This is a genomic window from Snodgrassella sp. W6238H11, from assembly GCF_016100525.1.
Classification (GTDB): Bacteria; Pseudomonadota; Gammaproteobacteria; order Burkholderiales; family Neisseriaceae; genus Snodgrassella; species Snodgrassella alvi.
In genome coordinates this window covers 1-57671 of sequence record NZ_JACFSH010000007.1, presented here as the reverse complement: position 1 = coordinate 57671, position 57671 = coordinate 1, and the positions used below count along the sequence as shown (strand labels likewise).

Annotated in this window: 60 protein-coding genes and 1 pseudogene; 48 read left to right on the top strand and 13 right to left on the bottom strand. The window is 41.4% G+C overall.

Annotation, left to right across the window (positions count from 1 at the left end; genetic code table 11):
- Window positions 1–2 precede the first annotated feature (2 nt).
- The 5 genes from feoB to H3V00_RS10335 form a co-directional block, all read right to left on the bottom strand.
- The gene (gene feoB / locus H3V00_RS10355; protein WP_198207919.1) at window positions 3–2327 is read right to left on the bottom strand and encodes a Fe(2+) transporter permease subunit FeoB; all 2325 of its coding nucleotides are present in this window, start codon (window positions 2325–2327) and stop codon (window positions 3–5) included.
- On the bottom strand, window positions 2324–2566 hold the full coding sequence (locus tag H3V00_RS10350) for a FeoA family protein (protein ID WP_051506485.1): 243 nt from the start codon (window positions 2564–2566) through the stop codon (window positions 2324–2326). The genes feoB and H3V00_RS10350 overlap by 4 nt, the downstream gene beginning before the upstream one ends.
- A gap of 326 nt (window positions 2567–2892) precedes the next feature.
- Window positions 2893–4263: a bifunctional UDP-N-acetylglucosamine diphosphorylase/glucosamine-1-phosphate N-acetyltransferase GlmU gene (gene glmU / locus H3V00_RS10345; RefSeq protein WP_198207921.1), complete on the bottom strand. Its 1371-nt coding sequence runs from the start codon at window positions 4261–4263 to the stop codon at window positions 2893–2895.
- Window positions 4264–4344: 81 nt separating this feature from the next.
- Window positions 4345–4614 carry a hypothetical protein gene (locus H3V00_RS10340; RefSeq protein WP_025331518.1) on the bottom strand — a complete coding sequence of 90 codons (270 nt, stop codon included), beginning with the start codon at window positions 4612–4614 and terminating at the stop codon, window positions 4345–4347.
- Between the two features lie 72 nt (window positions 4615–4686).
- Window positions 4687–5331, bottom strand: a complete 645-nt coding sequence (locus H3V00_RS10335) for a pyrimidine 5'-nucleotidase (RefSeq protein ID WP_198207923.1) — start codon at window positions 5329–5331, stop codon at window positions 4687–4689.
- 97 nt (window positions 5332–5428) lie between these two features.
- Here H3V00_RS10335 and H3V00_RS10330 point away from each other — a divergent pair, with 97 nt between their 5' ends.
- The 4 genes from H3V00_RS10330 to fba all read left to right on the top strand — a co-directional run bounded on the left by H3V00_RS10330 (window position 5429) and on the right by fba (window position 10254).
- Complete coding sequence (locus H3V00_RS10330; protein ID WP_198207925.1) at window positions 5429–6436, top strand: thiamine ABC transporter substrate binding subunit; 1008 nt, start codon at window positions 5429–5431, stop codon at window positions 6434–6436.
- Window positions 6437–6581: 145 nt separating this feature from the next.
- Window positions 6582–8132 carry an iron ABC transporter permease gene (locus tag H3V00_RS10325; RefSeq protein ID WP_198207927.1) on the top strand — a complete coding sequence of 517 codons (1551 nt, stop codon included), beginning with the start codon at window positions 6582–6584 and terminating at the stop codon, window positions 8130–8132.
- Window positions 8126–9061 carry an ABC transporter ATP-binding protein gene (locus H3V00_RS10320; RefSeq protein ID WP_198207929.1) on the top strand — a complete coding sequence of 312 codons (936 nt, stop codon included), beginning with the start codon at window positions 8126–8128 and terminating at the stop codon, window positions 9059–9061. Before H3V00_RS10325 ends, H3V00_RS10320 begins: the two co-directional genes overlap by 7 nt.
- A 128-nt stretch (window positions 9062–9189) precedes the next feature.
- On the top strand, window positions 9190–10254 hold the full coding sequence (gene fba, locus H3V00_RS10315; protein ID WP_025331513.1) for a class II fructose-bisphosphate aldolase: 1065 nt from the start codon (window positions 9190–9192) through the stop codon (window positions 10252–10254).
- A 100-nt stretch (window positions 10255–10354) separates the two neighbouring features.
- On the opposite strand, the gene hpaC is transcribed toward fba, so the two are convergent.
- The 5 genes from hpaC to ffh form a co-directional block, all read right to left on the bottom strand.
- Window positions 10355–10885 (bottom strand): 4-hydroxyphenylacetate 3-monooxygenase, reductase component, encoded by a 531-nt coding sequence (gene hpaC / locus H3V00_RS10310; protein ID WP_198207931.1) that lies wholly within the window; start codon window positions 10883–10885, stop codon window positions 10355–10357.
- 4 nt (window positions 10886–10889) lie between these two features.
- The gene (gene hpaR, locus H3V00_RS10305) at window positions 10890–11339 is read right to left on the bottom strand and encodes a homoprotocatechuate degradation operon regulator HpaR (protein ID WP_037394278.1); all 450 of its coding nucleotides are present in this window, start codon (window positions 11337–11339) and stop codon (window positions 10890–10892) included.
- Window positions 11340–11652: 313 nt separating this feature from the next.
- Window positions 11653–14499, bottom strand: coding sequence for a valine--tRNA ligase (locus tag H3V00_RS10300; RefSeq protein ID WP_198207938.1), 2847 nt, complete (start codon window positions 14497–14499; stop codon window positions 11653–11655).
- Between the two features lie 424 nt (window positions 14500–14923).
- Entirely contained in the window at window positions 14924–15088 is a 165-nt protein-coding gene (locus tag H3V00_RS10295) for an SEC-C metal-binding domain-containing protein (protein ID WP_084552811.1), read from the bottom strand.
- Between the two features lie 193 nt (window positions 15089–15281).
- Window positions 15282–16640, bottom strand: coding sequence for a signal recognition particle protein (gene ffh / locus H3V00_RS10290; protein WP_037394288.1), 1359 nt, complete (start codon window positions 16638–16640; stop codon window positions 15282–15284).
- 224 nt (window positions 16641–16864) lie between these two features.
- Between ffh and H3V00_RS10285 the strand changes: the two genes are divergently transcribed.
- The 20 genes from H3V00_RS10285 (at window position 16865) to H3V00_RS10190 (ending at window position 41247) form a co-directional block, all read left to right on the top strand.
- Window positions 16865–17665 carry an inner membrane protein YpjD gene (locus H3V00_RS10285; RefSeq protein WP_037394291.1) on the top strand — a complete coding sequence of 267 codons (801 nt, stop codon included), beginning with the start codon at window positions 16865–16867 and terminating at the stop codon, window positions 17663–17665.
- Window positions 17666–17714: 49 nt separating this feature from the next.
- Window positions 17715–19112 (top strand): MFS transporter, encoded by a 1398-nt coding sequence (locus H3V00_RS10280; protein WP_084587019.1) that lies wholly within the window; start codon window positions 17715–17717, stop codon window positions 19110–19112.
- Between the two features lie 80 nt (window positions 19113–19192).
- Window positions 19193–20185 (top strand): nucleoside hydrolase, encoded by a 993-nt coding sequence (locus tag H3V00_RS10275; protein ID WP_084564893.1) that lies wholly within the window; start codon window positions 19193–19195, stop codon window positions 20183–20185.
- A gap of 237 nt (window positions 20186–20422) precedes the next feature.
- Window positions 20423–21262 (top strand): MurR/RpiR family transcriptional regulator, encoded by an 840-nt coding sequence (locus H3V00_RS10270; protein ID WP_084547476.1) that lies wholly within the window; start codon window positions 20423–20425, stop codon window positions 21260–21262.
- Window positions 21263–21408: 146 nt separating this feature from the next.
- Window positions 21409–21867, top strand: a complete 459-nt coding sequence (locus H3V00_RS10265) for a hypothetical protein (RefSeq protein ID WP_144370515.1) — start codon at window positions 21409–21411, stop codon at window positions 21865–21867.
- A gap of 100 nt (window positions 21868–21967) precedes the next feature.
- Complete coding sequence (locus H3V00_RS10260) at window positions 21968–22621, top strand: YiiX/YebB-like N1pC/P60 family cysteine hydrolase (protein ID WP_198207940.1); 654 nt, start codon at window positions 21968–21970, stop codon at window positions 22619–22621.
- A gap of 555 nt (window positions 22622–23176) precedes the next feature.
- Window positions 23177–23815 (top strand): AzlC family ABC transporter permease, encoded by a 639-nt coding sequence (locus H3V00_RS10255; RefSeq protein WP_198207985.1) that lies wholly within the window; start codon window positions 23177–23179, stop codon window positions 23813–23815.
- Entirely contained in the window at window positions 23808–24110 is a 303-nt protein-coding gene (locus H3V00_RS10250; RefSeq protein ID WP_041880102.1) for an AzlD family protein, read from the top strand. Before H3V00_RS10255 ends, H3V00_RS10250 begins: the two co-directional genes overlap by 8 nt.
- Before the next feature lie 341 nt (window positions 24111–24451).
- Window positions 24452–25051: a nitroreductase family protein gene (locus tag H3V00_RS10245; protein WP_037475083.1), complete on the top strand. Its 600-nt coding sequence runs from the start codon at window positions 24452–24454 to the stop codon at window positions 25049–25051.
- Window positions 25052–25613: 562 nt separating this feature from the next.
- Complete coding sequence (locus H3V00_RS10240; protein ID WP_232335989.1) at window positions 25614–27314, top strand: ShlB/FhaC/HecB family hemolysin secretion/activation protein; 1701 nt, start codon at window positions 25614–25616, stop codon at window positions 27312–27314.
- Window positions 27315–27379: 65 nt separating this feature from the next.
- Complete coding sequence (locus tag H3V00_RS10235; protein WP_198207944.1) at window positions 27380–35443, top strand: hemagglutinin repeat-containing protein; 8064 nt, start codon at window positions 27380–27382, stop codon at window positions 35441–35443.
- A 293-nt stretch (window positions 35444–35736) separates the two neighbouring features.
- Entirely contained in the window at window positions 35737–36135 is a 399-nt protein-coding gene (locus tag H3V00_RS10230) for a hypothetical protein (protein WP_198231804.1), read from the top strand.
- 210 nt (window positions 36136–36345) lie between these two features.
- The gene (locus tag H3V00_RS10225; protein ID WP_198207948.1) at window positions 36346–38010 is read left to right on the top strand and encodes a VENN motif pre-toxin domain-containing protein; all 1665 of its coding nucleotides are present in this window, start codon (window positions 36346–36348) and stop codon (window positions 38008–38010) included.
- 7 nt (window positions 38011–38017) lie between these two features.
- Window positions 38018–38215, top strand: a complete 198-nt coding sequence (locus H3V00_RS10220) for a DUF4926 domain-containing protein (RefSeq protein ID WP_025331490.1) — start codon at window positions 38018–38020, stop codon at window positions 38213–38215.
- Window positions 38216–38243: 28 nt separating this feature from the next.
- Window positions 38244–38405, top strand: coding sequence for a hypothetical protein (locus H3V00_RS10215; RefSeq protein WP_171991469.1), 162 nt, complete (start codon window positions 38244–38246; stop codon window positions 38403–38405).
- A 619-nt stretch (window positions 38406–39024) separates the two neighbouring features.
- A complete protein-coding gene (locus H3V00_RS10210) occupies window positions 39025–39315 on the top strand; it encodes a hypothetical protein (protein ID WP_025331481.1) in 291 nt (96 codons plus the stop codon).
- Window positions 39316–39958: 643 nt separating this feature from the next.
- Entirely contained in the window at window positions 39959–40144 is a 186-nt protein-coding gene (locus tag H3V00_RS10205) for a hypothetical protein (RefSeq protein ID WP_051506483.1), read from the top strand.
- 1 nt (window position 40145) lies between these two features.
- Window positions 40146–40478, top strand: a complete 333-nt coding sequence (locus H3V00_RS10200) for a hypothetical protein (protein ID WP_025331479.1) — start codon at window positions 40146–40148, stop codon at window positions 40476–40478.
- 149 nt (window positions 40479–40627) lie between these two features.
- On the top strand, window positions 40628–40984 hold the full coding sequence (locus tag H3V00_RS10195; RefSeq protein ID WP_084586619.1) for a colicin D domain-containing protein: 357 nt from the start codon (window positions 40628–40630) through the stop codon (window positions 40982–40984).
- Window positions 40981–41247: a colicin immunity domain-containing protein gene (locus tag H3V00_RS10190; protein ID WP_025331477.1), complete on the top strand. Its 267-nt coding sequence runs from the start codon at window positions 40981–40983 to the stop codon at window positions 41245–41247. The genes H3V00_RS10195 and H3V00_RS10190 overlap by 4 nt, the downstream gene beginning before the upstream one ends.
- 83 nt (window positions 41248–41330) lie before the next feature.
- On the opposite strand, the gene H3V00_RS10185 is transcribed toward H3V00_RS10190, so the two are convergent.
- Window positions 41331–41546 (bottom strand): SymE family type I addiction module toxin, encoded by a 216-nt coding sequence (locus H3V00_RS10185; RefSeq protein ID WP_198207950.1) that lies wholly within the window; start codon window positions 41544–41546, stop codon window positions 41331–41333.
- 364 nt (window positions 41547–41910) lie between these two features.
- Between H3V00_RS10185 and H3V00_RS10180 the strand changes: the two genes are divergently transcribed.
- From H3V00_RS10180 to H3V00_RS10085, 20 genes are all read left to right on the top strand, one after another.
- Window positions 41911–42162 (top strand): hypothetical protein, encoded by a 252-nt coding sequence (locus H3V00_RS10180; RefSeq protein ID WP_198207952.1) that lies wholly within the window; start codon window positions 41911–41913, stop codon window positions 42160–42162.
- Complete coding sequence (locus H3V00_RS10175; RefSeq protein WP_198207954.1) at window positions 42163–42318, top strand: hypothetical protein; 156 nt, start codon at window positions 42163–42165, stop codon at window positions 42316–42318.
- A gap of 370 nt (window positions 42319–42688) precedes the next feature.
- Complete coding sequence (locus tag H3V00_RS10170; RefSeq protein WP_198207956.1) at window positions 42689–43000, top strand: hypothetical protein; 312 nt, start codon at window positions 42689–42691, stop codon at window positions 42998–43000.
- Window positions 43001–43018: 18 nt separating this feature from the next.
- On the top strand, window positions 43019–43261 hold the full coding sequence (locus H3V00_RS10165; RefSeq protein WP_198207958.1) for a hypothetical protein: 243 nt from the start codon (window positions 43019–43021) through the stop codon (window positions 43259–43261).
- A gap of 764 nt (window positions 43262–44025) precedes the next feature.
- The gene (locus H3V00_RS10160; RefSeq protein ID WP_198207960.1) at window positions 44026–44211 is read left to right on the top strand and encodes a hypothetical protein; all 186 of its coding nucleotides are present in this window, start codon (window positions 44026–44028) and stop codon (window positions 44209–44211) included.
- A gap of 121 nt (window positions 44212–44332) precedes the next feature.
- Complete coding sequence (locus H3V00_RS10155; protein ID WP_198207962.1) at window positions 44333–45274, top strand: hypothetical protein; 942 nt, start codon at window positions 44333–44335, stop codon at window positions 45272–45274.
- Window positions 45255–45644 (top strand): hypothetical protein, encoded by a 390-nt coding sequence (locus H3V00_RS10150; protein ID WP_198207964.1) that lies wholly within the window; start codon window positions 45255–45257, stop codon window positions 45642–45644. The genes H3V00_RS10155 and H3V00_RS10150 overlap by 20 nt, the downstream gene beginning before the upstream one ends.
- A 240-nt stretch (window positions 45645–45884) precedes the next feature.
- Complete coding sequence (locus tag H3V00_RS10145; RefSeq protein WP_037472651.1) at window positions 45885–46085, top strand: hypothetical protein; 201 nt, start codon at window positions 45885–45887, stop codon at window positions 46083–46085.
- Window positions 46086–46367: 282 nt separating this feature from the next.
- Window positions 46368–46568: a hypothetical protein gene (locus tag H3V00_RS10140; protein WP_144354471.1), complete on the top strand. Its 201-nt coding sequence runs from the start codon at window positions 46368–46370 to the stop codon at window positions 46566–46568.
- 234 nt (window positions 46569–46802) lie between these two features.
- Window positions 46803–47081 carry a hypothetical protein gene (locus H3V00_RS10135; RefSeq protein WP_143555317.1) on the top strand — a complete coding sequence of 93 codons (279 nt, stop codon included), beginning with the start codon at window positions 46803–46805 and terminating at the stop codon, window positions 47079–47081.
- A gap of 226 nt (window positions 47082–47307) precedes the next feature.
- Complete coding sequence (locus tag H3V00_RS10130; RefSeq protein ID WP_198207966.1) at window positions 47308–47697, top strand: hypothetical protein; 390 nt, start codon at window positions 47308–47310, stop codon at window positions 47695–47697.
- Window positions 47698–47917: 220 nt separating this feature from the next.
- Window positions 47918–48310, top strand: coding sequence for a hypothetical protein (locus tag H3V00_RS10125; protein ID WP_198207968.1), 393 nt, complete (start codon window positions 47918–47920; stop codon window positions 48308–48310).
- Window positions 48311–48569: 259 nt separating this feature from the next.
- Window positions 48570–48962, top strand: coding sequence for a hypothetical protein (locus H3V00_RS10120; protein WP_198207970.1), 393 nt, complete (start codon window positions 48570–48572; stop codon window positions 48960–48962).
- 248 nt (window positions 48963–49210) lie between these two features.
- A complete protein-coding gene (locus H3V00_RS10115) occupies window positions 49211–49648 on the top strand; it encodes a hypothetical protein (RefSeq protein WP_143555247.1) in 438 nt (145 codons plus the stop codon).
- A gap of 215 nt (window positions 49649–49863) precedes the next feature.
- A complete protein-coding gene (locus H3V00_RS10110; protein ID WP_198207972.1) occupies window positions 49864–50292 on the top strand; it encodes a hypothetical protein in 429 nt (142 codons plus the stop codon).
- Window positions 50293–50511: 219 nt separating this feature from the next.
- Window positions 50512–50940, top strand: coding sequence for a hypothetical protein (locus tag H3V00_RS10105; protein ID WP_198207975.1), 429 nt, complete (start codon window positions 50512–50514; stop codon window positions 50938–50940).
- A 305-nt stretch (window positions 50941–51245) separates the two neighbouring features.
- Entirely contained in the window at window positions 51246–51857 is a 612-nt protein-coding gene (locus tag H3V00_RS10100; RefSeq protein WP_198207977.1) for a hypothetical protein, read from the top strand.
- A gap of 1184 nt (window positions 51858–53041) precedes the next feature.
- Window positions 53042–53356, top strand: coding sequence for a hypothetical protein (locus H3V00_RS10095; protein WP_084547121.1), 315 nt, complete (start codon window positions 53042–53044; stop codon window positions 53354–53356).
- A gap of 236 nt (window positions 53357–53592) precedes the next feature.
- The gene (locus H3V00_RS10090) at window positions 53593–53904 is read left to right on the top strand and encodes a hypothetical protein (RefSeq protein WP_198207979.1); all 312 of its coding nucleotides are present in this window, start codon (window positions 53593–53595) and stop codon (window positions 53902–53904) included.
- A gap of 551 nt (window positions 53905–54455) precedes the next feature.
- Complete coding sequence (locus tag H3V00_RS10085) at window positions 54456–54824, top strand: hypothetical protein (protein ID WP_198207981.1); 369 nt, start codon at window positions 54456–54458, stop codon at window positions 54822–54824.
- A gap of 65 nt (window positions 54825–54889) precedes the next feature.
- Here H3V00_RS10085 and H3V00_RS11705 read toward each other — a convergent pair whose 3' ends face one another.
- A complete protein-coding gene (locus H3V00_RS11705; protein WP_370520385.1) occupies window positions 54890–55024 on the bottom strand; it encodes a SymE family type I addiction module toxin in 135 nt (44 codons plus the stop codon).
- A gap of 160 nt (window positions 55025–55184) precedes the next feature.
- On the opposite strand from H3V00_RS11705, the gene H3V00_RS10075 reads away from it, so the two are divergent.
- Window positions 55185–55601, top strand: a complete 417-nt coding sequence (locus tag H3V00_RS10075; RefSeq protein ID WP_084586089.1) for an SMI1/KNR4 family protein — start codon at window positions 55185–55187, stop codon at window positions 55599–55601.
- A 138-nt stretch (window positions 55602–55739) separates the two neighbouring features.
- Here H3V00_RS10075 and H3V00_RS11700 read toward each other — a convergent pair.
- Window positions 55740–55898 (bottom strand): annotated as a pseudogene (locus H3V00_RS11700) (SymE family type I addiction module toxin); the annotation flags it as partial.
- 642 nt (window positions 55899–56540) lie between these two features.
- On the opposite strand from H3V00_RS11700, the gene H3V00_RS10065 reads away from it, so the two are divergent.
- The 3 genes from H3V00_RS10065 to H3V00_RS11490 all read left to right on the top strand — a co-directional run.
- The gene (locus H3V00_RS10065) at window positions 56541–56831 is read left to right on the top strand and encodes a hypothetical protein (protein WP_198207983.1); all 291 of its coding nucleotides are present in this window, start codon (window positions 56541–56543) and stop codon (window positions 56829–56831) included.
- Between the two features lies 1 nt (window position 56832).
- Window positions 56833–57249, top strand: coding sequence for a hypothetical protein (locus H3V00_RS10060; protein WP_096765612.1), 417 nt, complete (start codon window positions 56833–56835; stop codon window positions 57247–57249).
- Window positions 57250–57398: 149 nt separating this feature from the next.
- A partial coding sequence (locus H3V00_RS11490; protein WP_232335990.1) for a hypothetical protein occupies window positions 57399–57671 on the top strand: 273 nt, incomplete at its 3' end.

Below are 57671 nucleotides of genomic sequence, written 5' to 3'. Positions count from 1 at the left end.
ACTCAGTGACAGCAGCTACTTTTGCTGTGCGGGCAGTTTTTCATGGTTATCTGGCAAGTCTGACGCCGGCTGCCGATAAATTTCATACTGCAAACAACAAGAATAAACAGACAGGCTACTCCGCCAATCCAGTATGCGGCGCTGGTACTGTGACTAAGCTGGTGGTACTGGTAGTAAATGGTGGCACAGCTCCAGCCGGTAAAGAATGTCCAGCCGGCTACAAACAGCATCCAGCGTCCGCCGGCTTCGCGGTAAATGGTACCTAGCGCAGCCGCACACGGTGTATATAGCAGGATGAATATGAGATAGGCCATTGCGGCGGCACTACTGCCGAAGGAGGTTTCCAGTTTGGTTACTGTGCGTCCGGTCATGTCCATATCCTGCTGTACGCTGTCAGCACTCTGATTCAGCGCACTAAACCCCAGAGGATCGAGAAAGGAACCGGCCAGTTCGTTTAAGTTGGCTGGTATGGTGTTCAGGGCTTTGATGACACCGGCCTGAAAATTAAAGGTTTCTTCTCCGCCATCCTCTTCCGCTTTCATAGAGTACAGGGAGTTGAGGGTGGCAATGACGGCTTCTTTGGCAAAGATACCGGTAAATATACCTACCGTAGCCGGCCAGTTTTGTTCATTGATACCCATAGGCGTGAATACCGGGGTAATTTTCTGACTGGAAACCGACAGTACAGACTGGCTGCTGTCATTGTGGCCGAATGAGCCGTCGCTACCCAGTGAGTTAAGCAGGCTGAGAATGGTTACCATGAGTACGATGGCCTGTCCGGCACGGAAAATAAATCCTTTCAGACGTGACCATGTCAGGTAAAGCATGCCGCGCAATGTAGGCAAACGATAAGCGGGCATTTCCATAATAAAAGGGGTAATGTCGCCGGGCAGCAGGGTGTGCTTGAGAATAATACCGGTAAGAATGGCAACACCGATACCGAGCAGATAAAGGATAAAAACCACGGTTGAGGCGTTTTCAGGAAAAAACAAAACAGCAAACAGGGTGTAAACCGGCAGTCTGGCACCACAGGACATAAAAGGTATCATGCTGATAGACATGAGACGGTCACGGGCACAGTCCAGTGTGCGGGTACCCATAATGGCAGGTACACCACAGCCGAAGCCGACCAGCATAGGAACAAAGGCTTTGCCCGGCAGACCAATGGCACGCATACCGCGATCGACTACCATTGCGGCACGCGCCAGATAGCCGGAATCTTCGAGAAATGACAGGCACAGAAACATGGCTGCAATAACCGGAATGAATGTGGCCACTGTTTGAATACCACTGCCGATTCCGTTGGCCAGAATAGCAATCAGCCACTCGGGAGAGCCAAGTTTGGTGAGCAGGGCGGAGAAGCCATCGACAAATATGGTGCCAAAGAGGATGTCGAAAAAATCGATAAATACAGAGCCGAATTTAACCGCTACCATAAACATCAGGTACATGACCAACAGAAAAAACGGGATGCCGGTATAGCGGCCTAGGGTAATACGGTCAATTTTATCGGATAAGGACAGATTTGCTTCACGCGGCTTTTCAATTGCAGAGCGGCTTAGCTTATCGATGGCGTCATAACGGGCGCTGGCAAGGGCAACGTCGATTTCATGGTTACACCAGTCAGACAAGGCATCACGGCATTGTTGCAGGATATGTTTTTCGGTTTCAGTAAGAGAAACGGGGTTCTGTTTAAGTAATAATTCGATCAGCGCCCACTGGTCGAGCTGGTGTACGGCACTATCGGCCGGAAGCTGAGCCAGATAGTTGCGGATAATGGTGCTTTGTTTGCTACCAAGAGTATCCAGCTCGGGATGGGCTGCTACAGGGGTGGTGATGGCCTGTGCAATTGCCTGTTTAAGTTGCGGTATTCCGGTTTTTCGTGCAGCGGAAATGGCGATAACCGGACAGCCAAGCTGTTTGCTTAGTGTGCTGATGTTGATATTTTCCCCTATGTTATGCAGGGCATCGATCATGTTGAGAACCACCAGCATCGGCCGTTTGAGGTCGAGCAACTGAAAAGTCAGGTACAGACTGCGTTGCAGATTAGTGGCGTCGATAATGTTGATGATCAGGCTGTCTGGTTCATTGAGAACAAACTCACGCGCAATCATTTCATCCTGAGAAGCAGCTATGTCGAGATTTTCTATGGCATAGGTACCGGGCAGGTCGATGATTTCTGCCTGTTGCTGGTTTATCTGGATACTACCGGTTTTGCGTTCTACAGTTACCCCGGGCCAGTTGCCGACCTGCTGGCGTGAACCGGTAAGCGCATTGAAAAGCGTACTTTTGCCGCTATTGGGATTGCCGATTAATGCTATTTTCATTGTGTTGCCTCAACTACGCCGATGGCTTGTGCTTCACTGCGCCGCAGGCATAGGTAAAATCCGCGGGTTTTGATTTCCAGTGGATCGCCTAATGGTGCTGTACGGATTACGGTAACGTGGCTGCCGGGGGTAATGCCCATGGCTAACAGACGCCGGCGAAAAGGCAGAGATTCGGGCAACAGTCGGGTTATAACTGCCGGCTGACCAAACGGTAGTTGATCAAGAGTAAGTATTGGCACTGCGGTTGACCTTCAGTAGTAGGTAAGGTGTCTTTGTTATTATTGGGAATCATTTTTATTGTACATGATATTACTTTTGCCTGTTAATTTGCTTGTATGAATGGCTAAGAGAAAATGCTTTGTTTAGTTCTTTTGTGAAGAATATAGTGAATAAAGTGATTATTTTGCGAATTATAATTATTTTGTGTATTTTTTAAACGCAGATATGTAATGCTTTTGATTAAAGTATGGCGGGTTTGGTGAAACAGATGTAAAGGCAGGAAAGATTAGTGAATACAGATAATCAGCCCGGCAGGCAGAATAACACTGGCGGGCTGATAAAGAGATTATTTTTCGTTGTTTTTTTCTGGTCGCTGCCATTCTGACAAAGTTGTCTGGCGACTGCGTGACAGTGTCAGTTTGTCTGGCGGACAGTTCCTGCTCAGAGTACTGCCGGCACCGGTGGTAGCACGGTCACCTATGGTGATGGGCGCAATAAGCATATTGCCGGAACCGATGCGGACATGATTACCAATGGTAGTACGGTATTTGTTAACTCCGTCATAATTACAGGTGATGGTACCGGCGCCAATGTTGCTGTTTTCGCCAATAGTGGCATCGCCCAGATAGGTAAGATGATTGGCTTTGCTGCCATAGCCAATGGTGCTGTTTTTAACTTCGACAAAATTACCGATATGCACTGCGTCACCAATCTGTGCCTGCGGTCGCAGGCGTGCAAACGGACCAACCCGGGCATCGCTGCCAATATTGCAGTTTTCCAGGTGGGAATTGGGGTGAATGATGGTACCGGAGCCGATGGTGGTGTTTTTAATCACACAATTGGCACCAATGGAAACGTTGTCACCAAGATCTACATTCCCTTCCAGAATGACATTAATGTCGATTATTACGTCTTGTCCGTGGGTTAGCTGTCCGCGTAAGTCGAAACGAGCAGGGTCACGCAGGGTTACGCCAGCCTGAAGCAGTGCTGTAGCCTGCTGCTGTTGCAGGATGCGCTCCAGCTGTGCCAGTTGCAGTTTGTTATTAACGCCGGCTGCCAGCCATGATGCACGCACTTGCAGCGGATGAACGGGAATATTGTCCTGTTGGGCCAGTGCAATGACATCAGTCAGGTAGTATTCTTGCTGACTATTGTTATTTTGCAACGCATTGAGCCATTGGTTCAGCTGACAATTGGGCAGTACAAAGATACCGGTATTGGTTTCGCAAATGGCTTTTTCCTCTGCGTTGGCATCTTTTTCTTCGACAATGGCGACAACATTGCCATGTTGACGGATGATGCGGCCATAGCCGGCCGGATTGTCGAGAACGTCGGTCAGTAATCCTACGTCTTTACCGGCAGTGCTGAGTAATTCTTCCAGTGTTTGCTGATCGATAAGGGGTACATCGCCATACAGAATCAGAGTGCGTCCGCTGTCGGATAAATGTGGCAGAGCCATTTTGACTGCATGGCCGGTACCCAGTTGCTGATCTTGTTCCACCCAGCACACGTCTGCCTGAATTCGTTCCCGTACCAGCTCTTTGCCGTGACCAATAACGACGGTGATATTGTCCGGATGCAGACTCTGTGCGGTGTTAATAACACGTTCCAGCATGCTGATACCGCCGATTTCATGCAGAACTTTGGGCAGGCGTGAATACATCCGGGTACCTTTGCCGGCTGCAAGGATGACGATATTTAAGGGTGAATTAGCCATAAATTTGTATATATTAAGATGTGAAAACGGGCTGTCGGTAATCTGGGATGATTCCGGCAGCCCTGTACTGATATATCTGAATTATTCGGCACTACTGTTTGAATCTGACCAGTGTGTGTGTGCCGGTAATTTTTCGTCTGCATCCCCTACAGTGGGTTTCATCACGTGCGGTTCGGGGCGCATGCTGTTATAGCGCATATTATGTGAGTAGGTGCCATCCTGATAAACCACACGTGTACCCGGTTCATATTTCTGGCGCAGTTTTGTCTGTCCGCTGGCATCCTGATAGGTTTCCCATGTGCAGCCACTGATGGCCAGTAGACCGCAAATTAAACAGATTCCGGCACGCATGGTATTGTCCTTTGAGGTTAGTCGTTTGTACAGGGATATTGTAGAGAATTTGTGTGCCTGCGTATAGTTGCTTTATAACAGAGACGGTGCAATCTGTAGCAGACTGTGCATATCCGGTACAGCCGCATCGATTCCGGCAGCCGGATGGCTGTGTGTTCCGAACCATACTGTTCGCATGCCCAGTGTATGTGCTGTTTTCAGATTGGACAGGCTATCGTCTACCATAATGCATTGCTCAGGGCGGATATGCAGCTGCCGGCACAGACTGTGGTAAGCATGAGGATGAGGTTTGTAAAGCATTTGTACATTATCAATACCAAACAGGGCATGGAAATGTGATTCAATTTGCATGGTACTGATCAGTGCCTGTACATAATGGCTGGGACCATTGGAAAAAACGACTTTATAGCCGGGCAAATGGGTCAGGGTATGCTGTATTTGCGGCACTGGCTGCAACAGAGGCAAAATTTGTTCCAGCGGGTGACACGCCAGCAGAAATTCCTGAAGATTGATTTCCGGATGGTGTTTTTGCAGTCCGGCCAGTGTAGCGCCATAATCCTGCCAGTACTGCTGACGCAGCCGGGAAGCGGCAATATCGTCGATATTCAGGGTGGTGGCTATATAGGCTGTCATGTGCTGATTGATAATACCGAATATGCCCGCATCAGCCTGATGCAGGGTATTGTCGAGGTCAAATAGCCAGTAATGAGTTGTCATGATTTGTAAGATGGCGTCAGATTTTTACTATAAACGTCTAAAACGGGTATGATTGTATATGAAGAATACCTAATGATTTTAATGGCAGGAGACCGGAATGAAAGCAGGTAAGTGGTTAATCGGAGTGCTGTGTCTGTTACTCAGTATGGTTGCACAGGCACAGACAGAGGTACGTTTGGCTGTACATGATTCATTTGCTTTACCTAAAAATGTTCTGGCTCAGTTTGAGCACGATAATAATGTGAAACTGACTGTGATTAAAGTCGGTAGTGGAAATGAAATGCTCAACAAGCTGATTTTAACTCGTGCCAAACCGATTGCTGATGCAGTATATGGTCTGGATAACAGTAATATTGCTAAGGCTCAGCAGTTTAAACTGTTTGCTCAGACGCAGCCGTCCGGTCGTCCGGTTAATGTTTCTCTGCCGCAGGCTCTGGCAGTGGATTACGGCTATATTACGATTAATTATGATAAGGCATGGTTCCAGAAACATGGCAAAGCTTTGCCGCGCTCGCTGGAAGAACTGGCCAGCCCGGCTTACCGCGATTTACTCGTTGTGCCCAGCCCAGCCACTTCCAGTGTGGGGCTGGGTTTTCTGCTGGCGAATATTGGCGGCTTAGGAGAGCAGGGCACCTGGCAATGGTGGGCTAAAATGCGCCAGAATGGTGTAAAAGTGACTAAAGGCTGGAGTGAAGCTTATTACACTGAATTTACCTTGAACGGAGGCAGCCGACCGATGGTGGTAAGCTATGCTTCCAGTCCGATAGCAGAAGTTTATTATGGTAAGGGTAAATACAAAACACCGCCAACTGCCGATTTACGCTTTAAAGGGGCAGTGTTCCGCCATATCGAAGGTGCTGCGGTGCTGAATCATGCCAGTCAGCCTGCACTGGCCGCTAAACTGGTGCAATATCTGCAAAGTAATCAGGTACAGAATGCCATTCCGACATCCATGTGGGTTTATCCGGCTGTAAAAGGCGTGTCTTTGCCGCCGGTATATGCTCATGTAAAAATTCCGACTACTGTAACACAACCAAGTATGGCTGATATGGCAGCTAAGCAGCAAAGCTGGGTTAAACAATGGATGAAGATAGTGCAGCGCTGAACAGATATCCTGTACTGTCGCCATGCGGCTGTTTATTGCGACTGGAGTAAGAAATAAAAACAGGGCATGGATATGCCCTGTTTGGTTATACAAATACTGAATCTGAGGTAATCGTCTGGTAAATAAAGATGTAAACGATATTGGGATGAAAGTTCTCAGTTTCGGGCAAAAATTGCTGCCGGGGCTGTTTTCATTACTGCCGCTGTTTTTTTTGCTGGCTGTGGTGCTGTTACCATTGCAGGCAATGCTGCAACAAACGGATGCAGACAGTTTCCGTATGGTGTGGCAGGACGAATATATGCGTCGCTTACTGGGCTGGACAGCTTCACAGGCTGCTATCAGCAGCGTGCTGACGTTGTTGCTGGGTGTACCGGTAGCATGGACGGTTACCCGTTTGCAGTTTAGCGGCCGAAACTGGGTACTGCGTTTGCTGATGCTGCCGTTTGTAATCCCCACTTTAGTAGCCGGTGTGGGTATTCTGGCATTGTTCGGGGCACAGGGTTTGTTGTGGCGCGGCTGGGAAGGTACGCCATGGTTATTGTTATACGGTAATGTATTTTTTAATCTGCCGGTAATGGTACGTGCCGGCTATCAGGGTTTGTGTCAGGTACCGGCAACACGTATGTATGCGGCACAGACACTGGGTGCCGGAACGTGGCAGCTTTTTGTCAGGATTGAAATTCCGCAGATGCTGCCATGGCTGGCCGGTGGTATGTGTCTGGTGTTTTTGTATTGTTTTTCCGGATTTGGTCTGGCTTTATTGCTTGGCGGTGAGCATTACATTACGCTGGAAGTACAGATTTATCAGCTGATAGCTTATGAGCTGGATATGGCACAGGCCGGTGTGCTGGTGTTGTGGGTACTGGCCACAACTTTTCTGTCCGGTATTATATATGCGGTTCTGAGCAGATATTCGGCTCAGAAGGCAGTGATACAGATGTTGCCGCCGCAATTGCCGACAACCGGGCAGAAAGCCGGACTGGTAATGGCTTTGCTGCTGTTGCTGGGATGTTGTGCGCTGCCGCTGCTGGCTGTGTGCTGGCGTGCTTTGCTGGCTGGCAGTTCATGGCTGGTATTACTGGAAAGTACAACGTGGCAGGCAGTACTGAATACTTTAAGCTTTACTTTAATGGCAATCATGCTGGCATTACTGCTGGGTTTTTTGCATGCTGCGCTGGCAAAGCGGCTGATGTGGGTGCGCAGTCTGACATTTTTACCATTTATGGTATCACCAGTGTGTGTGTCATTCGGGCTGTTGTTGTGTTATCCCGGCTGGACAGCATCATTAAGTATGCTGATATGTACGTATGCGCTGCTGGCTTATCCGTTTATTACCAAGGATGTACTGGCCGCATGGGACAGTTTGCCTGACAGTTATACACAGGCTGCGCGTACACTCGGTGCCGGCCGCATGCAAGTATTGCTGTATGTTATTGTGCCTCTGTTACGACCGGCTTTGCAGCGCGGGCTGGCGCTGGCTGCGGCTACCTGTATCGGTGAGTTTGCGGCTACGCTGTTTCTGTCGCGGCCGGAATGGCAGACGCTGACTACACTGATCTATCATTATCTGAGTACCGCCGGACGGGATAATTATGACCGTGCAATGGTGCTGACCTTACTGCTGATGATGCTGACTATACTGATTTTTGCGTTAGTGGAATGGAGTAAGGACAAAAAGGAAACGCATCTATGCTGAGCTGGCAACAAATTAATAAAAAATTTTCCGATAAAGTTGTTGCCGCGGATTTAAGTCTGGAGGTGGCCGACGGTCAGCTGGTAGCGGTACTGGGAGAAAGCGGCAGCGGTAAATCAACTTTGCTGAATATGGCTGCCGGTCTGGTACAACCTGATAGCGGCAATATTTTTATTAACAAAGAAAATATAACTTTTTTATTGCCGGAACAGCGCCGTATCGGGCTGATGTTTCAGGATTATGCTTTATTGCCACATCTGAATGTGTGGCAAAACGTGGCTTTCGGACTGCGTATGCACGGGGTAAGCAAACCGCAAGCACAACAGCAGGCCATGCAAATGCTTGCCGAGGTAGGGCTGTCTGAAGCAGCTGCCCGGCAGGTAGATGTATTATCCGGCGGAGAGCAGCAACGGGTGGCACTGGCCAGAGCACTTGTTCTGCAACCGCAGGCATTGTTGCTGGACGAACCATTTTCAGCACTGGATACAACATTGCGTGCCAGTTTGCAGCAATTAACTGTGCGTTTATTGCGTCAGCAAAAATGTCCGGCTGTACTGGTTACTCACAGCCCGCTGGAGGCTTTTGCGCTGGCTGATCGTATTTGTCTGCTCAGGCATGGCCGCTGGATACAGCAGGGTACCGCTGTACAATTGCTGGCACGACCGGCTGATGCATGGGCTGCGCGTTTACTGGGTTGTGATAATGTCAGCGATGTTTGTTACATTCCGCAAAACGCTCTGCAATATGATCCTGAAAACGGAACACAGGTACAGGTAACAGAAGTATGTGTAACAGCCAGATCATATGATGTACAGTTGCTGCATCCGCAATACGGAATATTACGCTGGTGGCTGCCGCTGCATTACGCTGTGCAGGCAGGAGACTGGCTGCCATTAACAGTGCAACATCAACAAATTGTTTTCTTTCAGTAATACAGTGTCTGTTTGGCGGTAAACTGAATTAGTGGAAGAATGCATGCTCATGCCTACAAAAACGGTGCATAGTGGTATAATTGCGCCGATTTTTTTACCAATTATTGCAAGTACACACGGAGAACCTCATGGCTTTAGTTTCTATGCGCCAACTGCTCGACCATGCTGCGGAAAACAGTTATGGCCTGCCGGCGTTTAATGTCAATAATCTTGAACAAATGCGTGCGATTATGGAAGCGGCCGATGAAGTTAACGCTCCGGTGATTGTGCAGGCCAGTGCCGGTGCACGCAAATATGCCGGTGCCCCGTTTTTACGGCACCTTATTCTGGCTGCCATTGAAGAATTTCCGCATATTCCGGTTGTGATGCATCAGGATCATGGTGCATCACCGGAAGTATGTCAGCGTTCAATTCAGCTGGGCTTTTCATCGGTGATGATGGATGGTTCGCTGCTGAGTGATGCCAAAACACCTTCCACTTATGAATACAATGTAGATGTCACTCGCAAAACTGTCTATATGGCACATGCCTGCGGTGTATCAGTAGAGGGTGAAATCGGCTGTCTGGGTAATCTGGAAACCGGAGATGCCGGTGAGGAAGATGGTGTGGGTGCTGCAGGTAAACTCAGCCATGAACAGATGCTCACCAGTGTGGATGAGGCAGCGCGTTTTGTACAGGATACGGGTGTTGATGCTCTGGCCATTGCTATTGGTACCAGCCATGGCGCCTATAAATTTACCCGTAAGCCGACAGGGGAAGTACTGCGTATCGACCGCATCCGTGAAATTCATGAACGTTTACCTAATACCCATCTGGTTATGCATGGTTCCAGCTCAGTACCGCAGGAATGGTTGCAGGTGATTAACGAATTTGGCGGCAATATTCCGGAAACTTATGGTGTGCCGGTAGAAGAAATTGTCGAAGGTATTAAATACGGTGTACGCAAGGTTAATATTGATACAGATTTGCGTCTGGCCAGCACAGGTGCGATCCGCCGTTTTCTCGCTACACATCCGGCAGAATTTGATCCGCGTAAATACTTTACTGAAACCATTAAAGCCATGAAGCAAGTTTGTATTGATCGTTATGTAGCCTTTGGTGCTGCCGGTCATGCGAGCCAGATTAAGCCAATTTCTTTGGAAAAAATGGCAAATCGTTACGCAGCCGGCGAGCTGGTACAGATTGTAAAATAAGTATTTTTACATGTAATAATGGACTGTCCGGGAAAAGACAGTCCATTATTGTTTATATATTGCTTTTTAGTTTATCTGTCGGTGTGGCAGGAAAATTGATTCAGACACAGTCTGCTTCACAAAATGGTATGGCAGTCTGAGTAAACCGGCGCTGAAAATACAGTAATCCCTGATTTTCCTGTGAATTAATATTTATGTGCTCAACTGCTACATAAAATACGCTGTGGCTGCCCATATCATGGCTGTCGACAATGTGTCCGTGCAAATGCGCCAGTGCTCCTACTAACTGAGGCTGGGCGGAGTGATGATGATTTTGCCAGTTGTTTTGCAGAAAACGCTCGGTTACCGGAACTGATGTTATTCCGGCAAAATGTTCCGCTACATCCTGCTGAGATGAAGCCAGAACGTTAACGCATAAACGCCCGTTGGCGCGGAGAACCGGTTGAATACGGGCGTTGCGGTTAATGCATAATAATAAGGTAGGAGGTGTATCTGTTACCGATGTAACTGCGGTAAGGGTGATGCCATAACGGCCGGCTGAACCTTCGGTGGTAATAACATGTACTGCTGCGGCAACTTTTGACATCGCTTCACGGTATTGTAAAGCTACGGCTGACGGTGGTTGATTCATTTTATTAAGTTTCTGGTTCTTCTTTATCGACAGCAATATTGGTAAATTCTTTCAGCATATTGCCCAGTTGATGTAATTTTTCCTGAGTATAACGCTGTTCCAGTACTTTGTACCGTGCATCTACTGAACGACACAAATCTTCATACAATTTTTCTCCGGCCGGGGTCAGCTTGAGAAAAACTCGACGCTGATCATTGGACGGTTTAAGACGGACTACATAATCCAGTTTTTCCAGTCTTGTCAGGATACCAGTCAGGCTTGGGCGAAGAATGCATGCCTGTTTAGCTAATTCCTGAAAATCCATGATACCATTTTCTGCTAGTAAACGGGTAATACGCCATTGCTGATCAGTGATACCGATATCATTCAGCATCGGGCGAAAATGAGATAATAATGCTTCACGAGCCTGAATCAAGACAATGTTGAGGGACGAGTATTTAGATGTATTAATCACCTGTTTGCTCCAATCTTTCAGTATATCCGGTTCATATAACTTTTCAATATAAAGCGAAAAAGTTATTTTTTACGAATTTTACATAATATTATTATAAATTTGAATAATTATGTGTAAATAAATTACAAAACAAGTACATTGTGTTTAATTAATAGATTGTTTTAGAATAAAAAATTATTTTTTAGTTGATTATTGCAATATTCTTGAAGTAAAAAAAAGAAACCACCAACCCTAATACATGAAAATGATTGCCGGATTTCTCCGGCTGCTACCTGTATTTGTAGTTTGGTGGTTGAGAAGAAATAATTTGTAATTAATTATATTTTTGTAACTGTAAAACAATTTTAGACATTCTGTCCTGTAGTTGAGCCAGTTCGGTACGGTCTTTTTCTACCAGATGCGCAGGTGCCTTATCGGTATAGCCTGGTTTGGCCAGCTTTGCTTCGATTTTATCGATATTTTTCTGTAGTTTTTCTGCTTCTTTTTGCAGTCGTGCCGTTTCAGCAGCTTTATCCACTTCGACTTTCAGCATCAGGCGCGCCCCCTGACATACTGCTACCGGTGCATCATCACTTTCTGGCAAATGGGTTACCTGTCTGGCTTCACTCAGACGTGCCACCAGTGGCAGATATGGAAGAATTTCACCCAGATCGGTATTGCTTTCAACCAGTAAAGGCACTTTTACACTCATCGCCAGCCCCATTTCACCACGCAAATTGCGAACTGAATTAACCAGCTCCTGCAAATAATGCATCTGATTTACCGCATCAGCATTATTCAGACTGCTATCAGCCTGTGGCCATGCGGCCAGTATGATGCTGTCAGTATGTTTTGCGTTAGCCAGTGGTGCAATGGTCTGCCACAGTTCTTCAGTGATAAACGGCATAATTGGATGCAACAGACGCAACACTACTTCCAGAACGCGTACCAGTGTACGTCGTGTTGCACGCTGCTGTGCTTCATCACCACGCTGCAACTGAGTTTTGGCCAGTTCTACATACCAATCACAGTATTCATTCCAGATGAATTCATATAAGGTCTGAGCAGCCATATCGAAACGGTAGGTGTCCAGTGCTTCACTCACTGCTGAAATGGTTTGCTGCAAACGGGTCAGCAGCCATTTGTCAACAAAGCTGTAACTTAGCGGCAGACTTTCATCCTGCCCGCAATCGTGATTTTCAATATTCATCAGCACAAAACGGCTGGCATTCCACAATTTATTGCAGAAATTACGATAGCCTTCGGCACGTTTGAAATCGAAATTGATACTGCGGCCCAGGCTGGCATAGCTGGCCATAGTGAAACGCAGAGCATCAGCACCGAATACCGGAATGCCGTCAGGAAACAGTTTTTGTGTCGCTTTAATTACCTGCGGCGCTTTTTCCGGGCGGCGCAAACCGGTAGTACGTTTAACCAGCAGGTTTTCCAGATCGATACCGTCAATCAAATCCACCGGGTCAATGACATTGCCTTCAGATTTGGACATCTTCTTACCTTCATGGTCACGCACCATGCCATGAATATATACATCATGAAAAGGTACTTTACCGGTGAAGTGGGTCGTCATCATAATCATGCGTGCTACCCAGAAGAAAATAATTTCATAACCGGTTACCAATACCTGAGAAGGCAGGAATGCCTGCAATTCCGGTGTTTTTTCCGGCCAGCCAAGAGTAGAAAACGGCACCAGAGCTGAAGAAAACCAAGTGTCCAGTACATCTTCGTCACGGGTCAGAACCGCATCTTCACCCGCCTGTGCCTGTGCTTCGGCTTCATTACGCGCTACATAAACACGACCGTTCTGGTCGTACCATGCCGGAATCTGGTGACCCCACCACAGCTGGCGGGAGATACACCAGTCCTGAATATTGTTCATCCACTGGTTATAAGTATTAACCCAGTTTTCCGGAATAAAGCGTACTTGTCCGCTTTCCACTGCATGAATACATTTTTCAGTCAGGGTTTTACCTTTAAATTCTGATTCCGGTTCAGGGTTGGCAACATTATTATCAGCACTGCGGGTCATAGCCACAAACCACTGACTGGTCAGCATTGGTTCGATTACACTGCCGGTACGGTCACCTTTAGGTGTCATCAGTTTGTGTTCTTCCACTTTTACCAGTAAACCCTGAGCTTCAAGGTCTGCGACCATCTGTTTGCGTGCAGCAAAACGATCCAGTCCGGCATATTGTGCCGGTAACGTAATACCAGCTTGAGTCTGACCCTGAAAATCAAATACTTCTGCCTGCGGTAGTATTCTGGCATCCAGACTGAGTACATTAATCAGTGCAGTCTGATGACGTTTACCCACTTCATAGTCATTAAAATCGTGAGCCGGTGTGATTTTAACGCAGCCGGTACCAAAATCTTTATCTACATACTCATCAGCAATCACTGGAATAGTGCGGCCGGATAACGGCAATACCAGCTGTTTTCCGATGAAACCGGCATAACGTTCATCATCGGGATGTACCGCTACGGCTACGTCGCCCAGTAAAGTTTCCGGACGGGTAGTGGCAACAATCAGAGCGTTGTCCGGGTCATCGGCTAGTGGGTAACGGATATGCCACATATGGCCGTTTTCTTCGATATTTTCCACTTCCAGATCTGATACAGCTGTACCCAGTACCGGATCCCAGTTCACCAGCCGTTTACCGCGATAAATCAGACCCTGCTCAAATAGGCGTACAAATACTTCGGTAACCACTTCGGCACGTACATCGTCCATTGTGAAATATTCACGGCTCCAGTCTACAGAGCAGCCGACACGGCGCATCTGTTCGGTAATGGTGCCGCCGGAGAATTTTTTCCAGTCCCAGATTTTGGCAATAAATGCTTCCCGGCCTAAATCATGGCGGGTAATGTTTTCTACCGCCAGCTGGCGTTCCACCACAATTTGCGTAGCAATACCGGCATGGTCAGAGCCGGGAATCCAGCACACATTTTCACCTTTCATGCGGTGATAACGGGTAAGACCATCCATAATGGTCTGGTTAAATGCATGCCCCATATGCAGGGTGCCAGTTACATTAGGCGGTGGCAGCTGAATAGCGAAAGAAGGTTTGCTTAAATCCAGTGACGGTGCAAAATAGCCGCGTTGTTCCCATTGCTGATATAAACGGGTTTCGATTTCACTCGGAGAATATTGGGTGTTTAACATGGTTACGAATTGGAAAAAAATCAAAAAATAAGATTCTGATTATAACCCATGCGCTGAGGCATGGTTTAAGACGATGCGCTTTTGTCAGAATCCGGATATCAAAGTAAACAGTCTTATTTTCAAAATAGAGGTTAAGTCGAATAAACGATTAGTTATTAAGCAAATGTCATAAATGAAAATTATGAGTACAGGCGGATAATTAACTAATAAATATATATTTCTGCTGCCTTATCTGTTTATTATCTGTGCAGGCGGGATAAAACTGTGCAGAAGCCCAATCAATTATCCCCCCGGTATGCGTAGAATACAGGGGGAAGTAATTAAAAGTGGATTAAATCAGTAGCAGTGATTACTGGCAGACATCAGCGGAAGTAGTCATGTCTGTTGCTGCCATCGAAAGCAGCCGGTTTTCAGACAACACTTCTTAAAAGCTGCGGCCGGAGTTGCATGGACAGGGATCATTGCGTCCCAGCTTTTCATGCAGAACTTTGTCACCATGAACAGTTCTTATCATTCCGCGTTTAACGTTGGTTTCTGACGGGAAGCCTCTGCGGCGTTTGCTGGTTGGCTCAAAAAAAGCCTTTATCATTAAATTTGCGCATTATCGTACTCCTTTTTAAAATAATGTAATTAAACAGCAATCATAAATTGCTCGGAATATTTTACAGTAAAAAATATAAGATTATCCATGCCGGATGCTTGTCATAAGCTATCTTCAGGAGATAGCAGAAAATAAAAAAACTGCCTGAATCTGAATTCAGGCAGTGTATTAAAAATACAGGTTATTGCGGCATGATACCTTTCATGCCTTTGGCCAGACGCATCAGTTTACCCATACCACCCTTGGTAAATGATTTCATCATTTTTTGTGACTGCTCAAATTGTTTGAGCATTTTATTCACTTCCTGCACGGTAACGCCGGAACCATTGGCAATGCGGCGTTTACGGCTGGCTTTAATCAGCAGCGGATTGGCGCGTTCTTTGGCAGTCATTGAGTTGATAATGGCTTCCACACGACTCATGGCTTTTTCTGCCGTGCCTTCCGGTACCTGTTTGGCCATTTGTCCCATATCGCCCGGCAGCTTAGACATAATGGATTCAATTCCACCCATTTTACGCATCTGCTGAATTTGTGCTTTAAAGTCATTCAGGTCAAAACCTTTGCCTTTATGCAGTTTTTTTGCCATCTGCTGCGCGGTTTTTTCATCAATGCCTTTTTGTACATCTTCAATCAGTGAAAGTACATCCCCCATGCCGAGAATGCGCGAAGCCAGACGATCCGGATAAAACGGTTCCAGCCCGTTGATTTTTTCACCTACACCAATAAATTTAATCGGTTTGCCAGTTACATGACGTACAGACAAAGCGGCACCCCCACGGGCATCGCCATCCATTTTGGTTAATACCACACCTGTCAGAGGCAGCGTATCATTAAAAGCCTGTGCTGTATTTACGGCATCCTGACCCTGCATGGCATCTACTACAAACAGAGTTTCTACCGGATTAATCGCTGCATGTATTTGCCGGATTTCATCCATCATTTTCTGGTCAATAGCCAGCCGGCCGGCGGTATCCACCATCAGTACATCATAAAAATGTTTTTTGGCATGATCCAGAGCATTTAATGCAATGGTCACCGGCTGTTCACCTTCGTGTGATGGGAAAAAATCCACTTCAACCTGTTGTGCCAGCAATTTTAGCTGCTCTATTGCCGCCGGACGGTATACGTCGGCAGAAACCACCAGCACCTTTTTCTTCTGCTCATTTTTCAGCAGCCGGGCCAGTTTGCCCACCGTAGTGGTTTTACCCGCACCCTGCAAACCTGCCATCAGAATCACGGCTGGTGGAACTGCAGCCAGATTCAGACTGCTGTTTTGTGTGCCCATCAGTTCGGTAAGGGCATCGTTTACCACACCAACAAAAGCTTGCCCGGGTGTGAGACTACCAATGACTTCCTGCCCGACTGCACGTTCTTTTACCGAAGCCATAAACGTTTTTACAACTGGCAGGGCAACGTCTGCTTCGAGTAATGCCATACGTACTTCACGCAGGGCATCTTTGATATTGTCTTCACTCAAACGCGCCTGTCCGCGCAGAGTTTTCGCGATTTTACTAAAGCGATCTGATAGATTGTCTAACATCGAAACCATCTCCGGCTAATTGTAAGCAGCCTGTATATGTTCGGTGAAAATTGCCTGTTGCCAGTCAATTCGCACAATAAATAGGTATGATAAGTAGCAATTTGGTTATAAAATGGCACCCCGTTGCTATACCTGCCTGTATTTTTTAGCAGGCATAGTAATAATAAATACCTATTTTACACTACGCGCGCCAATTTTTGGCGCGCTATTGCTGCGGAAAAATCATGAGCTTATTGCTGCTGGTGCTTATTCTTGCTTATGTCGTGCTTTCTGTACTGGCATGGCGGTTCTGGCAACGTCATACTGATGTGCCTTATCCGTTGCGGGGTGAGCAGTCACTGTTACTGCTGATATTGCTGCTGCATACCTTCGTCGTATGGCAGCCAATGTTGCAGCAGCATGTACTGCTGGTGGGGTTCGGTCAGGCACTCAATCTGATTACCTGGTTAATGGTAATGCTGTATTGGGTGGGCAGTTTTCGCTATCGCCTGCAGGGATTACAGCTGGCGCTGTTTCCCTGTTCGGCACTCGTACTGTTGATTGCCTTACTGCTGCCCGGACAGGCTATTGCTTATCCGATGCACAACACAGCATTCATGATACATGTTTTGTCGGCATTGCTGGCTTATGCCCTCTTTGGCATTACAACCTTGCTGGCTGTGCTCATGCTGGTACGCAATCATTATCTGCACCGGCGTAAAACTGTTCCGCAGCAATCATTCCTGCCGCCTTTGCTGGCTATTGAAAAATTAATGTTTCAAGGCCTGCAGGCGGGTTTTGTGCTTCTGACTATAGCGGCTGTCAGCGGCACAGTATTTTCCGAAGCTGTATTTGGTGAGCCGGCACGTTTTAATCATAAAACGGTATTCGGCGTGCTGTCATGGATAATCTATCTGGTTATCCTGCTCAGACATCATATGCAGGCATGGCGCGGGAAAAAAGTGGCATGGTGGGTTATTGTGTCATTTGTCAGCCTGATGCTGGCTTATTTTGGCAGCAAGTTTGTGCTGGAAATTTTGTTTTAATCTTTTTTGTAACTAGTTTCACCCTGATTTGTAACCATAGGATATTTGAATGAGTGACTTACAATCGTCAGTTGACAGCCCGAAGAAGAGCGCAGCTGAACAGCGTTTAGCCACACCTGAAGGACGACGGGAATTTATTAAGGCAACACTTTCCTGCTGGCTCGGAACCACCATGGAGTATGTGGATTTTGCTTTATACGGTCTGGCCGCAGGGCTGGTATTCGGAGATGTGTTTTTTCCCGAATTAACGCCTGCAATTGCTCTTCTGTCCAGTTTTGCCACTTATTCAGTCGGCTTTGTTGCCCGCCCGATCGGTGCCATATTTTTTGGCCGTCTTGGCGACCTTAAAGGACGTAAATTTGTACTGGTAACTACTATTGCCCTGATGGGCATTTCCACTACGCTGATTGGTCTTATCCCTAGTTATGCCACTATCGGGATATGGGCACCACTTCTTTTAGCTGTACTGCGTTTTATGCAGGGCTTCGGGGCCGGAGCCGAACTTTCCGGCGCTACAGTAATGCTGGGAGAATATGCACCACCTAAACACCGCGGTCTGATTGCTTCTATTATTGGCATCGGTTCTAACAGTGGTACACTGGTCGCTTCATCTGTCTGGCTGCTGGTGTTAATGCTGGATAAAGAAGATGTAGCCAGCTGGGGATGGCGGATACCATTTATTCTCAGTGCACTGATAGCTATTGCCGCTACTCTTATTCGCCGCCATGTACGGGAAACTCCGGTATTCGAGCAAGAACAAAATGAAGTTAAACAAACCCGGGTGCAAAAAACTGAAATATCAGCTTCACAAACTACGGTGACAGCTGAAAAAACTTCCTTTCTGGCACGTAATAAAGCATTTTTCGTCATGCTGGGCTTGCGTATCGGTGAAAACGGCCCATCTTACCTGGCACAGGGATTTGTTATCGGCTATGTGGTCAAATTTCTGAAAGTGAATCAAACTGTTGCTACTTCTGCAGTATTTGTTGCGTCTTTGTTAGGCTTTTTTGTGATTCCGCTTGCCGGCTGGTTATCCGACCGGTTTGGCCGCCGTATTGTTTACCGCTGGTTCTGTTTTCTGCTGATGCTGTACGCTATTCCGGCTTATATGTTTCTGGAAACACGAGATCCTTTTATTGTAGCTAGTATTATTGTTATTGGTATGTGTCTGGCATCACTGGGTATTTTCGGTGTACAGGCAGCCTATGGAGTAGAACTGTTCGGGGTGCGTAACCGTTATTCCAAAATGGCTCTGGCTAAAGAGCTCGGAGGCATCATGTCTGGTGGTATTGCGCCATTAGTTGCCTCAGCATTGCTGGCTCAGTATGGTACATGGTGGCCGATTGCAATTTATTTTGCAGCAATGGCAGGCATTGGCTTTATAACTACATTCTATGCACCGGAAACTCGCGGCCGCGACCTGAATGCAGTAGAAGACGCCATTTAACTGCTTTAACAAATTGATAGAATCACCAATAACGGAGTCAGTTACTGACTCCGTTATAATTGAAGCACAGGTAAATATTTATGAAGCGTATCGTAATTGACTGTGATCCCGGTAATGGTATTGCAGGCGCGAATGTAGATGACGGGCTGGCGCTGGCGCTGGCACTGGCTGCAGATTCAATTAAACTGGAATTGATTACCATTGTGGCTGGTAATACACCACGGGATACCGGTTTTCAGGTAGCACACCAATTAATGCAGGAATTGAATCAAAGCATCCCAGTAGTAAAAGGAGCTGCTCAGGCATTACTTGAACCGGCTGCCCCATGGCGAGAACAACTGGATAATAATGTACGCAAACAGGGATTATTGTCTTTATGGGACAATCTGCCACCGCTGCCGCCATTAAATGATCACAGTGCGCCACATGCAGCTCAGGCAATTGGTGAACTGGTGTGTAATAACCCCGGTGAAATTACCGTGGTGGCTATTGGTCCGTTAACCAATATTGCCCATACCATCCAGCTTTATCCTGATTTTGCCCGGTCTGTTGCCGAAATTGTCATCATGGGCGGTGTATTTCAGCTGGACAGCTACCTTAAGGACACCAACTTTGCCGTTGATCCTGAAGCAGCCAAAATTGTTATCGAGAGTGGAGCCAATATTACCCTTGCACCGCTGGACGTAACTACACAGACACTACTCACCCATCAGGATCTGGATAAACTTCAGAGCTTTGCCAATCCGCTTGCAGATTTTATTGTCCGTACATCACGTCCGTGGATGGACTATTCTATTCAGACACGCCAGCTGGCTGGTTGCTGGATTCATGATGTATTGTGTGTCGCCAAGCTGATTGATGAAAGCGTTGTTACCAGCTCGCCTTATATTGTTGATGTATCCACTGCGCGTGACTGTACCCGTGCCAGCAGCCGTCGCTGGAAAGAGGGTGCACTCAGACTGACTGTTGGTATGCCGCCGGTCAGTCATCAGCCTGTTAATGTAATGGAGCAGGTAGATAATCAGCGTTTACTTGAAATTATATTTAATGCATTAGGTCAGTATCGCTGCTAGAAAATATCAGAATATCTTACAGTAATAACAAAAATCTGTTCTAATACCGCTATAATAAATATTTATGGTTTTAATAACCATCATGATAACGATAATCCGCATCAGAATATTGCATTTGTTTATTTCAGTGTTAGCATAGGCACGCAATACAAGAGAAATTAGCAGGTTTACCATGTATAAATTAATTATCAATATTTCTCTTCCTGTTTTGTGGCGACAACAAAACAGGAGAGCATAATGTTAGCCAAAATCAGTCAGAAATTACCTGAATTATCTTCAGCAGAACGTCGGGTGGCTGAATGTGTACTGGCGCAGACTAAGTGGTTTGTACACGCAGCTGTAGCCAATATTGCTAAAGAGGCACGTGTCAGCCAGCCTACGGTTATCCGTTTTTGCCGCAGCATGGGCTATAGCGGGTTACCTGAATTTAAACTCAATCTTTCTGCCAGTATCGGTCATGACGGCATGCCATATGTCCATGAAGAACTCAATAGCACAGATTCTATGCAGGACGTGCTGAATAAAGTTATAGCCAGTACCGCAGCCACAGTGCTTGGCAGCCGTAAATCTCTTAATGCGGCTGACTTGGAAACCGCAGTCAGGCTGATGGCCAAAGCGCGCCGTATAGAATTCTATGGGGCAGGCAATTCAGGTATTGTCGCAATGGATGCTCAGCACAAACTTTTCCGTTTTGGTTTGTCTACAGTTGCCTATACCGATAGTCATGTACAACTGATGGCTGCTGCCGTATTGTCACCACAAGATGTGCTGGTTGTTATTTCGCATTCAGGTTCTTCACGAGATTTACTTGATGCAATTAAAATTGCCAAGGGTAACGGCGCCAAAGTAATCGCTCTTACCCGTGCCGGATCACCCGTCGCACAAGCCTGTGACTGTGTCATTAGTGTTGTTACCCCTGAAGACAGCGAAAAATATACCCCGATGATTTCCCGTCTGCTGCAGCTGATGGTAGTTGATATGCTGACTATTGGCCTGGCCTTGCATCTGGGCGAAAATGTAAGCGAAATGCTGGCAAAAACCAAGGCAGGAGTTAAGCTGAAATTTTTACAACACTAATTTCAGCAGAAAAACAGCTTTTAGTATGATTCACTATCAGCCAATATGATTACCTGTATGAAGTTTCTGCCGGTTGTCAGCGGGTTTGTGCATTGTCCCCTCAGGCACGGTATTTATCTTAAATTATTACAACGAAATGAGTGCTAGTGAGTAACAAAACCCGTCAAATTAAACGTCAGACCGAACAGCAGAAAAAGGTTAAAACTTCAGAAGCGGCTACGCAGCAGAAAAGAGGCTCTGCCATTTTGGTAGGTATTATTGCTATTTGTCTGCTTGCCGGAGGGCTGTATATCGGCGGCTGGTTTAATCTGGTTACGCCGGCACAGATTCAGCAGTGTGAAACAGCAGTCAGACAAACATTTCCACAGGCTGCTGATCAGAATGTCTTGCTGCCCAAATGTAATAATCGCCATATGATTGAAGGCATGAGCAGCCCGGGCAGCCAGAAACTGAGTTCTAAACAGATACTGGACAGTCTGGATGTGGGCAAAACTGTTGATTTAGTTTCCATGTTTATCGGTGGTGCGCTGATTGGTGCGGCTATTGCTGCATTTGCAGCCAGCTACCGTATTTTCCAGCGCAAGCTTGGTAAAAATACCGATTGATTTAAAAGCGTACTTTACAGCCTAAATTCTATAAAAACTGGTTAATCAATGTATATGCAGTATAATTAATCATTATTTACTAATAAGATATGGTTTGTACATGAATAAAAAAACTATCCGTTTATTGCTGGCTCTGGTGTGCAGTTTATTTTTCAGCCTGAATGTCTATGCCCAAAAATCCTTTAAACCACAAAATGGTGATCTTATTTTTCTGGAAAATTGTGACGGCGGTATGAATAGTGCCATTAAGGCTGCTACCAGTGGTCTGACCGGATACAATTTTACTCATGTCGGAATTGTCTGGCAGAAAAACCCAAATCAGTATTTTGTTATTGAAGCCACCACTCCTGAAGTCCGTATCACATCACTGAAAACATATCTGCATCCCAAAAAAAAATGTCAGCCGCGAGCAGTAGTGGGCAGATTGAAAGCACCGTATCAGGCACTGATTCCTTCTGCTCTGATTTATGCACAGCAAAAAGTAGGTAAAAAATACGATGATGCCTTTGATATCACCAACGATCAGTTTTACTGTTCTGAGCTGATTTATCAGATATTCAAGGAAGCCAACAACGGGCAGGAAGTATTCCCATTACGCGCAATGACCTTTAAGTCTAAAGATACTGGTGAATTTCCTGATTACTGGGTAAAACATTTCCAGAAAATGGGTATTCCGATACCTGAGGGTCAGCCTGGAAATAATCCGGGCGATATGTCCCGCTCTGATTTAATTGATATTGTTCATTACTATTAGTTATTAACCAACAGACCGGCATTAATTATGCTGGTCTGTTTCATTATAGAAACTAAACTTTATCCGGCACATACCAAATTAACCAATCACTAATCATGAGTCAGATAAACGGATTAATACAGATATCCGTACTATTCCTGAATAATGAAAACTAATAGCATCAAAAAATTTTATACCGAGTTAGCTGTCTTATATTTATGATTAGCAAAATGACAAATGTATTTTTAAAGAAAGAAATTTATATATCAATTCAGCATCATTTTATTAATAGAATAGAAAAGCGAATAGATAAAATAATCGAATTGTAATTAACTTGCATAAAAAATTCAGAAATAGAATATTATTATTGCATAAAATTATTTATTTGTACCGAGTTCACCCGCTTAAGCTGTATTTCATTATCTATATTGGTATTTTATGTTTACGTTGTGTAAATATCCTCTTTATAATACACAACATTCAATTTACACCTGAAAGCACTAAACAGTGTCATCGTCTGCTGTATTACAATCAGGACAGGAATTTAAAAGAGGGTTGATTACCGCTTTGCCGGTTATGCTGAGTTTTATTCCGTTTTCACTGGTGTTAGGTGCGCAGGCAATTCAAAAAGGAATGCGTACCGGTGAAATTTCACTGCTTACTGCGGTAAACTTTGCCGGTGGTTCCGAATTTGTAGCGGTTAATTTGTGGACTTCACCCCCGCATTTAATCTTAATTGCTTTAATGACACTACTGGTAAACAGTCGCCATATTCTGATGAGTGCGGCACTGACACCTTATCTAAAAGATCTGCCCAGACGAAAAGTATTATCTGCGCTGTTTTTAATGTGTGACGAAAGCTGGGCACTGGCATTTACTGATGCGAAAAACGCACCAAAGCAGAAATTCAGCTATTATTTTTATCTTGGTGCCGGCATAGGTCTGTATGTCGTCTGGGTCGGATTCACAACTGTGGGTGCACTTATCGGACCGGTTATTGGCGATGTTACTCATTACGGTTTTGATATGGCCTTTGTGGCAGTGTTTCTGGTTTTACTCAAAGGAATGTGGAAAGGTTTTACTGCAGCTCTTCCATGGCTGGTGAGCCTGCTGGCGGCGATTGCCGGTTATCTTTTTCTGCCTGATGCATGGTATGTATTACTGGGTACAATATCCGGCTTAACTGTAGCTTTTATCATGGCAGCGTATGATTGATTTATCAGCTTTACTCACTATTCTGGCCATGGCGGTAGTTACTTACATCACCCGAATCAGTGGTTATCTGTTATTACGCAATCGTGAGCTTAGTCCGCGCCTGACTAAAGTTCTTGAATCCATCCCCGGCTGTGTTCTGATTGCTGTAATCGCTCCTGCCTTTGCCACAACCAATCCGGCTAATCTTTTAGCCGTTATCATCACAATATTACTGGCGTGGCGATTTTCATTGTTACCAACAGTGGTGTTCAGTATCGCTATTACGGCTTTTCTGCGTCACTATCTGCTCAGCTAAATACCGCATATTCCTGACCCAATAACAGTAATAATTTCTAAAAATATATTAAAAACAGTCTGTTTGATAGCGCAAATCTGGCATTTCATGGAAATAAAAAATCAATTCCTGTAAGGAAATGCTGTGTAACAACGACTTCAAACCGGCGCAATTATCATCAATTCCGATTTATTTTGTTTGTTATGTTCTGTTTTTTAAGAAAATAAAATTTATTAATATCTTAAATGAATAATTTTTGTACTGATAAACAGGGCTGGGTAGACTTAAATTTTTCCGCTAGTATATCAATGTATGTTGGAGTTAATTTATTAATTTAATTGCATAATGATAAAGGAAAGAGCATGAATAATACATTAATAGAAGCCATTGAAAAACGTCGTACCCAGTATGCACTCGGCAGAAATATTACTCAGGCACAGGAAGAAATAACTGCTTTAATAGAAGAAGCCATTAAACTGTCTCCGTCAGCTTTTAATTCGCAAAGTTCACGTGCTGTAATCCTGTTTGGTCAGCAAAGTGAAAAATTTTGGCATATTGTCATGAATGAATTGCGTATCATAGTACCTGCAGACAAATTTGCCCCCACAGAAGCCAAAATTAATAGTTTTGCGGCTGGTGTCGGTACCATATTATTTTATGAAGATCAGCAAATCATCACCAGCCTGCAACAGCAATATCCCAACTATGCTGAGCAGTTTCCTGTCTGGTCGGAACAGGGAAGCGGTATTGCCCAGTTTGCAGTCTGGTCTGCTCTGGCAAATGCCGGCATCGGCGCCAGCCTGCAACACTATAACCCTTTGCCGGATGCGGCAGCTGCTAAAGAATGGCAGATACCAGAAAGCTGGAAGCTGCGTGCAATGATGCCTTTTGGTTCCAATGAAGCACCTTTCCCTGAAAAAAGCTTTATTGATGATACGGAGCGATTTAAAGTATTTTACTGAATTAGATAAGATATTTGCATAAAATAAATTCCGAAATGCTGCCGGCCGGATCAGAATATCTCTGATCCGGTTAGATTTTTATCGATTTTTCGCTTCGGAATGATAATTTTAGCCCTTTTTGAACAATTAGAACTAATATTGCTTTTTTATTATAATAAAAAAATAAAATTTTAAGATTTTAAATAAATCAATTTATTATTGATTATAAAATAAAAATTTAGACATAAAAAAGCTAATACTGTATTTTGATAAAAAGTTTATATCTGAGAACTTTTAGATAACACATAAATTTTAATTAAATTCAAAAAAATAATATAAAAACAAATATTTATATAATATTTAATATCGATTTAATGCATACCTCTATAAAAAATATTATTACTGCTAAAATAATATTGCATATTTATGTAAATGATTTTGGAATATTTAAATTTGTAATTAACTTTTACTAACGTTAATATTAACCATTATTAACATTCATTAAGCATAAATGCGTATAAAAAACCTAGTTTTATTGTTAAATCTATTAGGAATAAGCCTGTTACAAGCCAATGCAGCATCAATGAACGAAGTGGCTGAACAGATAGATAAGAGACTACAGCAGCAGATTATTCGCGAGCAGCAGCGTCAACAGCAATTCCAGCAGCAAATGCAGCCTGATGTAAACGTACATTTGCAGCCTGCGGAAGAAAATCTGTCTGGAACAGGTAAACTGATAACAGATGAAACTCCCTGTTTTGCTATCCAGGACATCAGTTTGGTCGGAGAAGATGCAGGTCATTTTCAGTTTGCCCTGAAAAAAGCTCTTCGTCAGAGTCAGTTTACGCCCGGTATGTGTTTGGGCGGAGAAGCGATAAATCAGATTATGACTCTGGCACAAAATGCCGTTATAGAACGTGGCTATACCACTACCCGTATTCTGGCCAGTCCGCAAGATATTAATAGAGGGCAGCTACAGCTGAGTGTTATTGCCGGACGGGTTCATGCTATTCGTTATAATATGGATGATTCTGCTTCCAAACATGTTGGTCGTATTCGCCATATTCAGAATGAATTTCCGGTCAGAGTCGGTGATATTCTGAATTTACGTGCACTGGAGCAAGGGCTTGAAAATCTTCGCCGGGTTCCGACTGCCGAAGCCGATATTCAGATTGTACCGGCAGAAGAGCCCAATCAGAGTGATATAGTAATAAGCTGGTCTCAGCGTACCATTCCATTGCGTTTAAGTTTCAATATAGATGATTCCGGCAGTCATTCAACCGGACGTTATCAAGGGGGTGTCACCCTATCGGTAGATAATCCTCTTGGATTAAGTGATTTATTCTACATCAACTACAATCATGATCTAGGCAGCAAAGACAGCTATTTCGACAGTGATGGCAATCGTACCGGCAGTGGTACACACGGCTATGCTCTGCATTACTCAGTTCCTTTCGGTAACTGGCAGATTGCCTTCAACCGCAATCATTACCGCTATCATCAGGCAATAGCAGGTTATAACGAAAACTACGATTACAGTGGTAACAGTGACAATACCGATCTGGGTTTAAGCCGTATGCTTTACCGCAACAGCCATCGCAAAATCGATGTTACTGCTAAGGTATGGAAACGCGAATCGCATAATTTTATTAACGATGCCGAAATTGAAGTTCAGCAGCGTCATACTGCAGGCTGGGCTGTCAATCTGAATCATCAGGAATATATCGGTAATGCCGTCGTCAATCTGGGGCTGGGCTATAAGCGTGGTACTGGCGCGGATAACAGTTTGCGTGCACCTGAAGAAGAATTTGGTGAAGGTACTTCACGCATGAAAATCATTACCGTAGATGCCGGTTTATTGTGGCCGTTCACGCTGGGTAATCAGCAGTTAAGCTATGACAGCTCCTTTCACGGACAGTGGAACAAAACACCATTAATTACCCAGGATCAGCTTTCCATTGGCGGCCGTTACACCGTGCGTGGTTTTGATGGCGAAGTTACCTTGATGGGTGAGCGCGGCTGGTATTGGAATAATAACCTGAACTGGCAATACAAAGGCCGCCATCAGGTATATCTCGGACTTGATGTCGGCCACGTTTCCGAGCCGTCAACTGAAATGCAGCTGGGAAAAACACTGGCTGGAGCAGTTATCGGCTTTAAAGGACAAATCAAAGCCGGCGGACAATGGTATTACGACATCTTTGCCGGTAAACCAATATACAAACCGCAATACTTCCGTACGGACAGAACCAATGTCGGCTTCAGTCTTAATTATTCAATGTAAATTGTTAAAGAAACAAAAAATGGCTATGAATTAAAGATATAAAGCCAGATTTAAGAGGATTAATTATGAACAAAAACCGTTATAAAATCATATTCAATAAAAAAAGAGGCATGCTGGTAGCTGTAGCAGAAAACACCACTCGCGAAGGTAAAAGCACAGCCGACCGCAGCAGCAGTAACAGCATTACCGGCAGCCTGCTGGCCAAACTGCCATTAATCACCGGGTCTATCCTGTTAGGACTGGGCTTATGCGTACTGACCGGTAACGGAGCCATTGCGGCCGACATTCACGCAGATACATCTGCACCTAAGAATCAGCAGCCCACCATATTACAAACTGCCAATGGTGTACCACAGATAAATATTCAGACTCCAAGTAAAGGCGGCGTGTCCGTCAATCAGTACCGGCAGCTGGATGTAAATCAAAAAGGTGTCATCCTCAACAATAGCCGTAAAAGCGTTCAGACACAGCAGGCCGGCTGGGTACAGGGCAATCCCTGGCTGGCCAGAGGCGAAGCCAGAGTTATCGTGAACCAGATTAATAGCAGCAACCCCAGCCGGATTAACGGCTACATCGAAGTAGCCGGTAAACGTGCCGAAGTTATCATGGCAAACCCTGCCGGAATCAATGTTAACGGAGGCGGCTTTATTAATGCTGCCGGTGTAACACTGACTACCGGCAAACCCATACTCAATAATGGTAGTCTGGATGGTTTTCAGGTACGTGAAGGCAATATCAGCATCAACGGACAGGGGCTGGATAGTCGGGGTAGTGATTACACCAATATCTTGACCAAAGCTGCTCAAATCAATGCCGGCATCTGGGCAAATAATCTCAATATTATTGCCGGCAGCAACGATATTACTTCGCAGGGAGCAATTACGCCCAGCTATCCGGCTGAGAACTCAGCTCTAAACCAGGTAGCCATAGACAGTGGCAAACTGGCTGGTATGTACGCAGGTAAAATCACACTCGTCAGCAACGACAAAGGTGTCGGCATTAATAATGCCGGTCAGATATTTGCCGGAGCAGGTGGCGTACAGATTAGTGCCGATGGCAAACTGAGTAATAGCGGCAGTATCATTGCTGCTGATAAGAGCAGTGTTGGCGCAGATAGTGCTACAGCCGCCATCAAAGCTGACAGTATCAGCAACAGCGGTACTGTCTCCAGCCTGGGTAAACTGCAATTACAGAGCCGGCAGCTAGACAACAGTGGTTTAATTACCAGTGCTGACGAACTGAATATCCGTAACCGGCAACAACTGGATAATCAGGGAGAAATCAACGGTGGCCGTCTGGATATCATCAGTGACAGCCTTCATAACCGTAACGGCAAAATTATCCAGAGCGGTTTGCAGGCGTTGAGTCTGGAAACAGATAAACTAAGCAACGAAAACAACGGTCTGATTGGCTATGCACCAGCAGAAAGCAGCACAGAACCAGCCCCTGACAAACTGGCTAACACCGGAGAACCGTCAGACAGCAATACCAGCAAAACCAATCCACCAAGCAGTGCAACAGCAACAGGTCAGACCAAATCTGCGCTCAGCCAGCCTAAACAGTTTGCAGCCGGACAAATCATCAGCCGGCAGGAAATTATCAATGATAACGGGCAGATTATAGGTAACGGCGGCATCGATCTTAATGCTCATAACGGATTGAGTAACCACGCTAATCTACATCTGAATCACCTTCAGGTAAGCGGAGATTTGCTGGATAATACTCAGGGCAAACTGATTGTCAGACAGGCACAAATCAAAACTGACCGGCTGGATAACCGGCAGGGTGAAATCAGCGGCAGCGAGCAGTTACAGTACGCAGGAAAAGCACTGGATAACCGCCATGGTCGTATCCAGTCAGCCGGACAGATAGAAATTAACAGCGCAGAAACAAATAATAGCAATAGCGGCGTAATAGCAGCCCAGAACAAATTGCAGCTTAATAGCAGCAGCTACATTGATAACAGCAATGCCGGGCAGTTGTGGAGCGGCGGTCAGACAGAGCTGGAAACAGACAGTCTGAACAACAGCAGCGGAGCGATAGACAGTAACAGCCTGAGGATAAATGCAGCAAATCTGAATAACCGGCAGGGTGCTGTCCGCAGCATAGCTGATCAGCAACTGAAGATACAAAATCAGACAGATAATCGTGACGGACAAATTGGCAGCAATGGTCAGCTGACTATTTATGCTAAAAGCATAGAAAACAGCAATGGTAAAATCAGTGCCGGTAAACAGGCAGATATATACAGTAGCGAATTAAACAATCAGCAGGGTTCAATAGATGCAGAAGCCATCCGGATTAGCAGTAATAATCTGAATAACAAACAAGGCGCTATACGTGCCAATGAAAAAATCGATGCCGTAATTAACCAGTCTCTCGTTAATCAGCAGGGGCAGATAAGCGCTCTTAAAGACATATCAATTAGCGGTAACGGCACTGATAACAGTGGCAATAATCTCCATGTAGATAATAGCGATAATGGCCGGATTATTGCCGGACAGAATCTTAGTTTGCATGCAAAAAATCTCAACAACCAAAGTATTATTGCTGCCGGGAATGATGCAGATATTGCGCTGATTGATGATTTCAGCATTGATACAGATCTGAGTGCCGGTCATAACCTGAGTATCAGCAGTCAGGGAAATATCAGTAATAGCCATACCGTAACCGGTGGCAATAGCGTAATTATCAAAGCGGCGAACATCAGTAACCAGACCAATGGGATTATTCAGAGTAACAGCCATACCGAACTGAACGCAGCTGACAGTATTACTAATCGCGGTCTGCTCAATAGTAACGGTACTACACTGATACAGTCGGGCAGCAACATCAACAACATCGGTACCGGCCGTATTTATGGTAATCATGTGGCTATTGGTACTCATAACTTGTTTAATCAGGAAGAAAACACCGGTACCGAAACCAAAGCGGCAGTGGTAGCAGCCAGAAATCGTCTGGATATTGGTGCTTCCAATATCATAAATCAAGAGCATGCTCTGTTATCCAGCGAAGGTGATATTGCTATCGGAGGCATTCTGAATGAGCAGCATCAGGCCAGTGGTATGGCAGACAGCCTCATTAACAGCAGTGCACGGATAGAAGCGCAGGGTAATGGCAATATTGCAGTTAAACAATTGAAAAATCAAAATAATCACTTTAGCGTAGAAGAATATCTGGAGAGCAGTAAGAAAATTCATCAGTATCAGGAGAAAGGTAACCCTGAAATCTGGGTAGATGGTGTAGACGGTAAATATAAAGAAGAAAGAAAAAAAATCAGTTTTACCTTTAATGATAAAAGCAAGAAAGTATGGAAAAAATATTCAGTATCAAAACTGCACTGGTGGGATTTCAAGCGTGATATTTATAAACAGAAAGTAACTGAAACTCAGCCCGGAGAAATTATTATAGGCGGAGATTTAACCGTCAGTGGTGAACACTGGCTTAATGACAACAGCCATATTATCGTTGGTGGCACCTTGCAGAGTACAGATAATCTGAATCTGGAGAACAAAGAAACCAAAGGCCGGCAGCGAGTAGAAGAGCATGGAATAGAGGGTGGCTATAAGTATGTGAACTCAATCACGTCAAAGGGAAAAATTAAAACGAATGGAGAAACCTCGTATAACAAAACTATCATCAGCAGCCATGAGTTTGATACTCCGGTCAGTGTAGTGCAGCAACACACCAGCACAGGAACCAATCAGGCACATGCAGAGCAGGTTCAAAGCAATAACCAGCTACAGCAGCAAGATAAGGCACAGACACAGTTAAACAGTCACAACCAGAACATACAGACCCTCAGTGATTACACTACCAAACTGCCTAACAACAGCCTTTATCATATCAGTCCGGACAATAGCGGCTATCTGGTAGAAACTGATCCGGCCTTTACCAACATGAGAAAATGGCTGGGCAGTGATTATATGCTCAGCGCTCTGGGGCAGAATCCCGAGAACATGCAAAAACGGCTTGGTGACGGCTACTATGAACAGCGGCTGATTAACGAGCAGATAGCTAAACTGACCGGTTACCGTTATCTCGAAGGCTACAGCGATAATGAAGAGCAATATAAAGCACTGATGAATGCCGGTATCGCATATGCACAAAAATTTAACCTGACACCGGGAATAGACCTGAGCCCTGAGCAAATGGCGCAACTGACAAGTAACATCGTGTGGATGGTCAGCCAGACCGTCACTCTGGCAGATGGCAGCCAGCAGACAGTACTCGTACCTAAAGTTTACCTGATGGTTCACAGCGGAGATGTCAATGACAACGGCAGTCTCATCAGCGCCCGCAATATTAACCTGCAAAATAGCGGTAATATAAATAATCAGGGCACCATAGCTGGTCAGAATATTACCAGTATCGGTGCACAGAATATCAGCAACAGCGGTACTATCAGTGGCAGTAAAGTTGGTCTCACTGCCAAAGAGAACATTGACTTTAATGGCGGAGTGGCCACAGGTAAAGATCTGCTTAGTCTGAAAGCCGATAAAATCAACCTCAGCAGCACTACCGTCAGCTATGGAGATGAACATAATGGCGGCACCATTATTGACCGCACCGCAGGATTATATGTCACTGGTGAAAAAGACAGTGTTCTTAGTGTGGCCGGTATACACGGTATTACCAGTCACGGTGCCGGCATTACCAATACAGCTGAGAATGGTATTACTCAGCTTAGCTCCGGAGAGGGCACTATCGATCTTAATACAGTGACCACTGCAACCAATATGGCTTCAGGCAGCCGCAGCGATAAAAATCACTGGATAAACCGTTATCAGAATGAAACCGGTACCAGCATCAATGCCATCGGCGACATTAACATACTTTCCGGAGAGCAACTCAATATCAGGCAGGGTGACATCAACAGCCTGCAGGGTAATATCAACCTTTATGGTAAAAACGGCGTTAATATCAGCGAAGGACGCCAGCAAACCGAGATGGATCATTCTACATATATTAAATCCAGCGGTCTGTTGTCGAAAAAAACCAGTCTTGATCAGTATCAGGCCGACCATGATGAAGCTGTATCCAGTAATATTACCGGAGCTTTAATCAACATCAGCAGCGATAAAGACATTAATATCCGTGGTAGCAACGTCATCTCTGATTTCGGTACCATTATGCAGGCGGGTAACGATATCAGCATCAGCGCCGCAGAAAATCATTATGCTGATCGTCAGTATCACAAAGATACTAAATCCGGTCTGATGGGCAGCGGCGGTATCGGCTTCACTATCGGTAAACAGAAAGAAACTGACGATACCACCAGTAAATCTCTTGTTCACAGCGGCAGCAGCATCGGCAGCCTGTACGGAGATACCGTTATCATTGCGGATAATCACTACAACCAGACCGGCAGCAGCGTGAGCACACCTGCAGGCAATGTAACCATAGCGGCTAAAGATATAAATATTGCAGCTGCGCAAGATAAACATAACCGAGACAATATTCATACTTTTGAAAAGAGCGGACTCACCGTTGCTGTCAACGTACCTGTAGTGAATGCCATTCAGACTGCGAATACTGCTATTAACCGCGTAGGTAAAAGTAAAAATGACCGCGTCAATGCCATGGCTGCCTTCAATGCCGGTATGGATACTTACAAAGCAGGCGAAGCCTTGAACAAACTTGGCAGCAATCCGCAATCAGCTGCACAAAATGTCAGTGTCAGCATAACCGTCGGTCAGCAGAAGAGTCGTAGTGAAAATCACATAAAAGATACCGTGGCCTCTGCCAGTCAGATTAATGCCGGCGGAACAGTCAATTTACTGGCAACAGGCGCAGGCAAAGACTCTAATATCAATATCATCGGATCAGATGTGGCAGGCAGCAGAGGCACCCATTTACAGGCAGATAACGAAATTAACCTGCTTGCAGCCGAACAAAGCCACAGCGAGCGCAGCAGTAATAAATCCAGCGGCTGGAATGCCGGAGTGGCTATCAGCTATGGCTCTGGTGGCACATCTCTGGGTGTTACAGCCGGGGGCAATCTGGGTAAAGGCCATGGTAACGGAGACGAAACCAGCTACCGGAACAGCCATGTCGGCAGTAGCAGCGGCAGTACCAGCCTCAGCAGTGGCGGTGCTACCAACATCATAGGTGCACAGGTAATCGGTAAAGGCGTGAGTATAGATGCAGCCGAGCTGAACATAGCCAGCCTGCAGGACAAAGCAAAATATGACAGTAAACAGGAGAATATCAGCGGACAGGTCACTGTAGGCTACGGTGCATCGGGATCGGCCAGCTACAGCAAGAGCAAAATCAAAGCCGATTATGCCGGAGTAACCGAACAAAGCGGCATCATAGCCGGAGATGATGGCTATCAGATTAAAGTCAAAGGCAATACAGATCTGAAAGGAGCCATCATTACCTCTGCCAGTGCCGCAGAAGCAGCAGGTAAAAACAGCCTGATTACCGGCAGTCTTACCAGCAGTGACATCAAAAATCACAGCGATTACAGTGGCAGCAGCATTGGAATAGGTGCCAGTGGTAACTATCACGGAGGTTGGGATAATTCCAGCATAAACAACCAAACAGGGGAGAGTGTCAGCAACGTCAAAGGAACGGTTGGCTATGGTAGTGACAGTGGTCATACCAGCAGTATTACCCACAGCGGTATTAATACCGGCAATATCATCATCACTGATGAAGCAGCGCAGCAGCAGAAAACCGGCAAAACCGTAGCAGAAACCATAGCAGCCATCCATACTGATATCAGCAGCGAAGATTATGCTGATAAGGCCGGATATCTGCATAATAACTTTGATAAAGATAAGGTACAGAAAGAGCTGGATTTACAGCGTGAAATCAGTCAGGAATTCAGCGATAACATGCAGACAGCCTCTGCTATGATAAATAGTAAAAAAGATGCCCTTAAAGAAAAACTGAAAAATGAAGCACTGAGTCCGGAAGAACGTGAAAAATATGAAAAAGAACTGTCGCAGTGGAATGCCGGCGGATTACTGTTAAATGCGATAGGAGCAGGCCTGTCCGCCCCGACTAACAGTATAGGAGGGATAGTGGCAGCCACAGCCAGCCCGATAGTTTCATATCAGATAGGACAGTACTTTAAAGGAAAAGATGCAGAAGGCAGCACTGCGCATCTGGTGGCGCACGCAGTAGTAGGAGCAGCAGTAGCGGCAGCAGGAGGAAATAATGCACTGGCTGGCGGACTGGCTGCGGCAGGATCAGAAGCTCTGGCACCGGTAGTATCGAAATGGCTGTATGGCAAAGAATCAAAAGATTTAACTGCAGATGAAAAAGCCACGGTTTCATCAATCATAGGGCTGGCCGGAGCAGCAACAGGAGCGGCAGTAGGCGGCAGTATGGCTGATGTAGCACAGGGAAATCAGGCCGGGCATACGGCAGTAGATAATAATTATCTAACAGCTCAAGACTGGAAAAACTATAAAAATAAAATTTCTGCTTGTGGTGGAGATAATGCACATAAATTAAGGTGCTATAAGAAAGCACAAGAAGAGTTGTATGCAGAAAGTAAGAAAAAAAATGTAGAATTAATGTCAGCTTGTTCTGAAGATTTACAGTTAGAAAGATGTAAAAAATTAATATTAGAAGCAGATAAATCAAGAATTATCACCTCGAAAGTATTGGCTTCTTTTAGTAAACCTAATTTTGCAATGCCATCAGCAAGTTTTATTAATTATTATGATATACCATGGGCTAGTAATCCCAGTATTCATTTTTGGGTTGCTTCAATAGATTTATCTGCATTTGGATTAAGTTCTAATACACAATTAGTAGTAAATAATGTAACAGGAGATATATTTTTCGGGTATAGCTCCGGCCCTACTACGGAAGTATCAAAACCATCAGTTGGTGCTTCCCTATCTTTTGGAAGAATTGTAAGTAAATTAGAAAGTATTGACCAAGCTAAATTGGGTAAAGTGATTACTGATACTTTAACAGGTACATCTGTTGGTGGTAATATTTGTGGGTATTATATTTGTTCTGGTGTGAGTAAAACCCCCAATACAATAGAAAATGGAAAGGAAAAATCAGGTAAAGTAACAATTCAATTGGGTGTAGGTACCGGATTTTCCTCTCGTTCTGGTAGTGCCCAAGCAGCAAATATGATAAAAATTGGAAGAATTAAATAAGCTCTTTAAATGTAAATAACAGAGTATTAGAACAAGTATAAATAAAAGCTATTTATACTTGTTCTGTTATGTTTGTTTTTATAATAAAAAGTATTTTGAAGTGTAACAGATCAATCAATTATGTATTATTGTAATAATGTTAAAATAGTTTTTATTATATATTTTAAATTACTACGTCTGCTGAAAGTTTATAAATGAGTAATATCAATATACTATGGAAAGGATATAAGAAAAGGATTATATATATTATCTTTATATTATGTAGCTTTTCAATTTTTGGGTATATAAAATGGATGGGGAATGGAAAATCTAGATATGAAATAGATAATAACGAAAAAGAATCAATAATAATTAAACAATTACCAGATATTCTTAAGCCATATTCATTTAATAAAGAACAAGTAATGATAACTAAAAATGGTTCAACAACGACAATTTATGTGATATTTAAACTAAAGTATGATGATTTTGAAAATAGAGAAAAAATTTCTAATACTGTTGATAAGAATAGTGCAAAACTAGGTTTTGAACATAACTGTCGCGGAGAAGAGATGATTATTACTTCTAATTTGGATGATTATTATGATTATGAAAGAGATCCAACAGTAACTGAAATACCGCTTCAAAGATATGCTGTTGTATGGCAATATCCTAGTTATGCATGTATTTATCAAAATCAAAAGCATCAGTAATACTCAATAAAAAATAAATATTTATTGAATAATGTAATTAATCGTATTGATTAAGGTATAAGATTTTAAAACCTAGCAGCCATCCATACTGATATCAGCAGCGAAGATTATGCTGATAAGGCCGGATATCTGCATAATAACTTTGATAAAGATAAGGTACAGAAAGAGCTGGATTTACAGCGTGAAATCAGTCAGGAATTCAGCGATAACATGCAGACAGCCTCTGCTATGATAAACAGTAAAAAAGATGCCCTCAAAGAAAAACTGAAAAATACAGCACTGAGTCCGGAAGAACGTGAAAAATATGAAAAAGAACTGTCGCAGTGGAATGCCGGCGGATTACTGTTAAATGCGATAGGAGCAGGCCTGTCCGCCCCGACTAACAGTATAGGAGGGATAGTGGCAGCCACAGCCAGCCCGATAGTTTCATATCAGATAGGACAGTACTTTAAAGGAAAAGATGCAGAAGGCAGCACTGCGCATCTGGTGGCGCACGCAGTAGTAGGAGCAGCAGTAGCGGCAGCAGGAGGAAATAACGCACTGGCTGGCGGACTGGCTGCGGCAGGAACAGAAGCTCTGGCACCGGTAGTATCGAAATGGCTGTATGGCAAGGAATCAAAAGATTTAACTGCAGATGAAAAAGCCACGGTTTCATCAATCATAGGGTTGGCTGGAGCAGCAACAGGAGCGGCAGTAGGCGGCAGTATGGCTGATGTGGCACAGGGGAATCAGGCCGGGCATACGGCGGTTGATAATAATGCACTTCGTAACAGTAAGGGGGAAAGTAAACTTAACACTCAGGAAAAAATATTAAATGAAAAACTGAAAAAAGCAGGTGTACAAAGTGCGGATGATTATCAAAGAAAATATGATGCATGCAAAACAGATCAGTGCAGGATTCAGGTTGAAAAAGAATATTTAAAGGCCTCTGATGAAGCAAATAAAATCATATTGAATTTGTATATGACAGGACAAATAACAGAAGAAGAATCCAAAATATTATTGACAAGCTATGCTAATAAAATGATGAGGGGGGCTGGAGAAAGTCAGCGTAGGTTTGGTTCACGCATATTTGATTTAAATGCAAATGAATGGATACCAGCGAGCGTAATTGGCAATGCAGATTTCAACCAAATTACAATGTTAAATCTAGTCAAAAAAATGAAACGCTCTGGAGCTTCTGACGAACAGATAGCTATAAGAGTATTCCAATATCAAATTGCTGGGAGCTACATAGGGTCAGTTAGTATAATGCAACAGCAAGTTGATACATTACTCAACTCAGGAGTTAGTGTTGAAACAGTTATACGTGCACTGAGCATGAAAAAAGGAAGGAGACTAACCAATGACGAAATAGGTTTGATAAAAAATAGATATTCTGTAATGATGCAAAAGCAGGGTTCTAAAGCAAAAGCCGGAAAGGGGACGAGTGCTGTAGATGATGTTGCTACAATAACCTCTAAAGATAAACTTTCAGGACCAACAGCGAATTGGAACAATTACACCCATGCAGAGGCTGTAATTAAAACAGGAAACTCTGGGAAGCTAGCAAATGCAGATAAAGCAGTAATTGATCCGAATAAAGTTACTTCTTATGCATTAAATACCGAGCATCCCGTAGGGGGAAACAAAGCAAAAGTTTTTGAGTCAGCTTTAGGATATAACCAATCAAACGCAAATGATCTAATATCAAAAATACAATCGGGAGCAAAAACAAATACAGCCATTCTAGGTAAAGCAGATAATCATGGTCAAAGAATTACTATTGATATGCCAATTACTGGACCGAATGGGAAAACAGCAACTGTTCGAACTGGTTGGATATATGATCCTGGATCATCAATACCTAGATTAACAACACTCTATGTAAAGTGAAGATATTATGAAATATTCCCTTTTTGATACAGTAAGTTTAACTGAAGATATTCCTGAGTATAATCTGAAATCAGGAATGATAGGTGCAATTATAGATGTTTATACTAAACCCGATGAATCATATGAAGTCGAGTTCTGTGATGAGAACGGTAGAACAATAGAGATACTAGCCTTATCACCAGATAAATTATCCAAGGTAAGCTAAAGCAATCCCCACCTAACCCGTGGGGATTTTGTTTTACCTCTTAGCTCAGCCCCTCAATCCTGATAATCAACAGCCTCGGCTGTACATCAATGATGACTGGCTGACTGGTGGTAAAGCAGGAAAGGGAATGAATGGTAATTCTCTGGAATGGAATTCTTGGCAAAACTACATAAGAATGATTCCTACCTAACTATTAGAGATTCTAATTATTATCTTTTAGACTTATATAACAAGTTGAATAAATAATTTACCCTACTTTATTGTTATGGTTATGAGCATACCAGCATAAAATCTGAGCTCCTCCAATCAATGACCATTCATGGTCAGTTGAATTGGAGGGCTAGGTCTGACCAGACTAGGTGTATATAACAAATGGTATAAAGTTATTTGGTTATAGGAAAAGTTGCTACTACACGACCTATAAACAATTAATTGCCAAAAATAAAAGGTAAAATAGGTTCTGGATTTACCTTTTGTTTTGGAAGTGTTAAGCAGCAGCAATTATGATAGAAAAATTAGAAGAATTAAATAAGCTCTTTAAATGTAAATAACAGAGTATTAGAACAAGTATAATAAAAAGCTATTTGTACTTGTTCTGTTATGTTTGTTTTTATTATATATTTTAAATTAACTACGTCAGCTGAAAGTTTATAAATGAGTAATATCAATATACTATGGAAAGGATATAAGAAAAAGGAACAGGACGACCAATTTATGAAATTACGATTAATGGACAAAAACAAAGAATAGCTGTTACAACTGGAAGTAATGGTTTTATTGTTGGAGCAAATCCTGCGGGGAGTAAGTAAATGAAGAAAATAAAATTAATGGCTGATTATGAATGTTATCCATTGTGGATTGATTCGGATAATGAAGTTGGAAATATTGATCCTGATTCCTTACTAATCAGTGATTCTCTCAAAAATGAGTTAAATAAGTGGTCAGATGACTATGATAAAACGTTGAATTCAGATAACCCGTTAGAATCTGGATTTAAAACTATTAATGAAGAAATAGCCTTTAAAGAAAAAGGGAAATGTTTACAAGAAAAATTACAAATAGAATTAGGTAATAATTACGACGTAATATATCAATCCTAGCAACTAGATCCCTTTACATTACTGGGATCTAATATTTTCCTAGAATGTACAAGAAATAAACATGAGTTTCAGTTTCAAAACTGGGTGTGTAGCTTGTCTGGGTTACTGAGGAAGATATAAGAAAATAATATGTTATTAATGATATCCGTCATCTTTTTGCTAAGTATGATTTTTTTAATTAAAAATCCCATATTGAATCAGTTAGTAATTTGCTCTACATTAAACCTCTTGAACAAACCCATTCAGACGAAGGGCGATATATCTACTTCTGACGATGGTCTTACTCATGTGGGCAGAGAGTTAGCCGTAGCAGGAGACAAAATAATACGTATGGGTGACAGTAGTTATAATTTCCATCATAAGATATGTTTGTCTCAATACATCAACCATCAACAAAGTGGTCAGAGTATCACCGCATAGGTCAGATTAACCAGTTTTCAGGAAATCGAATGCTGGAAAGGGGACTGGTGTTACAAATACTGAAAAACTAACTGGCGGTGCGGCTAGAGCAGAACAATATTCAAGTAATTGGGCTACAGCAAGTCTTGATAAGGCTATTAATGAGTTTGCAGGCTCAAATCCAATAATAACTACAACTGAAAAAGGAAAAAGAATTTATACTAATCCAACAACAGGTATACAGGTGGTTGAGGATTTGTCTGGAAACTACTTCCGAATTTATAACCCTAATATTTCGGGAAAAAGAGCTTATTTGGATTTGAATGGTAATATTCCTAACAACAAATTATTAGAGAATGGAAAAGAAGCTGGCCGAAGTCAAGGTGAATATAATGAGGCAACTCATTTTAATATAAAAAGGAATAAATAGTATGAAAAATATATCCGTTCCAGTAAATAAAAGTGCAATGGAACGCCTAGATTTAGATAATTGTGTGGATGGTGATTTGATTGAATTAATTCTTGATGAAGATAATTATAAAAATCTCTTAGAGAGTAATGTTATTAATCAACTTAATAATGAATTAGATATAAATATTGATGATTATGAAGATGAAAAGATAATCGATCTTGATAAGCTTATTAAGGCTAAAAGTATTATTCAAAATTCAATAGTATCAAATAATAGCGAAGCGTTGATTCAATTATTAACTCAAGTTGATAATGCAATAAAATATAAAACAGGTCTATTTTTTTATTTTTAAATTTAGAGGTAATAGTAAAGTCCTCATCTGAATCCTGTTAGGATCTTACTTTGATGTCTATACTTTTATCTCAAGTTTGATAACTAACAGCATTCAACAAGCGAATAAAAAAAGTAATTTTTGATGAGCATGTAGTAAATGAGAAAGGCTTGGGGAATGCTGGAAAGGGAACGAGTGCAAATTCTCTTGCCGGTGAATTAACGGGAATAACGCAAAAGCAACTAGATAAGAAGTTTAAGCATGCGGCTGATTTTGGAATAACAACAACAAAGAAAAACCCGGAAACTCTTGGTCAATATGAAACTGCAATCAAAAATCATATGGGAGACTCGGCAACCAAACCCCAAGGTACTTATGGCTTTGTAAAAGACTCAAAAGTATTTTTTAACTCAAGTACTAATAATGCAGTTGTTCTTGATAGCTCTGGTAATTTTGTTACAGGATTTAAGCTTACGCCAGGAACCGCACAGTATGATAATTATATGAAAAATGGAGTATTACGATGAGCCTTATAGCATTAGAATTTGCTAAATCGTTTGTTAATGGAAGAATAACAGCTCAAGTTTTTGCTGAGGCTTACATTGAGCTCTATCGAATAGAGCGAGATAACGGTTTACTTCTCAAAGATGAAGACAGTGTTAGCGAATGTTTATCAACTATTTTTTGTCTAGCCGATCTTTATAATCCAGATTCTGATAAAGAAGAATATGAATTAAATGATAAACAACTTATTGAGCAAATTGAGCAAGAGTTGAAAAAACTAAATTAAAAAGCTCCCCCGCCTTAACCAGCGGGGAGCTTTTATTGCTTTTTAGACCTGCATCGCAAGTTCAATAATTAACTTATCCTGCTCTACTTTAATGATGACCGATTGACCGGCTTAATGATGACCGATTGACCGGCATAAAAGCCTATCTGCTCCAGCCAGCGCCCCTTGATGGTCAGTTGCGGTCTGGGGTTGCTGAACCCGCCGTTAGGCGTGTAACCCACGGTATAAAAGCGCTCAGTGGGGTGCGGTGCAGGTTCTTTGCATGTGGTTGATTTTAGCTTAGACTGTGCCTTAGCCATAATTAACTCCTGTGAAGTTGGTTTTGGTTAGCAGTGGTAGCAGGTTGCCGCCTATTATTGCTGCTTACTTATTGTTTTATTATTCTTATTTAGCCAGTAATTTAATCTGAGTCTTGGTTAAAAAGGCTTCTAAAAATATCTTAATCACGGTTTGTTTTCTTCTGGTAGCTTCTCAATCTTTTGAAACAGGTTTAAAAACTCATGGTCTTTTAATCTTGACTTGGTAGCTTGGTCTTGTGCGCCTTCCAGTATCTAATGCTAGAAAGGGGACGAAGCTTGAAATAGATCCAAAAAATTTGATTATCTTTATGGCAAAGTAAATAGCGGAGATCATAATACTGCTCGTTCAACTCAATTATCCCAAATGATGAAACGGCTTGGGCTACAGACTAATGAATCCAGTACAGCTATTTTAATTGAACACTTTAATAAAACAGTAAATACAAGAGGTAATGTTATTAATAATTACAAAAAAGGTTCTCAGTGTTTTGAAATTAGAGAATCTTTCTTAATGGGTCCATCAGGTAAAGGCGCTGTATTACAAACGTCATTTAAAATTATGCCAGATGGTTCGCGTAGATTTGTAACAACAATTCCAAAAGAAGGAAAAAAATAAATGTTTATTCAATCTTTTCCAGATGAAATAGATTTGTTAGCTTTTTTTGAGGGAGAACCTATTTTTCAGAATACAGAGGATTTACACTTTGCATACAAATATACTGATCAAAATGAAATGTCTATACTTTTTTCGTTTAGTGCAACTGGAGGTTGAATACAAACAATTATAGAGTTTAAACAGAAAAAAATAGCGCACAATCTAATGGAGGGTGTGGAATACTTTAAGATAGAAAAAGATGTTGATGGTGAATACCTAACGACCGAAGTTGTATTAGAGGATACAAGAACAAAGGTTGAAATAAGATTGCAACCTTTTGTTTTTACAAAATTTTCAACATTAATAAGATAATTAACTATTCTGTCTTTGATTTAATCTTAGGGTTGATATTATCAAGGACAGATCTATATTACTTTATTTTAGATAGGCTCCTCAATCCCGATAATCAACAATCCCTGTTGCGCATTGATGGTGACTGGTTAACCGGTGGTAAAGCTGGAAAGAGAATGAATGGTAATGCTCTGGAATGGAATTCTTGGTAAAACTACCCCAAAAGACTATTGACGGTAAGCAATATGCGTCGATTGGAAACAGATTATATTCACAACATGCAGTTGGTAGGAAGCAACTACCAGAGTTAGGGTTCCCTGCGGGTAAAGTTGGAGCTGGTCGTAACATTTCTCCTAATATTGTAGAGCACACTATACAAAATGAAACAAAAACCAGTTCAATGGTTAATGGTGTAAAAAGGACTGTATATTGGAGTGGTGATGTAGGTGTTGTTACCGAAAGGAATAGTAAAATTGTAGTGACCATTCTCAGAAGGAGTGAAAATTGATGAATTGGATATATCCAGATGTTATTAATAATCTTAAAAAAATGTAATTCTTATTTAAATAAAAAAATTAGTTTGGATGAAATACAATCTAGTATTTATGAAGCTGAGCATCAGATACTGGCATTAGAAGAAAAATGGTTAAGAGAATTGCTATTTGATGCAGAAAATCAAATTGAATTAAATCGTTATACGATAGATAGTGAAAAGTTAGAACAATCTGTTGAACCTATTATCAAAAATATAATGACTAAAATATCATAATAAGAATAATTCCTACCTAACTATTAGAGATTCTAATTATTATCTTTCAGACTTATATAGCAAGTTGAATAAATAATTTACCTTACTCTATTGTTATGGTTATGAGCATACCAGCAAAAAATCTGAGATCCTCCAATTTAACGACCATTCATGGTCGTTGAATTGGAGGGCTAGGTCTGACCAGACTAGATATATATAACAAATGGTATAAAATTATTCGATTATAGGAAAAGTTGCTACTACTATTGATAAAAATAGTACAAAACTAGGTTTTGAACATAACTGTCGCGGAGAAGAGATGATTATTACTTCTAATTTGGATGATTATGAAAGAGATCCAACAGTAACTGAAATACCGCTTCAAAGATATGCTGTTATATGGCAGTATCCTAGTTATGCATGTATTTATTAAAATCAAAAGCATCAGTAATACTCAATAAAAATAATTATTTATTGAATAATGTAATTAATCGTATTGATTAAAGTATGGGATTTTAAAACCTAGCAGCCATCCATACTGATATCAGCAGCGAAGATTATGCTAGGCCGGATATCTGCATAATAACTTTGATAAAGACATGGTATAGAAAAAACTGGATCTGCAACGCGAGGTTAGTCAGGAATTTGATCAGAGCCGGCAGGAACTGAAAAAAGAACTGCTTGAAAAAGCGCGCAAAAAATATGAAGAAGCTCAAATAGAACGCTTTAAACATGGCGGCTACAGAACCGAAAAAAGCATACAATTAGAAGAAGAAGCTCGCAGGATGGAGCAGAATATAGCCTATCTTGATACTGCACTGGGTATATTATGGGCCGGCGATATAGGTACAGCTGTCCTGGAAACCGTAGGCCTGCATGCTGACTATGCCAAGAATGCCGCAAGGCACATAACCCGCCGGACAAGTTTACAAAGTTACCTGTTCGGATCAGGCTGCAAAGTATCAGTGTAAAGACATAAATAACGTTAATGATGCAATTGCAGATCTTCAAGAAAGTAAATTAAGTAATGAAAAAAATAAAGGCGCTCCGTTTGACGGAAAAGCGATCCAGATCTTTGATTACAACGAAATCATGGATGGCACAATAGTAAAAATCTCAAATCCGGGAATTTACAACAACGAAGAAGCCGCCTTTAGAAATGCAGTAAAACAAAATCCGGAAGCAGCGGCTAATGGTAAATTGTATGTTGTAGTCAATAATCCTGTTGTAGAGGTTATCCCCGGGCTGGGTGAGGTAGGTGGTTATACTTTTTACGATAAACTTAACGAGAGGCTGGGAGGCCGGCTGCCCTTAACCAATGCAGAAAAAACCAATGCTGAATTAAAAATGCTGGCCAAAAAAACCAATACATTGATTGATACCAATGATCATAGCCGAGGCTCAATGACCGAAAAAGTCAGCCTGGCTTATCTGCAGAATGTATTAGGCATAACCGGTATTCCTATAGAAAAAACCAAATTTCTCGGGCCGGCAGCACATGCGCCGGGTTATTTCAAAATGCTGAGCAAAAACGGCTATGTGGATGAGTATGGTATCAGTAGTAGCTTTTTCATGGCTAATCACAATACCGACTTTGTCGGCAGGCTGGTAGGTCTCAATCCTGCTACAGCAGGAGAGTGTAAGGGCAATCCCCTGGGCGCATGCTACAGTCACAGCAGTTATAACGGTGCTTATTATCTTGAACCCTATTTGACAGACCCTTTTGGTCGAGATTATATTGATAAAAACACTAATAAACCTATTCTAAATCCCGAATTTGATAAAATTGAAAAAACTGTAGTCAAACCTAATCAAGATGAAAATGGTCTATACCCTAATCCGACCCTTGCTCAGGCATATGTAATCGGCGAAGATGGAAATATCCGTCTGGTAGACCGGCAGGGAAACATGACAACAATCAATCGGAGAACGCAAAAAGTCATCGGCACCACACAAATACCGATTCATGAAATCAATGGCAGACGTTATTTTGAATTTGAAGGAAAGAAATATTATGCAGATCCGAACCGCTAAAATCCGTTTACTCATCCTGACAGGTATCGGCATATTCCTGAGTGGCTGCAGTATCTCCGACTGGTACAATGGCTACTATGTTGAAAGATATGCGATTAAAGAAGCACAAAAAGATAGAGAAAAATATTACAATTCTGAATCACCAGAAATGCAAGAGCGAAGAAAGCAAAATCAAACATATTGTTTAGATTTAGCAAATAAGCCGGAAAACCGGGTTGCAAGAGCCGGTTATCCAAATGGAGTATGGAATCAAGCTATGTTTAGTAGATGTATGATAGAAAGAGGTACACCAACTTATGAATCCTATGGTGGAGTACTACAAAGAAAACATGATGAAGAGCAAAGAGCAAAAGGTAAAAGAGTCATGTAAGTATTAGTTGCCTGATATATCAGCCCTGTATTTAATTTGATAATAGTAATATATTAGAAAATTGAACACAGGGCTGTATTGATATCTAAAAGATGATTTTTGCATACTAGTGCAACTGAAATAAAAGAAACTAGCCTATTCTGGTAAGACCAACTAAACCTCAGGAAGGAGTGCATTATCATGAGACACCACATTAAAATTATATTCCTGTTAAGTATGTGTTTGTGCTTGGAGGGTTGTATGGAAGCAGCTATAAGATTCTGGAATGGTCCGGGCTGGTCATCACCAGCAAGAAATAAAGCTGATCATGAATGTTTCGAAGAGCTTGAATTAACTTTGCCTGACCCAAATGACCCTCAAGGTTCTGAAGCAAGGAATGAATGGATGGCTAACGTTTATGGACCTGCAAGAATAGAATGTATGAAGAGAAAAGGTTTTTAAAAAATGTTTCTATAAATGGTTCAAGCTGGACATTAACAGCTTATGATTTTGTAATCTGATAAATTAGCCTTGAGCTGAATTTTATAATAGTAATATTAAAAGAGTGAATTCAGGGCTGTATCGATATCTAAAAGATGATTTTTGCATACTAGTGCAACTGAAATAAAAGAAACTAGCCTATTCTGGTAAGGTCAACTAAACCTCAGGAAGGAGTGCATTATCATGAGACACCACATTAAAATTATATTCCTGTTAAGTATATGTTTGTGCTTGGAGGGTTGCATGGAGGCAGCTATAAGATTCTGGAATGGTCCGGGCTGGACATCACCAGCAGAAAACAAAGCTATGAACGAATGTTTTGATGAGCTTCAATTAACTGTGCCTAAATCAAATGCTCCTGTACATTCTGAAGTATGGGAGGAATGGATGACTAACGTTTATATACCTGCAACAACAGAATGTATGAAGAGAAAAGGTTTTTAAAAATTGTTGAGTGCCATATTAGATTTATATTCCTGATAAATATGAATTTGTGCTTGGATAATTGAATGGACTCAGCTATAAGTTTCTAAAACGCGTCAAGCTGGACATTAGCAGCAATGATTAAGCTGAAAATGAGAGGTTGATTAACGTTTATACACCTGCCTCAATAGCATGTATGAGAAGAAAGTTTATTAGTCTCAGACAATTTTTAAATAGACAAAAATGGAGTATAAAGTGGCAAGTAATATTAAGAAATTTAGCTTAGTTGGATTTATTATATTGTGTATATTATGTGGATGTAGTACAGATGCTTCACGATTTGAGAAACTGCTAGCATTAAACGGATATGAGGGTAGTCGGGTAGTAGTATATCCTTCTGGCTGGTATGCTGAGCCACCTGCACAATATTTGGTAGATGAACGTGGACGCTATATTGATGCGAATGGAAATTATACTGATCATCCCGTAGAAAATCCCTATTACAGAGATTATATAAAACGTTTTAAGAAATAATAAATTTGGATAAGCATTAATTATAACAATGACATTATCATTATTGGTTTATTTCATAATAGAAATAAACTTTGGGAAAGAAGTAAAAGTGAGAGTGGCGGGTACTTGTTTGAAATCTATATAAAATAAGGTAATGAATGCATTGATATAATTGATAAAACCAATAACTATTTCATTTGATATTATCATGATAAATATTAGTATAAATTGGTAGGAAAGAAATATTATGCAGATCCGAACCGCTAAAATCCGCTTACTTATTCTGACCGGTATCGGTATATTCCTGACTGGCTGTAGTATATCAGACTGGTACAATGGCTACTATGTTGAAAGATCAGCGGTTAAAGGAGCACAGAAAGATAGAGATAATTACTACAATTCTGAATCGCCGGAAAAGCAAGAGCTGAGAAAACAAAATGACAAATATTGTTCTGATTTAGCACATAAGCCGGAAAACCGGGTTGCAAGAGCCGGTTATCCAAATCGAGTATGGAATCAACCTATGTTTGAAATTTGTATGAAGAATCGAGGGACACCAACATATGGAGCCTGGGCGTCAATGCAGAAAAAAAAACATGATGAAGAGCTAAGAGCAAAAGGTAAAAGAGTCATGTAAGTGTTGCTAGCCTGATATATTAGCCCTGTGTTTAATTTGATAATAGTAATATTAGAAAATTGAACACAGGGCTGTATTGATATCGTTAAGATGTCTTTCGCATACTAGTAAAACTGAAATAAAATAATATATAAGAGTTTTTATTGTACTCAAAAATACAAGAAAATAGCCTTACCGCATAAAGTAATCAGCACCACACAGATACCGATTCATGAAATCCATGGCAAACGCTATTTTGAATTTGAAGGAAAGAAATATTATGCAGAACCGAATCGTTAAAATCCGTTTACTTATTCTGACAAGTATCGGAATATTTCTGAATGGCTGCAGCATATCCGACTGGTACAATGGCTATTATGCTGAAAGATCAGCAATTTCCCAATCACAAAGGGATGAAAATAATTATTACAATTCAGAATCGCCAGAAATGCAAAAGTTGAGAAAGCAGAATCAAACATATTGTTTAGATTTAGCACATAAGCCAGAAAACCGGGTTGCAAGAGCCGGTTATCCAAATGGAGTATGGAATCAAGGTATGTTTGAAAATTGTATGGAAGACAGAGGAACACCAACATATGAAACCTGGGCGGGAATGCAGAAAAAAAAAACGTGATGAAGAGCTAAGAGCAAAAGGTAAAAGAGTCATGTAAGTGTTAGTTGCCTGATATATCAGCCCTGTATTTAATTTGATAATAGTAATATATTAGAAAATTGAACACAGGGCTGTATTGATATCGGTAAGATGTCTTTCGCATACTAGTAAAACTGAAATAAAATAATATATAAGAGTTTTTATTGTACTCAAAAATACAAGAAAATAGCCTTACCTCATAAAGTAATCAGCACCACACAGATACCGATTCATGAAATCCATGGCAAACGCTATTTTGAATTTGAAGGAAAGAAATATTATGCAGATCCGAACCGCTAAAATCCGCTTACTTATTCTGACCGGTATCGGCATATTCCTGACTGGCTGCAGCATATCCGACTGGTACAATGGCTATTATGTTGAAAGATCCGCGATTAAAAAAGGACAGAAAAAAAGAGATAATTACTACAATTCTGAATCGCCAGAAATGCAAGAGCTGAGAAAGCAAAATCAAACATATTGTTTAGATTTAGCAAAAAAGCCGGAAAACCGGGTTGTAAGAGCCGGCTATCCAAATGGAGTATGGAATCAAGGTATGTTTGAAAATTGTATGGAAGACAGAGGGACACCAACATATGAAACCTGGGCGGGAATGCAGCAAAAAAAAACATGATGAAGAGCGAAGAGCAAAAGGTAAAAGAGTCATGTAAGTGTTGTTAGCCTGATATATCAGCCCTGTATTTAATTTGATAATAGTAATATTAGAAAATTGAACACAGGGCTGTATTGATATTTTAAATATGATTTTTGCATACTAGTGCAACTGAAATAAAATAATGTATAAGAGTTTTTATTGTACTCAAAAATACAAGTAAATAGCCTTACCGCATAAAGTAATCAGCACCACACAGGTACCGATTCATGAAATCCATGGCAAACGCTATTTTGAATTTGAAGGAAAGAAATATTATGCAGAACCAAATCGTTAAAATCCGTTTACTCATTCTGACCGGTATCGGCATATTCCTGAGCGGCTGCAGTATATCCGACTGGTATAATGGCTATTATGTTGAAAGATATGCGAATAAAGAAGCACAAAAAGATAGAGAGCAATATTACAATTCAGAATCGCCAGAAATGCAAGAGCTGAGAAAACAAAATGATAAATATTGTGGAGACTTGTCAGAAAAGCCGGAAAACCGGGTTGCAAGAGATGGTTATCCAAATGGAGTATGGAATCAAGGTATGTATGTAAATTGTATGGAAGACAGAGGAACACCAACGTATGGAACCTGGGCTGGAATGCAGAAAAAAAAACATGATGAAGAGCTAAGAGCGAAGGGTAAAAGAGTCATGTAAGTGTTGCTAGCCTGATATATTAGCCCTGTGTTTAATTTGATAATAGTAATATTAGAAAATTGAACACAGGGCTGTATTGATATCTGAAAGATGCCTTTCGCATATTGGTGCAATTCAAATAAATAGGTAAGTGTTTTCGTTGTACTGAAAAATACAAGAAAATAGTCTACTGCAAAAAGTCATCGGCACCACACAGATACCGATTCATGAAATCCATGGCAAACGCTATTTTGAATTTGAAGGAAAGAAATATTATGCAGATCCGAACCGCTAAAATCCGTTTACTCATCCTGACAGGTATCGGCATATTCCTGAGTGGCTGCAGTATATCCGACTGGTACAATGGTTATTATGCTGAAAGATCAGCAATTTCTCGGTCACAAAGGGATGAAAATAATTATTACAATTCAGAATCGCCACAAATGCAAGAGTTGAGAAAGCAGAATCAAACATATTGTTCAGATTTAGCAAATAAGCCAGAAAACCGGGTTGCAAGAGCCGGTTATCCAAATGGAGTATGGAATCAAGGTATGTTTGAAATTTGTATGAAGAATCGAGGAACACCAACATATGGAGCCTGGGCGTCAATGCAGAAAAAAAAACATGATGAAGAGCTAAGAGCGAAAGGTAAAAGAGTCATGTAAGTGTTACTAGTCTGATATATCAGCCCTGTGTTTAATTTGATAATAGTACTATTAGAAAATTGAACACAGGGCTGTATTGATATCTGTAAGATGTCTTTCGCATACAGGTGCAACTGAAATAAAATAATATATAAGAGTTTTTATTGTACTCAAAAATACAAGAAAATAGCTTACTGCATAAAGTCATTGGCACCACCCAGATACCGATTCATGAAATCCATGGCAAATGCTATTTTGAATTTGAAGGAAAGAAATATTATGCAGATCCGAACTGCTAAAATCCGTTTACTCATTCTGACCGGTATTGGCATATTCCTGAGCGGCTGCAGTATATCCGACTGGTATAATGGCTATTATGTTGAAAGATATGCGAATAAAGAAGCACAAAAAGATAGAGAGCAATATTACAATTCTGAATCGCCGCAAATGCAAGAGCTGAGAAAGCATAATGACAAATATTGTTCAGATTTAGCATCTAAGCCAGAAAACCGGGTTGCAAGGGACGGTTATCCAAATGGTGTTGTCAATCAAGCTATGTTTATTAGGTGTATGGAAGATCGTGGCACACCCACATATGAATCTTATGCCTCAATGCAGAAAAAAAAACATGATGAAGAACGAAGAGCAAAAGGTAAAAGAGTCATGTAAGTGTTGCTAGCCTGATATATCAGCCCTGTATTTAATTTTATAATATTAGCATTAAAAGATTAATTACAAGGCTGTATTTACGACAAAAATTCAAGAAAGCATTTTGATACGCTATATAGAAAAACAAATAATCAAGTTGTTGGTGTTGTTGAAGAAAAAAAGGAAATCAGTATATTTCAGGAGAGACAATAATGTTACCTGATGCTAATGGTTATTATGATATAAAGGCTACTATTAAAGATCAGACTGGTCCAATGCGATTCAGATTGAAAAATGGAAAAATATTACCTTAAAAAGTAAAAATAATGTTAATACAGTCAAAAAAATTGTTTTTAATTATATTGTTAATGGTTTTTAACAGGTCAATATTTGCAAAACAAATTAGTATAAAAGAACAACAGGAATTTTTTTGTAAACTTGAGCAGTATGATCAATGCTTTTATACAGGAAAGTGTGATTATAAAGACTATGTAAATTATACGGATTATTTTATAAAAATTACCGGTGATATCAATCAAAATGCTAAATCTTTATATGATAAACTTCCTAAAATATATGAATGGGCAGGTAATGATGAACTGAGTGAAAACTTTCCACACTACATAATTTATGATGGTACTTTTGTAAGTAGTTTAGCCTACGCATATATTGATTTAAAATATAAATGGTTATCATGGTATAAAAATAATACTGGAATAAGTTATAAAAAACCTAAAGATATATTTTTAAAGAATAAGGGTGCTTGCGGAGTAAAAATGTTTGGAAAATATTTATCTTTACCGTTGCCAGAAGATGCTGATGTAGAAACCTGCTTTTTTAATTATCGAATTAATGACCCATGGTGCCAACCAGATGACAAAATCTTAATGAAAAATTTGTTCTGTCAATCAGGAAAAGAATGTGAGATTAAATGGTAATAATAGGAAATGATATTCATCATAAGCCATAGCGAAGCTGTACTGTTTTCTGTCATAAAATTTTTTTGCTAAAACTGTATAATTTACAAACAGTTTTGATAAAAATACACTCAATACAGATAATTAAGTAGTGGAATGTCATAGAATAGACGTATTTTAATCGGTGTATTCCTCAAGAGACAACATTAAAACCTGATGCTAATGGTTATTATGATATCTGGGTTAATAGTTTTGATCCTCAGGGAAATCCTATAACGTATAAAGCACATTTCAGAATGATAAATGGACAACCTGTGAAATAAAACAAAAGAATCTAATGTTTAATTATTTTAAAAGTATATTTTTGATATTTGTACTGGTTTTTATAGCGGAAAGGCCAGTACAGGCCGAAGATTTTGATATAAGAGAACAAAAGAAATTTTTTTGTCAATTGGAGAAATATGACCAGTGTTTTTATACAGGAAAGTGCACGTCTGATGAGTATAAAAACTATACTGATTATTTTGATAAAGTAACTGATTATAGTTATGATCAAGTTGTTGATATATATATAATCTAATTCCTAAGATTTATAGAAAAGAAAAGAAAATAAGTGAATCTGGATTAAAAAGAAATATACTTGAGTACGATAGTGCTTATCTTTTTGATATTTCAAATATTTATATGAAAGGAAAGTATAATTGGCTGACATGGTTTAAACATAAAACAGGAATAAGCCATCAATCTCCGAAAAGTATATTCACAGAAAAAGAATCTGATGAATGTGGTGCTAAAATGTTTAATAAATACTTATCGTTACCGTTGCCGGAGGATGCAGATCTTTTAACATGTATTATTCATTATCAGTTTATATGGTCTTGCTTAGGATATAATAAAGAATTATCTAAAAATTTATTTTGTCAACTAGGCAATTCAAATTGTATTGTCATATATTAATAATGGTTAAATTTAATCATTTATTAAAACTATTAAATTTAATAGGAGCATATCAGTCCTCCTGAACTAACAGCATAGGAGGAATAGCAGGAATATAAGCTCTTGCACCGGTAGTATCGAAATGGCTGCATGGGAAGGAATCAAAAGATTTAACTGCAGATAATAAAACCAAATAAAGTGAATGGAAAGTTTATAATATATGATATACAAAACTCTAATGATTATTTTGGATATCCTTGAGAAATTCTATGAACAAAAATTTTTTAATTATTATTTTATGTATTTTATTTAATGGATGTACACATATACAACACAAAATCAATGTAAAGCCTGAGGAAGCTGATGTGAAATCTGAGAAAGGAAAATTTTTAACGGAGCAAGATACAGAAACGGATTACATATTTTTGGAATTAACATGGAGTAATTTTCGAAAAGATGGATGGTTTTATTCCTATCATCCTGAACATATCAGCTACCCGGAAAAATGTATTTTATTGACTAAAAAAGCTCCTGAGCCTGATAATGATAGATTAATCTATAAAGTTGATTGTTTTGATAAATAAAGATATATAGAAATGGATAAATGTAAAAACTCGGTAATACTAAATAATATATTTATCATATATCGATAGGGTAATTGGTTCAAATTATTTTAATTTAGCTTATTATCATAAGAGTAATAATTTAAATATAAGTAGGACAGAAACCGAAATTAAATTAGTAAATGCGTTGATTCCAATAGTGGCAATTTTATCAGGGTAGTGTTGGCGTAAACAATTAATAGGTTTTGGTCACGATTGTGACTATACCAGCCAGTACTACCCATAGCGGTATTAATACCGGAAATATCATCATCACTGATGAAACAGCGCAGCAGCAAAAAACCGGTAAAACGGCTGCCCAAACAATTGCAGCTATCCATACCGGTATCACCAGTGACGACTATGCCGATAAAGCCGGCTACCTAAATAACAACTTTGATAAAGACAAAGTACAGAAAGAACTCGACTTACAGCGTGAAATCAGTCAGGGTCTCAGCAATAACATGCAGACAACCTCTGCTATGATAAACAGTAAAAAAGATGCCCTCCAAAGAAAAACTGAAAAATGAAGCATTAAATCCGGAAGAACGTGAAAAATATGAATAAGAACTGTCGCAGTGGAATGCAGGCGGATTACTGTTAACTGCGATAGGAGCAGGTCGGTCTGCCCCGACCAACAGCATAGGAGGGATAATGGCAGTCACAACCAGCCCGATAGTTTCATATCAGATAGGCAGTACTTTAAAGAAAAAGATGCTGAAGGCAGAACAGCGCATCTGGTAGCGCATGTAGTAGGGCAGCAGGAAGAAATAATGCGCTTCGTAACAGCATGGGGGAAAGTAAATTTAACACTCAGGAAAAAATATTAAATGAAAACTAAAAAACAAGTGTACAAAGTGCGGATGATTATCAAAGAAAATATGATGTATGTAAAACAGATCAGTTCAGGATTCAGGTTGAAAAAAATATTTAAAGACCTCTGATGAAGTAAATAAAATCATATTGAATTTGTATATGACAGAATAAAACACAAGATACGGTAAAGGTTGTCGATTCAAATACATACAAGCTAAGTGCAGGAGAGAAAGCGACAATTATTAATAAACCAAAGGAATAGAAAATGAATAAGATTAAATGGATAACTCAGGCGATAGCGCAGCCTTGTGAAGTACAGATAAGTTTATTTCCTGATTTTGTGAATGTTGCAGACGAGCTGGCTGTTGAGTGGGAAATGGCTTTAGATGAATTAAACAATCCTTTGGTCGCATCTTCTTTCACGTCTGAGCAAAAATTGGCAATTAAACAGTTAGATGATTATATGTTATCTATAAGTGGAGCACCTAACATCCAATACTGGAACAACGATGCGCTTTGTCAATGTGCTGAGTGGCAGAATATGAGAGAAATGGCTATGGCAATATTACTCATCATGGGGTGGGAAATTACCGTGCCGGCAAAACCTGTTGCTATATATATCAATCACAGTTAAATATAAGATCCTAGCCTGTTGTATAGCAATCCCCGCCTTAACTCGCGAGGATATTATTTTACCTTTTAGCTCAGCCCCTCAATCCTGATAATAAACAGCCCATGTTGCGCATCGATGATGAATGACTGACCAGTGGTAAAGCCAAAGGCTTCTAGCCAGCAGCCTTTAATAGGTAGTTGCGGTCTGGGGTTGGGTCCTATGGCTTGGGGTGTTAACCAATGATGTAAAATCGTTCGGTGGGTTGCAGTGCCTTAGCCATAGTTAACTCCTGTAAGGTTAGTTTTGGTTAGCAGTGGTAGCAGGTTGCCGCCTGTTACTGCTGCGTTACTTGCTTAATACGTCAAATAAGAGAGGATACTAATGAATAAATTGGATAAAGTTATTAATCAGTTAAAAGAGTTATCAAATGGAGAGGTAATAAATGTCCCTCTTCCTGATGATAACTTGCTTGATGATTATGAAAAAAATATTAATTTCAGCTTTTCAACTGAATATAGAAAGCTTCTCAAAGAAGCCGGCAATATTTTCTACGGTACAATAGAATTATTACTAGTAACAAGAGATAAAAAATATCCATCTGAATTATCGACAGTGCTTAATGAAGCTAGGGAGCAAGGTCTACCAGAAGACTGGTTACCAATATGTGAAGATAATGGAAGTTATTATTGTTTAACACCAAATGATACAGTACGATATTGGACGTTAGATGGCTATAGTAATGATACTTGGGAAGATCTTTCAGATTGGGTTGAACAAGTATGGATTAATGAAAATTAAATATCGCAAACAAGCCCAAAATAAAGAAGTAGTTTATACATTACCAAAAGAAATAAAAATCGGCTCAGCAAGCATAACTGAATTAGGGTAGTAATAACTTAAAAGCTCCCTGATAAATCAGGGAGCTTTTTTAATATCTTAGATCTGTATCGCAAGTTCAATAATCAACTTATTCTGCTCAACTTTAATGATGACTGGCTGACCGGTGGTAAAGCCAAGCTGCTCCAGCCATCTACCTTTAATGGTGAGCTGGGGTCTGGGATTGCGAAACCCGCCGTTAGGCGTGTAACCTACGGTGTAAAACCGCTCAGTGGGCTGCTCGTGTTCGTATAATCCACATTATGTCTTGCGCCCCCACAATCGGCACCTTAGCGCGGAGTGGCGCACAGCTCGCAAGCTCGCTCTGCCGTTGGCAGCAGTCATCCACATCAACGCCGCCATCGCCGCATCCCTGCAGCTCCAAGGTCAACACCAATAAGGCAGGTTGGCCGCAGGCCTTCGCTAAAAAGCTTTACACCCCGGCCCAACCCTCAGTCATCCAACGCTGTGCGCGGGTTGCAGTCACGTTGTTCCTTGCTCCTTACCGTGCTCGCTATCTGCCTGCTCATCCGCCCCTTAAAAGGGGCTCCCCGCTAAATCATCACTTGCGAACCTTGACCCGGTTCGCGCTCTCGGTCAACCCGTCCGTGACTCACAGACAAGCTGCGAGTCACGGACGCGTTATCGAAAAGTCCCTCAAAGCGAGTTGCAAAACGGCGAAAAAAGCATGTCGGGGCAAAAAAATACGATAGAATAGTGAGCTAAGGGAAAGGTGTTGCAACCACCTGATACATATAGGGAAAAACTGAAACAGTCGGGCGATGGATGTAGAGCAACACTAATACTGGAAAGGGGACGACAAGTGCACAAGGATTTATCGGTAAGGATTTTGAAAATTATTTGCATCAAACTTTAGGTGGTAAAGGTAGCTTTAAAAATCAGGGACGAGAGTTTGATGGCGCTTATGGCCCAAATAATTCAATCTGGTATGAAGCTAAATCAGGGCGTTATTGGCAAGATCATGCTCAGGCAGGTAGTAAAGGATTTGAAAAATTCAAATCTGATGTGGGATCTCATGCGAGTATTGCCAAGCAAAATGGTGCGTCTTTTGAAGTGCATTCTAATACACCTATCCCTCAGCATGTTAAAGACTGGTTAACATCAAAGAACATACCTTTTAAGGAATATTAATATGGGAATGCAAGTCAGCATAGATATAAATTTTGCACAAGAATATTCTCCTAAAGAGATATTAAAGTGCCTGATAAATAGTGGCTGGAATATTTATTATCAAAATATGGTTACTTATCTATCGTCAAATGATATCGAAGATTATGACTGGTTGAATACAGACATGAATCTGTTCAATTTAGACGAGTTTATAAACTCTCATAATATTATGGATAAAGTTGGTATAGTGATGGTTTATGATAATGAATCAGGGGGTAATTTATTAATTTACCCTAACTATTTATCTATGTCACTGTCAATAAATCGTCAGTATTTATCTGGGGAAGATATTCCAGATTTTAATTGGTATCTAAAAAAAATGAGTGCTTTTTTGAGAAATATAAAACTGTCTAGCATACAGTGTGAAACCATCTATTAATGAATAATCCCCACCTTACCCGTGGGGATTTTGTTTTACCTCTTATCTCAGTCTCTCAATCCTGATAATCAACAGCCCCGGCTGTAAATCAATGATGACTAACTGACCGGTGGTAAAGCAGGAAAGGGAATGAATGGTAATTCTCTGGAATGGAATTCTTAGCAAAACTACCCAAAAAGACTATTGACGGTAAGCAATATGCGTCGATTGGAAACAGATTATATTCACAACATGCAGTTGATAGGATGGAACCATCATGGTTAGGGTTCCCTGCCGGTACAGTTGGAGCTGGTTGTAACATTTCTCCTAATATTGTAGAGCACACTATACAAAATGGAACAAAAACCAGTTCAATGGTTAATGGTGTAAAAAGGACTGTATATTGGAGTGGTGATGTAGGTGTTGTTACCGAAAGGAATAGT

Excerpts from the sequence above, each read along its gene's own strand:
- H3V00_RS10160 (WP_198207960.1), top strand. The coding sequence starts at position 44,026 with ATGGAGCAGAATATAGCCTATCTTGATACTGCACTGGGTATATTATGG.
- H3V00_RS10245 (WP_037475083.1), top strand. The coding sequence starts at position 24,452 with ATGAATAATACATTAATAGAAGCCATTGAAAAACGTCGTACCCAGTAT.
- H3V00_RS10230 (WP_198231804.1), top strand. The coding sequence starts at position 35,737 with ATGGGGAATGGAAAATCTAGATATGAAATAGATAATAACGAAAAAGAA.
- H3V00_RS10075 (WP_084586089.1), top strand. The coding sequence starts at position 55,185 with ATGAATAAATTGGATAAAGTTATTAATCAGTTAAAAGAGTTATCAAAT.
- H3V00_RS10255 (WP_198207985.1), top strand. The coding sequence starts at position 23,177 with ATGCTGAGTTTTATTCCGTTTTCACTGGTGTTAGGTGCGCAGGCAATT.
- H3V00_RS10335 (WP_198207923.1), bottom strand. The coding sequence starts at position 5,331 with ATGACAACTCATTACTGGCTATTTGACCTCGACAATACCCTGCATCAG.
- H3V00_RS10250 (WP_041880102.1), top strand. The coding sequence starts at position 23,808 with ATGATTGATTTATCAGCTTTACTCACTATTCTGGCCATGGCGGTAGTT.
- H3V00_RS10085 (WP_198207981.1), top strand. The coding sequence starts at position 54,456 with ATGAATAAGATTAAATGGATAACTCAGGCGATAGCGCAGCCTTGTGAA.
- H3V00_RS10320 (WP_198207929.1), top strand. The coding sequence starts at position 8,126 with ATGCTGAGCTGGCAACAAATTAATAAAAAATTTTCCGATAAAGTTGTT.
- H3V00_RS10270 (WP_084547476.1), top strand. The coding sequence starts at position 20,423 with ATGTTAGCCAAAATCAGTCAGAAATTACCTGAATTATCTTCAGCAGAA.
- H3V00_RS10295 (WP_084552811.1), bottom strand. The coding sequence starts at position 15,088 with ATGATAAAGGCTTTTTTTGAGCCAACCAGCAAACGCCGCAGAGGCTTC.
- H3V00_RS10105 (WP_198207975.1), top strand. The coding sequence starts at position 50,512 with ATGGCAAATGCTATTTTGAATTTGAAGGAAAGAAATATTATGCAGATC.
- H3V00_RS10155 (WP_198207962.1), top strand. The coding sequence starts at position 44,333 with ATGGATGGCACAATAGTAAAAATCTCAAATCCGGGAATTTACAACAAC.
- H3V00_RS10275 (WP_084564893.1), top strand. The coding sequence starts at position 19,193 with ATGAAGCGTATCGTAATTGACTGTGATCCCGGTAATGGTATTGCAGGC.
- H3V00_RS10095 (WP_084547121.1), top strand. The coding sequence starts at position 53,042 with ATGAACAAAAATTTTTTAATTATTATTTTATGTATTTTATTTAATGGA.
- H3V00_RS10330 (WP_198207925.1), top strand. The coding sequence starts at position 5,429 with ATGAAAGCAGGTAAGTGGTTAATCGGAGTGCTGTGTCTGTTACTCAGT.
- H3V00_RS10340 (WP_025331518.1), bottom strand. The coding sequence starts at position 4,614 with ATGCGTGCCGGAATCTGTTTAATTTGCGGTCTACTGGCCATCAGTGGC.
- H3V00_RS10190 (WP_025331477.1), top strand. The coding sequence starts at position 40,981 with ATGAGCCTTATAGCATTAGAATTTGCTAAATCGTTTGTTAATGGAAGA.
- hpaC (WP_198207931.1), bottom strand. The coding sequence starts at position 10,885 with ATGAATCAACCACCGTCAGCCGTAGCTTTACAATACCGTGAAGCGATG.
- H3V00_RS10280 (WP_084587019.1), top strand. The coding sequence starts at position 17,715 with ATGAGTGACTTACAATCGTCAGTTGACAGCCCGAAGAAGAGCGCAGCT.
- H3V00_RS10300 (WP_198207938.1), bottom strand. The coding sequence starts at position 14,499 with ATGTTAAACACCCAATATTCTCCGAGTGAAATCGAAACCCGTTTATAT.
- H3V00_RS10125 (WP_198207968.1), top strand. The coding sequence starts at position 47,918 with ATGGCAAACGCTATTTTGAATTTGAAGGAAAGAAATATTATGCAGAAC.
- H3V00_RS10235 (WP_198207944.1), top strand. The coding sequence starts at position 27,380 with ATGAACAAAAACCGTTATAAAATCATATTCAATAAAAAAAGAGGCATG.
- ffh (WP_037394288.1), bottom strand. The coding sequence starts at position 16,640 with ATGTTAGACAATCTATCAGATCGCTTTAGTAAAATCGCGAAAACTCTG.
- H3V00_RS10260 (WP_198207940.1), top strand. The coding sequence starts at position 21,968 with ATGAATAAAAAAACTATCCGTTTATTGCTGGCTCTGGTGTGCAGTTTA.
- H3V00_RS10170 (WP_198207956.1), top strand. The coding sequence starts at position 42,689 with ATGGAATTCTTGGTAAAACTACCCCAAAAGACTATTGACGGTAAGCAA.
- H3V00_RS10220 (WP_025331490.1), top strand. The coding sequence starts at position 38,018 with ATGAAATATTCCCTTTTTGATACAGTAAGTTTAACTGAAGATATTCCT.
- H3V00_RS10325 (WP_198207927.1), top strand. The coding sequence starts at position 6,582 with ATGAAAGTTCTCAGTTTCGGGCAAAAATTGCTGCCGGGGCTGTTTTCA.
- H3V00_RS10115 (WP_143555247.1), top strand. The coding sequence starts at position 49,211 with ATGAAATCCATGGCAAACGCTATTTTGAATTTGAAGGAAAGAAATATT.
- H3V00_RS10060 (WP_096765612.1), top strand. The coding sequence starts at position 56,833 with ATGGGAATGCAAGTCAGCATAGATATAAATTTTGCACAAGAATATTCT.
- H3V00_RS10165 (WP_198207958.1), top strand. The coding sequence starts at position 43,019 with ATGTTATTAATAATCTTAAAAAAATGTAATTCTTATTTAAATAAAAAA.
- H3V00_RS10285 (WP_037394291.1), top strand. The coding sequence starts at position 16,865 with ATGAGCTTATTGCTGCTGGTGCTTATTCTTGCTTATGTCGTGCTTTCT.
- H3V00_RS10140 (WP_144354471.1), top strand. The coding sequence starts at position 46,368 with ATGGAGGCAGCTATAAGATTCTGGAATGGTCCGGGCTGGACATCACCA.
- feoB (WP_198207919.1), bottom strand. The coding sequence starts at position 2,327 with ATGAAAATAGCATTAATCGGCAATCCCAATAGCGGCAAAAGTACGCTT.
- H3V00_RS10240 (WP_232335989.1), top strand. The coding sequence starts at position 25,614 with ATGAACGAAGTGGCTGAACAGATAGATAAGAGACTACAGCAGCAGATT.
- H3V00_RS10150 (WP_198207964.1), top strand. The coding sequence starts at position 45,255 with ATGCAGATCCGAACCGCTAAAATCCGTTTACTCATCCTGACAGGTATC.
- fba (WP_025331513.1), top strand. The coding sequence starts at position 9,190 with ATGGCTTTAGTTTCTATGCGCCAACTGCTCGACCATGCTGCGGAAAAC.
- H3V00_RS10210 (WP_025331481.1), top strand. The coding sequence starts at position 39,025 with ATGAAGAAAATAAAATTAATGGCTGATTATGAATGTTATCCATTGTGG.
- H3V00_RS10120 (WP_198207970.1), top strand. The coding sequence starts at position 48,570 with ATGGCAAACGCTATTTTGAATTTGAAGGAAAGAAATATTATGCAGATC.
- H3V00_RS10225 (WP_198207948.1), top strand. The coding sequence starts at position 36,346 with ATGCAGACAGCCTCTGCTATGATAAACAGTAAAAAAGATGCCCTCAAA.
- H3V00_RS10200 (WP_025331479.1), top strand. The coding sequence starts at position 40,146 with ATGAAAAATATATCCGTTCCAGTAAATAAAAGTGCAATGGAACGCCTA.
- H3V00_RS10130 (WP_198207966.1), top strand. The coding sequence starts at position 47,308 with ATGCAGATCCGAACCGCTAAAATCCGCTTACTTATTCTGACCGGTATC.
- H3V00_RS10180 (WP_198207952.1), top strand. The coding sequence starts at position 41,911 with ATGATGAAACGGCTTGGGCTACAGACTAATGAATCCAGTACAGCTATT.
- H3V00_RS10175 (WP_198207954.1), top strand. The coding sequence starts at position 42,163 with ATGTTTATTCAATCTTTTCCAGATGAAATAGATTTGTTAGCTTTTTTT.
- glmU (WP_198207921.1), bottom strand. The coding sequence starts at position 4,263 with ATGGCTAATTCACCCTTAAATATCGTCATCCTTGCAGCCGGCAAAGGT.
- H3V00_RS10145 (WP_037472651.1), top strand. The coding sequence starts at position 45,885 with ATGGAAGCAGCTATAAGATTCTGGAATGGTCCGGGCTGGTCATCACCA.
- H3V00_RS10185 (WP_198207950.1), bottom strand. The coding sequence starts at position 41,546 with ATGGCTAAGGCACAGTCTAAGCTAAAATCAACCACATGCAAAGAACCT.
- H3V00_RS10100 (WP_198207977.1), top strand. The coding sequence starts at position 51,246 with ATGTTAATACAGTCAAAAAAATTGTTTTTAATTATATTGTTAATGGTT.
- H3V00_RS10110 (WP_198207972.1), top strand. The coding sequence starts at position 49,864 with ATGGCAAACGCTATTTTGAATTTGAAGGAAAGAAATATTATGCAGATC.